Source organism: Mycobacterium sp. E2699, from assembly GCF_001666745.1.
Lineage (GTDB): Bacteria > Actinomycetota > Actinomycetes > Mycobacteriales > Mycobacteriaceae > Mycobacterium.
In genome coordinates, this window is the sequence record NZ_LZJH01000065.1 from 1 (window position 1) to 57,671 (window position 57,671).

Genomic DNA, 57,671 nt, shown 5'->3' on the forward strand with positions numbered 1-57,671 from the left:
CGCCCACGGCCAGAAGGTGCAGAGCGCCGGCAGCAACATGGCCAGCACCGACAGCGCCGTCGGGTCCAGCTGGGCCTGACACCGCACGCTCGAAACCGGGGCCGCACACCGCCGGGTGTGCGGCCCCGGCGTTTGTCCACCCGTCCTACCCGGCCACCGGTGAACGCGGAATCAGCGAGGGGCGGAACCCGATTCGCTGGACCGCGCCGTCGGACTCGCGCCCGACCATCCCGCCCAGTGGCAGCTTGGAAATGCCTGCGGTGGGTGTCGATCCGGGCGCCGCGCCCCACCCGCCAGGCGCGGCGTTGGCGTCGAGCGCCGGCAGCGGCGTGACCGCGGAAACCGTGTCGGCCCACGCCGGCGGCACCGACAGGGTCCCGAGCGAGGCCGCTTGCCCCACGCTCGCCGAGGCGCCGCCGCCCAGACCACCAACGGGCCCAAGGCCTCCCACGCCCCCAAGGGCTCCCGGGTCGGATCCCTCGAGCGAACCCAGGCCCGCGAAATCCAGGCTCAGGCCATACCCGTCGAAACCCAGCCCGGCACCGTCGGAGCCCAGACCGGCACCGTCGCCGCCTAGGCCGAACACGTCGGAACCCACACCGATGACGTCGAACGCCACGGTCGCCGCATTGCCGTTCAGCAGATTCGTGAGGCTCGAGGTCAATCCGGATAGCGCCCCCGCGCCGGTGCTGGCGCTCTTGGCGGCGGTCTTGCCCGTCGCGTCGGTCAGACTCGACAGCGCGCTGAGCGGGGAGGTCGCCGCCGTGGATCCGAGCGACGCCGCGGTGCCCGCCGCCGCCGGCGACAACCCGGTACCGGGGGTCGCCAGGGACTGCAGCGTTTGGGGCACCGAGGACATCAACTGGGCCGTCGTCGTCTGTGCGTTGCTGCCGGCCTGGGTGCCCGCCGCCTGGGCGACCGCGCCGGCCTGATTGCCGAGCCCGCCGGGATTGGTCGTCTGCGGCGGTGGGGCGAATGTCGAGAATACCGAGGCCGCAGCGGAATTCGCTGCGTAGTTGTACATCGCGGTGGCGTCCTGCGCCCACATCTCGCTGTACTCGGCCTCGGTGGCCATGATCGCCGGCGTGTTCTGCCCGAAGATGTTGGTCGCGATCAGGGCCATGAGCTGAGCGCGGTTGGCCGCGATCAGCGGCGGCGGCACCGTCATCGCATACGCCGTTTCGAAAGCCGCCGCCGCGGCCGTGGCCTGGGTAGCCGACTGCTCGCATTGCGCGGCGGTGGCCGTCATCCAGGAGACGTAGGGCGTCACCGCGGCCGCCATCGACAGCGAGGTGGGCCCGAGCCAGGATTCGTCGGTGAGGCTGGCGATCACCGACTGGTAGCCGCCGGCGGCGTCGGTCAGCTCGGCGGCCAGCGATTCCCATCCCGCGGACGCGGTCAGTAAAGTCCCGGGCCCCGGCCCCAGATACATCCGACCGGAGTTGATCTCCGGAGGCAGTGCGCCAAAGTCCATCGCCCGTCCCTATCCTTCGCTCGAGTTTGCTGATCCGGTTGCACGTGGGTCGCATGCCGGGCCGCGATGCCCGGGAGCGGCGTTTGTGGCCGCGAAGCGCGGCGAATCAGCGCGGCGCCAGACCGGTCGCGCCGATCCGTCGGGCCGGGGGCATCGGGGGGCGCGCGGACATCGCCGCCGACGGCGGACGGCGTCCGCCATTCGGGCACGAGCCGTAACGGCGACGCCTGCGGCGGGAATTGCGGAGAGCGCCGGGTCGACGAGCCGGAGCTCAGCGACAGCCGCCGGAGCCATTCTCGATGGCCCGCTCAAATCTTGTGCCGCGAAAAACATGTAGTGCAACCACTATTCGTAACATCACGTAACTTTGCGGTAATGTGATTGAGGACACCGTCGTCCTCGGCCATCGTGCGTACGTGTCGAGCTCCGACGGCGTCCGCTGGTTTCCAGCGTTGTGTTGTCGATGAAATCCATTCGTATGGAAGTGATTTAGGGGACTACCCCTCGGATTGGCTCAGCTCCCTTAAACCAACGACCATTCATACCAGTATTTTTGAAAAATCTACCGGTCTCAACTTCGCTGATGCAACACATATAAAACACATATTTGAGCCCGCCGCGATGTGAGCCACGGAACAGAGTTTTATTTGAGAACTCTATGAGTTCCGTGACAACCGCATATGCGCTTGGGAGAATGGGCGAACATGACCGTGATGTCGGGATACGCAGGCAGCCAACGGCCACGCCAGGCCATTCTGGGGCAGCTGCCCCGCATCTACCGTGCCGACGGCTCGCCCATCCGGGTTTTGCTGGTCGACGACGAGCCCGCGCTGACCAACCTGGTGAAGATGGCGCTGCACTACGAGGGCTGGGTCGTCGACATCGCCCACAACGGGCGCGAGGCCGTCGCGAAGTTCGAGAGTGTCAGCCCCGACGTGCTCGTCCTCGACATCATGCTTCCCGACGTGGACGGGCTACGCATCTTGCAGCGAATCCGCGAATCCGACGCCTACACCCCCACGCTGTTCCTCACCGCGCGCGACTCCGTCATGGACCGCGTCACCGGGCTCACCGCGGGCGCCGACGATTACATGACCAAGCCGTTCAGCCTCGAGGAACTCGTCGCGCGGCTCCGCGGGTTGTTGCGCCGCTCCAGCCAGCAGACCCCGCCGGCGGCCGAATCACTGAAAGTCGGTGACCTGCGTGTCGACACCGCCAGCCGCGAGGTCACCCGCGCCGGCACGCCGATATCGCTGTCGTCGACCGAGTTCGAACTGCTTCGCTTCCTCATGCGCAATCCGCGCCGCGCGCTGAGCCGCACCGAAATCCTGGACCGGGTGTGGAATTACGACTTCGCCGGCCGCACCAGCATCGTCGACCTCTACATCTCGTACCTGAGAAAGAAGATCGACTCCGGCCGCGAGCCGATGATCCACACCGTCCGCGGTGTGGGATACATGCTGCGCCCGCCGGAATGACCCGCGAGCCGAACGGGGCATCCAGGGAGCGTCCGCGATGGCTTCCCCGCTCGTTGCGCCGCCAGTTGCTGCTGGGCGTGTTGGCCGTCGTCAGCGTGGTGCTGGTGACGGTCGGGGTCGTCTCGGTGCTGAGCCTGCGCGGCTACGTCGCCGCGATGAGCGACGCCGACGTCGCACAATCTCTTGACGCACTGAGTAATTCGTACACCAGATACCGCGAACCGCCCTCGGCGCAACGGGCCCCCCAGCCGATCGCGCAGGCCATGCTGGAGTTCACCGATCAGACGCCGGGCAACCTCATCGCCGTGCTGCGCGACGGTAGGGTGATCGGCTCGGCGGTCTTTTCCGAAGCCGAGGCGCGACCCGCGCCGGCCGACGTCGTCCGTGCCCTGGAAGCGCAGTCCTGGCCCGACGCGCCGCCACGAACCGAAAAGCTGGGCAGCCTCGGTTCGTATCGGGTCGACAGCCGCGTCGACGGGCCTGACCTGTTGGTCGTCGGGGTATCGCTGGCCCGGGCCGACCAGATCATCGTGCGCAAGCAGCTCACCACCACCGCGCTCGTCGCGGCGGCCCTGGCGGTCACCGCCGGGCTGACCGTCTGGGTGGTCGGGTACACGCTTCGCCCGCTGCGCCGGCTCGCCGCGACCGCCGCCGAAGTCGCCGCCATGCCGTTGACCGACGGCGATCATCGAATCAGCGCCCGGGTGCGACCGGGAGACACCGACCCCGACAACGAAGTCGGGATCGTCGGACACACGCTGAACCGGTTGCTGGACAACGTCGATAGCGCGCTGGCGCATCGCGCCGAGTCCGATTTGCGGATGCGGCAATTCATCACCGACGCCAGCCACGAATTGCGGACTCCGCTGGCCGCGATCCAGGGATACGCCGAATTGACGCGCCAGGACAGCTCGGCGCTGCCCCCGACCACCGAATACGCGCTGGCGCGCATCGAATCGGAAGCGCGGCGCATGGCGGTGCTCGTCGACGAGCTGCTGCTGCTCTCGCGCCTTGGCGAGGGCGAAGATCTGCAGACCCAGGACGTCGACCTGGCCGACCTCGTCGTCACCGCCGTGAACGATGCCGCGGTCGCGGCACCGACCCACCATTGGGTCAAGGACCTGCCCGACGAACCGGTGTGGGTCCGCGGCGACCATGCCCGGCTACACCAACTGATCAGCAACCTGCTCAGCAACGCCCGGCTGCACACGCCGCCGGGCGTCACGGTGACGACCGGAATCACCTGCCACCGCGGCCCCGGAGCCCCCTACGCGGAACTCACCGTGGCCGACGACGGACCCGGCATCGACGCGGACCTCCTGCCCCGGTTGTTCGAGCGGTTCGCCCGCGCGGACACGTCGAGGTCCGACGGCTCGGGGATCGGCCTGGGCCTGGCCATCGTGAGTTCGATCGTCAAGGCCCATCACGGGTCGGTGAGCGCCGAATCCGCCGATGGCCGAACGGTTTTCCGGGTGCGGCTTCCCGTAATTGAGGGTGCCGACGCAAGTAGGGATACCGGGTAGCCGCCAGGCCTTCAGCGGCGGGTTATCGCGAGCTTGGTTGCGCGCAAACGCTTTCCGGAGTTGGGCCGCTTTCCGTGGTTAGCGTTGTTGTTCCGACGGGCGCGCTTCTTGTCGGCTCGTTTGGACATCGCTTTTGCGTCACTTTCTCTTGTCAGCTCAGCGCCGATGCGACGAGGTGGGCGCTTAGTTTTTCCAGCCGGCTTCGGGCGCGCGGATTCTCCACGAGCGCGGCGGCCTTCGTGAGGTTCAGGCCGTCGTAGTAGCCACCGTCGACCACGGGACACGTGCGTGACCCCAGCGTGGTCATGATCGGTGCGGCCTGCTCGGCCGGCCGGCCGACGCGGCCGTACATGCGCAGCAGCCGGGTCTGGAACAAGCCGGGACGAACGCTGAGCGCGACGAACGAATCACCGCCGGCCTCGGCCAGAGACCTCGTGTACATCGTCAGGGCGAGCTTGGATTGGGCGTAAGCCGCCAGCGGCCAGTATTGGTCGCCGGCCGGGTTCTTCCAGTTGATGTTTCCCCCGGTGTGCCTGAGCGAGGACACGTTGACGACTCGTCCACCGGCGTTGGCAAGCCGCGGAACCAGTTTCGTGGTGAGCAGGTAGGGCGCGAGGTAGTTGACCTGGAACGTCAACTCGTGCCCGTCCCGCGTGTACGTCCGCCCCTCGGGGGCGGCGACCGCGGCGTTGTTGACCAGGACATCCAGCGTCGGCAAGGTGGCGGCGAGAGCGTCGGCCAGGGCGGCGACCTCATCCAGGCGGGTGAAGTCGGCCACAACGAGGTTCAGGCGCAGCGGCTCCGCTCCGTCCTTCACCAGACGGGTCATCGCCTCCTCGCCGCTGTCCTGGTCGGGAGCGTGGAGATATACGGTCGCTCCTTCATCGACGAACCGCCGGGCCGTTGCATAACCGATGCCATCGGTAGCGCCGGTGACGAGAATGGTGGGAGAGGTGGAGACAAGTTCGGACATGGCAACTTTCGCGATCGAGACGTATGACTGCAGACGTCGCGCGATACCACGCGACAACGAACGCAGCCGAAATGAATAGAGATGGGAACGATTGAGAACGGCCTGAACCTCGAGCGTTAAGAGCCCGGTTCAGATGATGATTCGCCCGGGCGACGGTGGCTCGTCGTCCCAGCCCACACCGTATCGCTCGAGCGCCGAGGGCACGGCGAGGGCAACAACGGCGGTATGGATCATGAGACGGATTGCAGCAGAACGTGACCCGCGTCGGCAATGCCACTTACGATTTCCTGAGCTGGTACGGACTTTCCTTAATGGTATTTTTACGCCGGCATGTGCGGCCGGCCAACGTTTGGTGTGACGACTCGCGAGGAACTTGGCATCGGAAAGTGGCGCGGCGGTTGCGCAGACGGCGCCGAGACTGTCGATCAAAATTGCATCAATGCAGGCAGATAGGACGTAGGGATTGCGTAACCGCGGAGATTATTTCGTTCAGATGCGCGTAGTTTGTCCTCGGACAGGCCGGGACTGAATCAAGGAGGACTCCCATCGGCAATTCATCTCAGTGGGGAATGGCGGCCTGGCTTCAAATCGCCACCGTCGCGGTCTTGGTGGGCACTCTCCACGTGCCTCTCGGCAACTACATGGCCCGTGTGTACTCCGATACGCAACACTGGCGCGTCGAGAAAGTCTTCTACCGCCTGATGGGGGCTCAACCCGAAGACCAGCAGCGGTGGATGAAATACGGCACATCGGTGCTGGCGTTCTCCGCCGTCAGTGTGCTCTTCCTGTACGGGCTCCTACTGGTGCAGACGCGACTGCCCGAGCCGTGGGGGCACAAGGGCATGACGCCTGCGCTGGCTTTCAACACCTCAATCTCGTTCGTTACCAACACCAGTTGGCAGAACTACCCGGGCGAAACCACACTCGGACACGTCGGATTGCTGGTCGGATTGGGCGTTCAGGCATTCGCCAGCTGCGCGGTCGGAATGTGTGTCGCTGTGGCACTGATCCGCGGACTCTCGCAGTACCGGGACGAGCTTATCGGCAATTTCTGGGTCGACCTGGTGCGAACGGTGGTGCGCATCCTTATCCCGCTGTCGGTCGTCGTTACGCTGACCTTGCTCGCTCTTGGGGTGGTTAACAACGTGCATGCGGCGCAAGACATCACGACGGTAGCGGGCGGACGTCAAACTATTCTCGGTGGTCCCGTAGCCACGTGGGAATCGATCAAGCTGATGTCCGGTGACGGCGGTGGCGCATTCAACGTGAACAGCGCCCATCCCTTCGAGAACCCAACGCCGCTCACCAACATCGTCGAGATTGTTGCGATGCTCCTGATTCCGGTGGCGTTCATCAGAACGTTCGGGGTGATGGTCGGCGAAAAGAAGCAGGGTTGGGCGCTATTTGCCGCAGCCGCAATCCTGTTCGTGGCCGGCACCGCGGCGATCATCGCGTCGGAGTTCGTGGCGAACGGCACCGTGATCCACGCCGTCGGTGCCGCGACCGAAGGCACCGAGACCCGGTTTGGTGTGCCCGGTAGCGCCATCTTCGGTCAGGCCGCGACGGCAAGCGCCGACGGTGCTGCAAACTCCTCGTATGACAGCTATGCGAGCGCCGGCGGAGCAATGCTGATGCTGAACATGATGCTTGGCGAAGTCGCACCCGGCGGTGCGGGCAGCGGACTCTACGGCCTGGTGATGATGACCCTGCTCGCGGTCTTCCTCGGCGGCCTGATGATCGGACGGACACCCGAATACCTCAAACAGCGGCTGCATGCCCGCCACATGAAGCTCATCAGCCTCTACCTGTTGACCCTCCCCGCGGCGGTTCTCATTGGAACAGCGGCGGCCGTGGCACTTCCCGGTGAACGCGCCTCAACGCTCAACACGGGTCCCCACGGGCTTTCCGAGGTGCTGTACGCCTTCACGAGTGCCGCGGCCAACAATGGCAGCGCCTTCGCCGGATTTTCCGGCAACACCACGTGGTACAACATCGCTCTTGCCCTCGCGATGGTGGTAGGACGGTTCCTGCCGATCATTGCCGTGCTCGCGCTCGCCGGGACCTTCGCGACGCAGCGGGCCGGCGTCATCACCGCAGGAACCCTCCGGACGCATAGTCCGACGTTCGTTTTCCTCATCGTCGGTGCGACGTTGATCGTCGTCGGGCTGGAGTATCTGCCCGCGCTGGCGCTCGGCCCCGCGGCAGACGCACTGCCGAGATAAGCGGCATGATCTTGCCATTGCCGTATCGGCCTTTGACACCGGCGCGGCCGGCGGCGACGTGGATTGTGCTGTCCTACAGTCGTTTCGGCCTCGCGCGGTGCGGCGGTCGCGGAGCGGGCCGGGCTCCGGACGGGGATCGGCCGTGTTGGCGCCTAGCGAAGTAGTAGACGGTGAGCAACACCGAAGCCGCGGCAACGGCCTCGGGAATCTGCGACACCACGTCAGACATACCTGAGGGCCTCGAGACGGTCGTAAGCCTCCCACCAGACGGCCTCATGCTCGACGGGTGAGATCACACCGGTCGCCAACATCTGGTCGGCCCGGATCAGCATGTCGGCCAAAACTTGGCACTCGGTGTGGCTGTGTCGCGCTTGCACGTCGGCGCTGTTGGGCAAAACGATCACCGACATCGACCTGACCTGCACGCGGATGGGTCCGGCTCGCAGGAACAGCAGCGCGCCGATACCCACGTAGGCGGCGATGGAGATCGCGAGCACTTTGTCGGGTGAGGCCGCGGCGTCGCCCAGCAGCATCATCGCGAGCAGCCCGAGCGCCTCGCCCGTTATCGGCCACCCGCGCCACAGCCGCGCCATCCGGCGATCGGCGGTGGTGCTTCCGGGCGGATAGACGATCAATCGGTCGCGCTGAACGCCGTATCTGCCAACCGTGGCATCGAACGATCCCCACTGATGGGGGCCGTCGAGCAGGCGCGACCACCACTGCGGTCGTTCCGGTGTGCTTTCACTCGGCTGGAGGACGCCCGGCTCGGCGTGTCGCTGCGCGGCTTTTCGCATGGACTCGGGTCTACGCCCGATTCACGTCGCCCTCTAGTGATCCAAACGACATCTATACGCTCGACGGCACAACTTTTACGCCGGCTCATCGACCGCGGCGAGCGGAGTCGCCACACGATCAGCAGAAAGAGCTTGTGCTCATCGGTGCCGGTCAGTTAGATATCCGCCGTGGCAGTGAACGCCGGGAACCTGAGATTGCACTGATGTGAAGGCACGACTCCGTGCGCTGTGGCCAGAGTGGCAGCGGGAAGAGCTGAGCACCAATCTGTGGTTGGTTCCCACCATCCTGGTAATCGGCGCGCTCGGACTTTTCGCGCTGACCGCGCGGCTCGACGGAGCGGCTTACCAGGGTCGGCTGCGGCCCCCATCCTGGGTGGTCAGCGGCTCCGCCGACGCGGCGCGTCAAGTCCTGACATCGATCGCGGCGTCGGTGATCACCGTCGTCGGCATCGTCTTCTCCATCACGATCGTGACCCTGACGCTGGCGTCGACGCAGTTCGGTCCGCGGATGCTACGCAACTTCATCCGCGACCGCGGCACCCAGCTCACACTGGGAACGTTCGTGGCGACCTTCGTGTATTGCGTCGTCGCGCTGGTGTCGATCGGGCCCGGCGATCGCGGCGAATTCGTCCCGCACATCTCGATCACGACGGCTTTCGGTCTGGTGCTCATCGACCTCGCGGTGCTGATCTACTTCATCCACCACATCGCCACCCAGATCCAGCTGCCACAAGTGATCGCCGGCATCGCCAAAGACCTGGCCCACGCGGTCGCTGTGCAGAGCGCCGACCGGCCCATGTCGACACGAAAGGCCGCGCACGGTCCGTCGCTCGACGAACTGCTCGCCACCATCGAAACCTCCGGCAGCGTCATTCGAACCCCCAAAAGCGGCTACCTGCAATTCATTCGACATCAGACGCTGGTCCGCGTCGCCGCGCAGGCCGACGCGGTGATCCGGCTGCCCTACCGCCCGGGCCACTTCCTCGTCGAAGGCCGTGAACTGGCGAGCGTGTGGCCCGCCACCGCCGCCGAACAGGTGGCCGACTACCTGGCCCGAGCCCAGGCGACCGGGCCGCACCGCACCCTGACGCAGGACGTCGCCTTCGGCGTGGATCAACTCGTCGAGATCGCCATCCGGGCGCTGTCGCCGGCCGTCAACGACACCTTCACCGCGCTCACGTGCATCGACTGGCTCGGCGACTCCCTGTGCAAGATCGCGCCGGTCTGGACGCCCACCCAAATCCATCGCGACAATCGCGGCGTCATCCGCGTCATCTCGGACCAGGTCAGCTATGAACGGCTCGTGCAGCGAGCCTTCGAAAAGATTCGCCAAGCCAGCCGGGCGATGCCCGCGGTAATGATCCGCCAGCTCGACACCCTGGCGACGATCATGGAACAAACGACGGATCCGCAACGCGCGCAGGTCCTGATGGATCAAGCGGCCATGATCCACCGGGCGAATGCTGAATCGGTTCCCGAGCACTCGGATCGCGCCGACGTGGATCGTCGATACGTCGCGTTGCTCGCCCTGCACGAACGACTCGGCGGCCCGGCCCACGGGATGAGCGACCAGGCGTAAAGAAACCGTAAAGGCGCACCGCAACGCCGTTAGGAAACTGTCAACCAAAGGCCCTACCCGGCAACCGCTGTCTAGTTTCAAGCTGACCTTGCCTCCGAGTACGGCACTGCGGCCTGCTCGAAGAGGCCCTTTCGTATGCGCCAGTCGCACGGAACGGAGACAAGTATGGGCGTGTTGATCTACGTCTTACTGACGATCGCGGTGTTCGCCGTGCTCGGGCTGACCCAGAAGTTGGTCGAGCGGCTGTGAGCTACGAAAACGTCGTCGGTTTGGCGCTTTCCGTCATCCTTGCGGTATATCTCGCAGCCGCCCTGCTGTTCCCGGAGAGGTTCTAGTGAGCACAACTACAGCGGGGATCATCTTCCTCGCCGTCCTCGTCGCGGCGCTGGTGGTGGTGCATGTGCCGTTCGGCGACTACATGTACCGGGTGTACACGTCGGACAAGGACTCCTACGTCGAGCGGGTCATCTACCGGGCGATCGGTGTCGACTCGCGCTCGGAGCAGACCTGGGGGGCGTACGCCCGCAGCGTCCTGGCCTTCTCGTCGATCAGCATCCTCTTCCTGTTCGCATTCCAGCTCGTGCAGGGCAAATTGCCATTACACCTGCACGATCCGGCGACCCAGATGACCCCGGGGCTGGCGTGGAACACCGCCGTCAGCTTCGTCACCAACACCAACTGGCAGGCCTACTCCGGTGAATCGACGCAGGGCCATCTCGTCCAGATGGCCGGACTGGCGGTGCAGAACTTCGTCTCCGCGGCCGTCGGCATGGCGGTGGCGATCGCACTGGTACGCGGCTTCGCCCGTAAGCGCACCGGTGACCTGGGCAACTTCTGGGTGGACCTGGTGCGCACGGTGCTGCGCATCCTGCTGCCCATTTCGATCGTCGCCGCGATCCTGCTGATCGCCGGAGGGGCGATACAAAACTTCCACCTGCACGACCAGGCGGTCACCACGCTCGGCGGCGCCCAGCAGACGATCACCGGCGGCCCGGTGGCGAGCCAGGAGGCGATCAAGGAGCTGGGCACCAACGGCGGCGGCTTCTACAACGCGAACTCGGCGCACCCGTTCGAGAACCCCACGACCTGGGCCAACTGGCTGGAGATCTTCCTGCTGCTGGTGATCAGCTTCTCGCTGCCCCGCACCTTCGGGCGCATGGTGGGCAGCACCAAGCAGGGGTACGCGATCGCATCGGTCATGGCGACCCTCTACGCGATCAGCGTGTCCTTCATGATGTGGTTCCAGCTGCAGCACCACGGCACCGTCCCGACCGCCGTCGGGGCCGCCATGGAAGGCGTCGAGCAGCGGTTCGGCGTCGCCGACTCGGCGGTGTTCGCCGACTCGACGACGCTCACCTCCACCGGTGCCGTCGACTCGTTCCACGACTCGTACACCAGCCTCGGCGGGATGATCACCATGTTCAACATGCAGCTTGGCGAGGTCGCGCCCGGCGGCACCGGCTCGGGCCTCTACGGCATGCTGATTTTGGCGGTGATCACGGTTTTCGTCGCCGGTCTGATGGTCGGGCGCACGCCCGAATACCTCGGCAAGAAGATCAATCCCCGCGAAATCAAGCTTGCCGCAAGCTATTTCCTCGTGACACCGCTGATCGTGCTGACCGGGACCGCGATCGCGATGGCGCTGCCCGGTGAACGCGCCGGCATGCTCAACACCGGCCCGCACGGGCTGTCGGAGGTGTTGTACGCGTTCACCTCCGCGGCCAACAACAACGGGTCCGCGTTCGCCGGCATCAGCGTCAACACCAACTGGTACAACACCGCTTTGGGGCTGGCCATGGTCTTCGGCCGATTCCTGCCCATGGTGCTCGTCCTGGCGCTGGCCGGTTCGCTCGCCAGGCAGGGTCACACACCCGAATCGGTGGGCACCCTGCCCACCCATCGGCCGCAGTTCGTGGGAATGGTCGCCGGCGTCACGGTGATCCTCGTCGCCCTCACATTCCTGCCCATGCTCGCGCTCGGGCCTCTCGCCGAAGGAATCCACTGATGACCGCAACCGCCATCGATCCGGCCGAACAGACCCAGTCCGCGGCCCACGCCGGCCCGAAACGGGTGCACGGCGGGTTGCTCGACCCGAAGATGCTGTGGCGCTCGACGCCGGACGCGCTGCGCAAGCTCGACCCGCGCACCCTGTGGCGCAACCCGGTGATGTTCATCGTCGAGATCGGCGCCGCCTGGAGCACCTGGTTGGCGATCGTCAACGAAACCTGGTTCGCGTGGCTGATCGTGGTCTGGCTCTGGCTGACCGTGCTGTTCGCCAACCTGGCGGAGGCGGTGGCCGAAGGCCGCGGCAAGGCGCAGGCGGAAACGCTGCGCCGAGCCAAGACCCAGACCATGGCCCGACGGCTCAGGAACTGGCAACCCGGCGGCGCCGGCGTGGAGGAAGAAGTCGCGGCGCCGCTGCTGCAACAAGGTGACATCGTCGTGGTCGAGGCCGGGCAGGTGATACCGGGCGACGGCGACGTGGTGGAAGGCATTGCGTCGGTGGACGAATCGGCGATCACCGGCGAGTCGGCGCCGGTGATCCGTGAATCCGGCGGCGACCGTTCGGCGGTCACCGGCGGCACCACCGTGCTGAGCGACCGGATCGTCGTGAAGATCACCCAGAAGCCGGGTGAGAGCTTCATCGACCGGATGATCGCGCTCGTCGAGGGCGCCAACCGGCAGAAGACCCCCAACGAGATCGCGCTGAACATCCTGCTGGCCGCGTTGACGATCATTTTCGTCTTCGCCGTCGCGACCCTGCAGCCGTTGGCGATCTACTCCAAAGCGAACAACCCGGGCGTTCCGGACACCCAGGCGCTCAACGCAAGTGGCGTCACCGGGATCGTGATGGTGTCGCTGCTGGTGTGCCTGATCCCGACAACGATCGGCGCGCTGCTGTCGGCCATCGGCATCGCGGGAATGGACCGCTTGGTGCAGCGCAACGTGCTGGCCATGTCCGGGCGCGCCGTGGAAGCCGCCGGTGACGTGAACACGCTGCTGCTCGACAAGACGGGCACCATCACCCTGGGCAACCGGCAGGCCGGCGACTTCGTCCCCCTTGCCGGTGTCACCAGTGAGCAACTGGCCGACGCCGCGCAATTGTCCAGCCTGGCCGACGAAACGCCGGAGGGACGCTCGATTGTCGTGTTCGCCAAGCAGCACTTCGGGCTGCGCGAGCGCGCTCCGGGCGAACTCGCGCACGCCCAATGGGTTGAGTTCTCCGCCTCGACGCGGATGTCCGGGGTCGACCTGGACGGGCATCAGCTGCGCAAGGGCGCGGCGAGTTCGGTCGCGGAATGGGTTCGCGGGCAAGGCGGTAAGGTGCCGACGCAGCTCGGTGAGATCGTCGACGGCATCTCCGCCGGCGGCGGCACCCCGCTGGTCGTCGGTGAGTGCCTGAACGGCGAGGCGGCGGTCCTGGGTGTCATCCACCTCAAGGACGTCGTCAAGCAGGGCATGCGCGAGCGCTTCGACGAGATGCGGAAGATGGGCATCCGCACGGTGATGATCACCGGCGATAACCCGTTGACCGCCAAGGCGATTGCCGACGAGGCCGGTGTCGACGACTTCCTTGCCGAGGCCACGCCGGAGGACAAGCTCGCCCTGATCAAGCGTGAGCAAGAAGGCGGCAAGCTGGTCGCGATGACCGGCGACGGCACCAACGACGCGCCGGCGCTGGCTCAGGCCGACGTGGGCGTGGCGATGAACACCGGGACCTCGGCGGCCAAAGAGGCCGGCAACATGGTCGACCTCGACTCCGACCCCACCAAGCTCATCGAGATCGTCGAGATCGGCAAGCAGCTGCTGATCACCCGCGGCGCGCTCACCACGTTTTCCATCGCCAACGACATCGCCAAATACTTCGCGATCATCCCGGCGATGTTCGTCGCGCTGTTCCCCGGCCTGGACATGATCAACATCATGCGGCTGCACAGCCCGCAGTCGGCGATCCTGTCGGCGGTGATCTTCAACGCCATCATCATCGTCATGCTGATCCCGTTGTCGCTACGCGGCGTGCGCTACACACCGAGCAGCGCATCAAAGCTGTTGAGCCGCAACCTGTATGTGTACGGGCTCGGCGGCATCGTCGCCCCGTTCATCGGGATCAAGCTGATCGACCTCATCGTCCAATTCGTCCCGGGGATGTCCTGACATGAAGTTCTCCGCTTTCATCCGCATGCACTGGGCGGCGTTTCGCGCGCTGCTGGTCCTGACCGTGCTCACCGGTCTCGCCTATCCGCTGTTCATCTGGCTCGTCGCGCAGATTCCTGGATTGCACGACAAGGCCGACGGGTCGATGCTCAGCGCCCACGGCAAGCTCGTCGGCAGCCGGCTGATCGGCCAGCAGTTCACCGACAAGGACGGCAACGCGCTGCCGCAGTACTTTCAGAGCCGCCCCTCGGCGGCCGGCACCGGCTACGACCCGCTGAACTCGAGCGCGAGCAACCTCGGGCCGGAGAGCATCGTCGACACCCCCGCGGACCCCGCGCAACTGGCGGCCGGGAAGTCGGCATCGGATGCCGGGTTCAAGCCGAGCCTGCTGACGCAGGTGTGCACCCGTAGTTCCGCGGTGGGGCAGCTGGAAGGCGTGGACGGGTCGCGCCCGTTCTGCACGGGCGGCGGCGTGGGCGCGGTGCTCTCGGTGATCGGCCCCCGGGATACCCGCGGCAACGTCGTCCACCCCACCCGGGTGGTGAGCGTCAACGAGCCGTGTCAGTCGACGTCGGCGCCGTTCCTGGTGATCTACGAGGGGGTGCGCGTCGAGTGCGCCAAATACGGCGAGGATTACACGATCGGCCAGATAGTGCCCGTCCGCGGGGCCGCCCCCGACCAACCGGCCGTGCCCGCCGACGCTGTCACCGCCAGCGGCAGCGGCCTGGACCCACATATCTCCCCCGCCTACGCCGACATCCAGGTCGCCCGGGTGGCCAAGGCCCGCCACGTCAGCCCCGATCAGATCCGCGCGGTCGTCGCGCAGTACCGCAGCGCGCGCACCCTTGGCTTTGTCGGTGAGCCGACGGTGAATGTGCTGGAGCTCAACCTGCAACTCGATCACCAATATCCGGTTACCAGCTAGCGCCGAGGGGGATGATGGTTGACGTGAGCGCGACCGACCACCGTCCCAAGCGCGGGGAATTACGCATCTACCTCGGCGCCGCACCCGGTGTCGGCAAGACGTACGCGATGCTCGGCGAGGCGCACCGGCGGCTGGAGCGCGGCACCGACGTGGTGGCGGCCGTCGTCGAGACCCACGGCCGGGCGAAAACCGCTGAGCTGATTGAGGGCATCGAGGTCATTCCGCCCCGCTACATCGACTATCGCGGCGGTCGCTTCCCCGAGCTCGACGTGCCGGCCGTGCTGGCGCGGCACCCGCAGGTGGTCCTGGTCGACGAACTCGCCCACACCAACACACCGGGCAGCAAGAACGAGAAACGGTGGCAGGACGTCGAAGAGCTGCTGGACGCCGGGATCACGGTGATCTCGACCGTCAACATCCAGCACCTGGAAAGCCTCAACGATGTCGTCGCCCAGATCACCGGCATCGAGCAGCAGGAGACCATCCCGGATTCGATAGTGCGCCAGGCTTCGCAGGTCGAACTCATCGACATCACCCCGGAGGCCCTGCGCCGCAGGCTGTCCCACGGCAACGTCTACACGCCGGAACGGATCGACGCGGCACTGTCGAACTACTTCCGCCGCGGAAACCTCACGGCACTCAGGGAATTGGCGCTGCTTTGGCTGGCGGACCAGGTGGATACCGCGCTGGCCAAATATCGAGCCGAGAACAAGATCACCGACATGTGGGAGGCGCGGGAACGCGTCGTTGTGGCGGTCACCGGTGGACCGGAGTCGGAGACATTGGTACGGCGGGCGTCCCGGATCGCGTCGAAGTCCAGCGCCGAGCTGATGGTGGTGCACGTCATCCGCGGTGACGGGCTGGCCGGCGTCTCGGAACGCAGGATGACGAAGGTTCGCGAGTTGGCCAACAGCCTCGACGCGTCCCTGCACACCGTGGTCGGTGACGACGTCCCGACGGCGCTGCTCGATTTCGCCCGCGAGAACAACGCCACCCAGCTGGTCATCGGCACATCCCGCCGGCCCCGGTGGGCGCGCATCTTCGAGGAGGGCATCGGCCCGACGATCGTCGAGCGGTCCGGGAAGATCGACGTGCACATCGTCACGCACGAGGAATCCAAGCGCGGCCTTCACCTGGGGCCGCTGGTGCCCCGCGAGCGCCGCGTCGCATCGTGGTTGGCGGCCGTCATCGTGCCGTCGGTCATTTGCGCCGTGACGGTCACGCTGCTGGACCCGTACCTGAACAACGCCGGTGAGAGCGCGTTGTTCTTCGTCGGGGTGCTGTGTGTCGGCCTACTCGGCGGCGTTGCCCCGGCGATCCTTTCGGCGGTGCTGTCCGGGTTGCTGCTGAACTACTACCTGATCCCCCCGCGGCACAGCTTCACCATTGCCGAACCAAACGCCGCCATCACCGAATTGGTGCTGATGATGATCGCGGTCGCGGTCGCGGTCCTCGTCGACGGCGCCAGTAAACGCACCCGCGAAGCCCGGCGCGCGTCCCAGGAAGCCGAGCTGCTCACGCTGTTCGCGGGGTCGGTGCTGCGCGGCGCCGACCTCGAGACGCTGCTGGAACGCGTGCGGGAGACGTACTCGCAGCGCGCCGTCAGCATGCTGCGCGAGCCCAGCGAGGAAGAGCGCGCAGCCGGCAATAAGAGCTACATCGTGGCCTGCGTGGGCAAAGACCCTTGTGTGACCGTTGATTCGGCGGACACCGCGATCGAGGTCGGCGACGAAGAGTTCTGGATGTTGATGGCCGGCAAGAAGCTCTCCACGCGAGATCGCCGCGTGCTCAGCGCCGTGGCCAAGCAGGCGGCGGGCCTGATCAGGCAGCGGGAGCTGGCCGAGGAGGCCAGCCGCACGGAGGCGATCGTGCGGGCCGACGAGCTGCGGCGCTCCCTGCTTTCGGCGGTCAGCCACGACCTCCGGACGCCGCTCGCGGCCGCCAAGGTGGCGGTGTCCAGCTTGCGCGCCGAGGACGTGGCCTTCTCCCCCCAGGACACCGCCGAACTGCTGGCCACCATCGAGGAGTCGATCGACCAGCTGACCGCGCTGGTCGGCAACCTGCTCGATTCCTCGCGCCTGGCCGCCGGGGTGATCCACCCGGAGTTGCGGCGCGTCTATCTGGAGGAAGCGGTGCAGCGCGCGCTGGTCAGTATCGGCAAGGGCGCCACGGGTTTCTACCGATCGGCCATCGATCGCGTGAAAGTCGACGTCGGCGACGCGGTGGTGATGGCCGACGCGGGGCTGCTGGAACGGGTGCTTGCCAACCTGATCGACAACGCGCTGCGCTACGCCCCCAACTGCGTGGTGCGGGTCAACGCCGGGCGGGTGGGCGATCGCGTCCTGATCAACGTCATCGACGAAGGCCCCGGAATACCCAAGGGCACCGAGGACACGATCTTCGAAGCCTTCCAGCGGCTGGGTGATCACGACAACACCACGGGTGTGGGCCTGGGCATGTCGGTGGCGCGGGGCTTCGTCGAGGCGATGGGCGGCACGATTGCGGCCGGCGACACCCCGGGCGGCGGGTTGACCGTCGTGGTGGATCTGGCCGCGCCGCAGGAGTTTGGTGCGCTGTGACCCGCGTGTTGGTGATCGACGACGAGCCGCAGATCCTGCGCGCGCTGCGCATCAACCTGTCGGTGCGTGGCTACGAGGTCATCACCGCGTCGACCGGCGCCGGAGCGCTGCGTGCGGCCGCCGAGCACAAGCCCGACGTGGTGATCCTCGACCTCGGCCTGCCGGACATATCCGGCATCGAGGTGCTGGAAGGCCTGCGCGGCTGGCTCTCGGCGCCGGTGATCGTGCTCTCGGCGCGCACGGACTCGTCGGACAAGGTCGGGGCCCTGGACGCCGGGGCCGACGACTACGTGACGAAACCCTTTGGGATGGACGAGTTCCTGGCCCGCCTGCGCGCCGCGGTGCGCCGCAACGCCGCGGCGTCCGAAGTCGATGAACCGGTGATCGAGACCGAGGCGTTCACGGTGGATCTCGCCGCGAAGAAGGTCACCAAGGACGGCGTGGAGGTGCATCTCACGCCGACCGAGTGGGGCATGCTCGAGGTGCTGGTGCGCAACCGGGGCAAGCTGGTGGGCCGCGAGGAGTTGCTGAAGGAGGTGTGGGGCCCCGCGTACGCCACCGAAACCCATTACCTGCGTGTGTATCTGGCGCAGCTGCGGCGCAAGCTCGAGGACGACCCGTCGCATCCCAAACACCTGCTGACCGAATCGGGTATGGGCTACCGGTTCGAGGCGTGAGTCGCCGAGCGTCGACTTGTTGCGCCCATTTTGGCCTAATCAGCGCAACAAGTCGACGTTCGCGCTCAGTCGGCGATCGACAACACGATGCCGTCCAGGATGTCGTGTTCGCTGACGATCAGCTCGTCGATGCCGGCGCGGGCGCGCAGCTCGCGCGCCAACTCCTCCACCACGATCGCCCCACCACCGATCACATCGGCCCGGCCCTCGTGCATCGGTCCCAGCGCGGCGCGCTCCGCCCGCTTCATGCCGATCAGCCGCTCGCACACCGCCAGCAGAGCGCTGCCGGGGACACGCGAAAGGTGAATGGCCGCAGAGTCATACGTCGTCATGTTCTGGGCCAGCGCGGACAGCGTCGTCATCGTTCCGGCCAACCCGACCCAGGTCCGCGCGCCCTCGACGGGCACCACGCCGAAAGCGACGTCGAGCCGCTCGCGAACCACCGCACGGGCCGCCGCCACCTCCGCCGGCGTCGGGGGATCCGAGTGCAGGCAGCGCTCGGTCAGCCGGACACACCCGATGTCGGCGGAGTAGCCGGCCACCGCCGCATCCGCCCCGACCACGATCTCGGTGGAGCCGCCGCCGAGGTCGACGACGACGAACGGGGCTGCGGCGCTGTCTAATTCGCCGACGGCGCCGCGGAAGGACAGCTCGGCCTCCTCGGCGCCGGTGATCACCTCGGCGACCGCGCCGGGCAGCACCGCGCCCAGCACCTCGGCCGTCATCGCGAAGAACACGTCCCGATTCGCGACGTCGCGAGCCGCCGAGGTGGCCACCATCCGCAGCCGTTCGGCGCCATGCGTTTTCAGCAGCAACGCGTAATCGGCCAACGCGGCGCGGGTGCGCGCGATCGCGTCCTGCGCGAATTCCCCCGTCGCGTCGACGCCCTGCCCCAACCGGACGATCCGCGTCTCGCGATGCACGTCGCGCAGCCGGCCATCAGCGACATCGGCGATCAACAACCGGATCGAGTTGGTACCGCAGTCGATCGCGGCGAGCCGGCTCACCACTGCCCCGCCACCAACACGCCGGCCAGCGCGGGTTCGCCGGCCAGCACCGCCAAAGCCTCGTCGCCGAGCGGATTCACGCCGGGCCCCTTGGCCAGCGAGTGCGCGATCAGCACGTGCAGGCACTTGACCCGATCCGGCATTCCCCCGGCGGAAAACGTGGTGCCCAGCGGTTCGATGGCGTCGCGTTCGGCCAGATACGACTCGTGGGCTCGCCGGTATGCCGCCGCCAGTTCGGGATCCCGCCGCAACCGCTCGGTCATCTCGCGCATCAATCCCGTCGTCTCGAGCCTGCTCGCGGCTGCGGTCAGCGCCGGATGCGTCAGGTAGTACAGCGTCGGAAAGGGCGTGCCGTCAGGCAGTTTCGGGGCCGTCTTCACCACGCCCGGTTCGCCGTTGGGACACCGGTAGGCGACCTGAAGGACCCCGCGCGGCTCGCGCCCGAGCTGACGCGCCACCGCATCCAGGTCGGCAGGGTCAACCACCGGGCGTGGGGGGATTGGGCGGGGGCGGCGGAAGCGTCGGCGGCAGGTGCGGAGCGTCGGCGATGGTGTGCCACAGCGAGGTGTACCACGGGTCGTGGCTGGCCGGCTTCGCCGTGTCCGCTCCGGGCTGCGCGGGTACCGCCGCCGTCGGCGGAAGCTGAACCTGGAACGGGATGTCCCCGGGCATCACGAAGCCCAGGCGCTCGCGGGCCTGCGCCGCGATGTAGGCCGGGTCACCGAGTTTCACTTTCTTCTGTTCCAAATCGGCGATCTGGCGGCGCAGCGCGGCCTCGCTCGCGGCCAGCTGATTCATCTCGGTGCGTTGCGCGAAGTAGGTCCGCACCGGGCCGGCAATGGTCAGGGTCAGCACGCAGATCACCGCGGCCAGCACCGCGGCCCGGCGTGCGGTGAATCCCAGCCGCTGATCGGACCGCTGTTCGACGGACTCGGCGACCTGCCGCTTGATGGGCTCGACGACACGTTCCTGCAGCGACCGCGTGGTGTTGCGGCCGGCGTGGTTGGCGCTTTGCGGTGGCGCCGAGGGTTTGACGGGGCGACGGCGCCGAACCGAGTCACCGGCCTTCCCCGGGCGCGAGGCCGGGGAGCGCCGCTTCGGATCGGGCTTGGGCGTCAACCTATTTCAACCTATTTCTGCTCCAGCGCGAACCGCGGGAAAGCCAGATCGCCGGCGTAGCGCGCGGCGTCGCCGAGGGCCTCCTCGATCCGCAACAGCTGATTGTATTTGGCCACGCGCTCGCTGCGGGCGGGCGCGCCGGTCTTGATCTGACCGGAACCGACGGCCACCGCCAGGTCGGCGATCGTGGTGTCCTCCGTCTCGCCGCTGCGGTGGCTCATCATCGTGCGGTACCCGCTGTGGTGGGCCAGCGCGACGGCGTCGAGCGTCTCGGTCAGCGTGCCGATCTGATTCACCTTGACCAGCAACGCGTTTGCGACGCCCTTCTCGACACCTTCTTCCAGCCGCTCGGGATTGGTGACGAAGATGTCGTCGCCGACGATCTGCACGCGGTCGCCGATCGACGCCGTCAGCGCGGCCCAGCCGTCCCAATCATCCTCGGCCAGCGGGTCTTCCAGCGATACCAGCGGATAGGAGCCGAGCAGCCCGGCGTAGAACTCCGCCATCTGCTCGGCGGTGCGGGTCGAGCCCTCGAAGGTGTATCCGGTGCCGTCGGCGTAGAACTCGGTGGCCGCCGCGTCGAGGGCCAGCGCGACGTCGGTGCCGAGTTTGAAACCCGCAGATTCGACGGCCCGGCCGATCAGGTCGAGCGCCGCGGTGGTGCCGGCCACGTCGGGGGCGAACCCGCCCTCGTCGCCCAGGCCGGTGGACAGGCCCTCCTTTTTCAGCACCGACTTGAGCGAGTGGTACACCTCGGCGCCCCACCGCAACGCCTCGGCGAAGCTGGGCGCGCCGATCGGCGCCACCATGAACTCCTGGATGTCGACGGCGGTGTCGGCGTGGGCACCGCCGTTGAGGATGTTCATCATCGGCACGGGCAGGATGTGCGCGTTGGGTCCGCCGATGTAGCGGAACAGCGGCAACTCGGCGGAATCGGCGGCCGCCTTGGCCACCGCGAGTGAGACACCCAGGATCGCGTTGCCGCCCAGCCGGGACTTGTCCGGGGTGCCGTCGAGGTCCACCAGCGCCTGGTCCACGAGCCGCTGGTCGTCGGCGTTGAGCCCGATGACCGCCGGACCGATCTCGTCGAGCACGGCCTGCACCGCCTTCTGCACGCCCTTGCCGCCGTAACGCTCACCGCCGTCACGCAACTCGACCGCCTCATGCTCGCCCGTCGACGCACCGGACGGCACCGCGGCGCGGGCGAACGTCCCGTCCATCAGGGCTATCTCGACCTCGACCGTCGGGTTACCGCGGGAATCAAGGATCTCGCGGGCCCCGACCTGCTCGATAATCGGCACTGGGTTCTCCTTGCGTCGTAAGCGTGGGTCAGCGATACATCCTGCTACAGCGGGTGACCCGCCGCGTAGGCGGTCGCCCAGTCCCGCACCGCCCGCGCGTAGACGCCGGAGTTGTTGTAGGCCCGCAGCGCGGTGATCCACCCGCGTGGGGTCCCGAGGTCCTTGCCGCGCCAACACAGGTAGCCCGCCGCCGCCAGCGCCGCATCGTCGATGTTGTCCGGGCTGACGCGGCCGTCGTTGTGAGCGTCGACCCCGTAGAGCCGCCAGGTCTCCGGAATGAACTGCATCGGCCCCATCGCGCGCACCACGCCGGCCTCGCCGTCGGCTTCCTCGGTGTCGACGATGCGCAGGGTGCCCCCGCTGCCGTCCAGCCGCACACCGCGGATGGGCGGGCTCACATCCCCGTTAGGAGACAGGGTGGCGCCCCGGTACGTGCCGTGGTGGCTTTCGACCTGCCCGATGCCCGCCAGCGTGGTCCACGCGATGTGGCACTTCGGGTTTTCCACCTCGGCGACCCGGGCGGCGTACGCGTAGGCCTCCAGCGCGATCACCGGAATCTCCAATGCCGCCGACCGCTGCTCGGCCCATTGGCGCAATTGATCCGCGGGCCGACCGCTGACGTGCGTGTCCACCGGCGGCACCGGATCCCCGACCGGCGGTGGCACGCCTTCGGGGATGAACAGGCTGAGCTGCCAGGTGCAGCTGGACGCGAGAAGCATGGCGGTCGCGCCGATCACGGCGGCCGCCCGCAACCATCGCCTCGGCGACACCATGCCCTGCTACGCTCCCCTGCTACTCCCCGACACGAACTCCGGCCAGAACCATCGTCCCACGGGATTCGGGGCTACCCGGTCGATTCCGGCTCCGAGCGCGCCGTCACCGCGCCCGATTGCACCTTCTCGGCGGTTAGCTGCCGGCAACTGTGGCTAGCAAACTCCGAACAATGGCCGCGGACCGGATTCGCACCTCATGCGCGACATTACCCGTAAGCGACGAGAAGAGCGGCAAATTACGCGCGCATCGCTGTCCGGTGCCTCGGCCCGACCCCGTAGCGCAACTGTCATTTGCGGCCCCGGCGCTTCTTGGAGCCCCCGCCGGGCGCTTTGGCGCCGGCATCGCCCGGCTGTTCCGCGGGCATCGGCTCCCCGGCCGCGTCTTCGGCGGTCGATTCGCCGGAAGGCCAGTGCGCGCGCCACTCCTCCTCGGCGATTTCGCCCAGCTGGGCCACATCGAGCTCCACGGGAACGTCGTCGCCGCGGCGCGTCGCCGCGATCGCCGTCTCCACGGCGCGGACGGTGTCCACGAACTCCAAAACCGCCGCGCGAAGCGCGCTTTCCGCGTCGACGTCGGCGGATACGGATATAGCGGTCATCTCGACGGGGATGAGGTCGGCGGGCAGCCCCGCCTTCTCGGCGCGCTGAATCACCTTCTGCGCCAAAGCCAGTGCCGGTTGGCCGGTGTGCACGTCGTCCATCACCGAGTTTCGCGCCTTTGCCGCCCTTTCTGAGGCCTTGGCCTCCTCCCACTGCGCCAGCTGCTCTTCAAGCGAAATCGATTGGCCGGCAAGGACTCCGGGTACGCGATTGCCCAGCTTGCGCATCAACGTGGCCGCGACGTCGTCGATGGTGAACGCGGACTGCGGCGCGTCCTCGGCGATGCGGGCGTGGAAGAGGACCTGCAGCAGCACGTCGCCCAGTTCCTCGCGCAGCTGGTCGGCGTCGCCGCTGCGCACGGCGTCCAGCAGCTCGTAGGTCTCCTCGAGCAGGAACCTGCGCAACGAGTCGTGGGTCTGTTCGCTTTCCCACGGCCCCGCGGTGCGCAGCTTGTCCATCAGCGCCACGGCGTCGACCAGTCGCTCGCCGCGCGGCCGGTCGGGCGCCGAGATCAACCGGGCCCCGGCCGCCAGCCGGGCGGCGACTGCGGGGTGGTCCGGATCGGAGGACAACAGCACCGGCGCCGGGGCGTCGGGGTCGCCGGAGTGCACCGGCCGCGCGGCGGGCAGCGACCAGGGCACCGCGACCGGCATCTCCTCGGTGTACTGCACCTCGCCGGCGAGGTGCTCGATGGCCTCGACGGGCACCAGCGACGGGCGGCGGGGGTCGAACAAGACGACGATCATGCGCGCCGCTCCTCCCCGGACATCGGTGCCGGCTGTGACCCCGTTATACCAACCTCTATCTGTGGTTTTCCCTGCAGTGCCGTGACAAGGTCGGCCACCATCTGCAGCAGCTCGACGTCGCGCAGGCGCGGCGCGCCGACCCCGCCGGCCCGCGGAATGGGCACCTGGACCGTGGACGTCGTGGCGCGATAGTGCGCCGCGGGGTACATCCGCTTGAGCCGCACCTGGGCCGAATCCGGCAGCGTGACCGGCGACAGCCGCACGGTCGTCGCCGACGGGGCCGACACCTCGGTGATGCCGGCGGCCCGGCACAGCAGCCGCAACCTGGCCACGGCGACCAGCCGCTCGGCGGGCTCGGGCAGTGCGCCGTAGCGGTCGACGAGCTCTTCAACGACGGCGCCGACGGCAGCGTCGTCACCGGCGGCGGCCAGGCGCCGGTAGGCCTCCAGCCGCAGCCGGTCGCTGGCGATGTAGTCCGGCGGCAGATGCGCGTCGACCGGCAGGTCGATCCGCACGTCCTTGGGCTCCTCGGGCGTGGTGACCGTCTGGCCGTCGGCGGCGGCGCGATAGGCCTCGACGGCCTCGCCCACCAGCCGCACGTACAGGTCGAAGCCGACCCCGGCGACGTGCCCGGACTGCTCGACGCCCAAGACGTTGCCCGCGCCGCGGATCTCGAGGTCCTTGAGCGCGACCGCCATGCCCGCGCCCAGCTCGTTGTTCTGGGCGATGGTCGCCAGCCGGTCGTAGGCCGTCTCGGTCAGCGGCGCGTGCGGCGGGTAGAGGAAGTAGGCGTAGCCGCGCTCGCGGCTGCGGCCGACCCGGCCGCGCAGCTGGTGCAGCTGGGACAGGCCGAAGGTGTCGGCGCGCTCGACGATCAGGGTGTTGGCGTTGGAGATGTCCAGCCCGGTCTCCACGATCGTGGTGCAGACCAGGATGTCGTATTCGCGGTTCCAGAACCCCTGTACGGTGCGCTCCAGGCGCTCCTCGGGCATCTGCCCGTGCGCGACGACGACGCGCGCCTCGGGCACCAGCTCGCGGACCCGGGCCGCGGCCCGGTCGATGGAACTGACCCGGTTGTGCACGTAGAACGCCTGGCCGTCGCGCAGCAGCTCGCGCCGAAGAGCGGCCGCGACCTGCTTGTCGTCTTGCGGGCCGACGTAGGTCAGCACCGGGTACCGTTCCTCGGGCGGCGTCAGGATGGTCGACATCTCGCGGATCCCCGCCAGGCTCATCTCCAAGGTGCGCGGGATCGGGGTGGCGCTCATGGTCAGCACGTCGACGTGGGTGCGCAGCGACTTGATGTGCTCCTTGTGCTCGACGCCGAACCGCTGCTCCTCGTCGACGACGACCAGGCCCAGATCCTTCCAGCGCACCCCGGTCTGCAGCAGCCGGTGGGTGCCGATCACGATGTCGACCGACCCGTCGGCCATGCCGTCGATCACGGCTCGCGACTCCGCGGAGTCGGTGAACCGGGACAGTCCCTTGACGGTGATCGGGAAGTCGGCCATCCGCTCGCTGAACGTCTGCAGGTGCTGGTCGGCCAGCAGCGTGGTGGGCACCAGCACGGCGACCTGCTTGCCGTCCTGGACCGCCTTGAACGCCGCCCGCACCGCGATCTCGGTCTTGCCGTAGCCGACGTCGCCGCAGATCACCCGGTCCATCGGGATCGGCTTTTCCATGTCGGCCTTGACCTCTTGGATCGCCGTGAGCTGGTCGACGGTCTCGGTAAAGCCGAACGCGTCCTCCATCTCGGCCTGCCACGGGGTGTCCGGCCCGAACGCGTGCCCGGGGCTGGCCTGCCGTTTGGCGTACAGCGACACCAGCTCGCCGGCGATCTCGCGCACCGCGCGGCGCGCCTTGGTCTTGGTGTTGGCCCAGTCGCTGCCACCGAGCCGGCTCAGCGCCGGCGCCTGACCGCCGACGTAGCGGGACAGCTGGTCCAGCGAGTCCATCGGGACGTAGAGCTTGTCTGTGTTTTTAGCGCCGCCACCCCTGCCTTTTGACGAGGCGTACTCCAGCACCAGGTATTCGCGCCGCGCCCCGCCGACGGTGCGCTCGACCATCTCGACGAATCGGCCGATGCCGTGCTGGTCGTGGACGACGAGGTCGCCCGCCGTCAACGCCAACGGGTCGACGGTGTTGCGCCGCTTGGCCGCCAGCCGCTTGCCCTCGACGGCGGTGACCCGGCTGCCGGTGAGGTCGGCCTCGGTGATGACGACGAGGTTGGCGCCCTCGACGATGACCCCGTCGTGCAGCGGGCCCTTGAGGACACCGACGACGCCGGCCTTCGGTGCCGCGCCGCAGTCCAGCATGCCGGCGGGGGTGTCGGACTCGGCGAGCCGCTCGACCACGCGGTGGGCGGTCCCGGTGCCCGGCGCGACGACGGCGGCGTACCCGCCGGTGCTGACGTGCGCGCGCAGCATCGCGAAGATCCCGTCGATGTCGTGCTGATGCCCGCGGGCCGACGGCGACGGCCGCACATCGAGCTCGGTCGCCGACTCGTCGGAGAGCTGGCTCAGGGTCCACCACGGGTGACCGGACTTGGCGGCGGCGGCGCGCAGGTCGTCGAGTTCGGCGAACCCCGATCCGCCGAACTGCGCGACGTCGACGGGCGCATCCGTGCCGAGCGCCGCGACGGACCACGAAGCCTCGAGGAACTCGCTGCCCGTCTTGATCAGGTCGGCGGCCCGGGTGCGCACCTTCTCCGGGTCACACAGCAACACGGGCGTGCCGGCGGCCAGCTGATCGGTGAGCAGGACGTGTTCGCCGGGCCGCAGCACGGGCAGCAGCGCCTCCATGCCGTCGACCGCGATGCCCTCGCCCAGCTTGGCCAGCATGTCGGACACGCTGCCGGTGATGGCGGGCTCGGGTCCGGAGTGCCGGGCGGCCAGCGCGGCGGCCCGCTCGCGCACGTCGTCGGTGAGCAGCAGTTCGCGGCAGGCCACCGCGATCACCGTGTCGACCTCGAGCTCCGGAATGGAGCGCTGGTCGGCGACGGCGAACATCCGCATCTCGTTGACCTCGTCGCCCCAGAACTCGACGCGCACCGGGTGTTCGGCGGTCGGCGGGAAGACGTCGAGGATCCCGCCGCGCACGGCGAACTCACCGCGCCGGCCGACCATGTCCACCCGGGTGTAGGCCAGCTCGACCAGCCGGGCGATGACGTCCTCGAAGGCGATCTCCCGGCCGACGCTCAGGGTGACCGGCTCCACGTCGCCCAGCCGCGGCGTCATCGGTTGCAACAGCGAACGCACCGCCGTGACCACCACTTGCAGCGGCGGGCCCAGCAGCGCGTCGTCGGGATGGGCCAGCCGGCGCAGCACCAGCATGCGGTTGCCGACGGTGTCGACGCCGGGTGAAAGCCGTTCGTGCGGCAGGGTTTCCCAGGACGGGAAGGCCGCCACCGCGCCCCCGAACGCTCCGCGCAGCTCGGCGGTCAGGTCGTCGGCCTCGCGCCCGGTCGCGGTGACCACCAGCAACGGTCCGACCCGCGCCAGCGCGCCGGCGACGAGCACCCGGGCGCTGGCCGGTCCGACCAGGCTCAATTCGGCGGGTCGGGTGCCCGCGGTGTCGATCAATTGCCGGAAGGTCGGCGCGGTCAGCGCCAGATCCACGAGCCCCGCGATCGGGGTTTCTGGGCGGGCAGCCCCCGGTGCGGTCATGATGAATCCATTCTAGGGGCGCCAAACTCCGTCAAGATCGGCCCCGGCGCCGTCAAGGGACCGTAAGAAAAGCGGCTCTCAGCACCGGCGGGACGCACTGTGAAGTCATGACGCTGCTTGACATCGTGCCGTCCCTCGGTCGGGTGGCATCCCGCCGGCTGGATTCCACGATCTGGCCGGTCACCACCCGCGCCGACGAGGCGGGGCGGCTCTGCGTGGGTGGCGTGCCGCTGGTCGATGTCGCCGACGAGTTCGGCACCCCGGCCTACGTCGTCGACGAGGCCGACTTCCGCGGTCGCGCCCGTCGCTACCGCAAGGCGCTGCGCGGTGTCGGGGTGGTGTACGCCGGGAAGTCGCTGCTGACCACCGCGGTGGCGCGGTGGGCGCGTGAGGAGGGCCTCGGCATCGACGTCTGCTCGAGCGGCGAACTGGCCATCGCCCTGGCCGGCGGGGTGGCCCCGACGCGGATTGTCATGCACGGCAACGCGAAATCGCCCGATGAGCTGCGCGACGCGGCGGTCGCGGGCATCGGGCGCATCGTGCTCGATTCGTTCATCGAGATCGCCTACCTCGCGGGCGTGGCGGCCCGCCGCCAGCCGGTGCTGATCCGGGTTACCCCCGATATCGACATTCACGGGCACCGCGCGGTCACCACCGGCATCAGCGACCAGAAATTCGGCTTCAGCCTCGCCGGTGGCCACGCGGCCGACGCGGTGCGCCGGGTGCTGGCGCACCCGATTCTCGACCTGGTGGGATTGCACTGCCATATCGGCTCGCAGGTCGCCGACCCGGCCCTCTACGGCGTGGCGATCCGCCGGATGATCGCCGCCATGGCCGACATCCGGGCCCGCCACGGCGTCATCCTGACCGAACTCAACATCGGCGGCGGCCACGCGATCCCCTATCTCCTCGGCGATCGGGAGCTCGACGTCGACGAGCTGGCCCGCGTCATCGAGGACGCCCTGGACGAGGCGTGCGCCGCAGAGCATTTCCCGCGGCCGACCATCGTCGTGGAACCCGGACGCGCCATCAGCGGCCGGGCGGGTGTGACGCTGTATCGGGTGTGCTCGGTGAAGACGCGGCCCGGCGGCCGCACCTTCGTCGCCGTCGACGGCGGAATGAGCGACAACCCGCGCGTGTCCTTATACGGCGCGCAATACACCGTCACGCTGGCGAACAGGCACCCGACGGGAATCAAGCAGCGCGTCTCGGTGGTCGGCCGGCACTGCGAGGCGGGCGACGAGATCGCCCGCGATATCGAGCTGCCCGCCGACCTTCGCCCCGGTGACGTGTTGGCCGTCGCCTGCACCGGCGCCTATCACCACAGCATGGCGTCGAACTACAACATGGTCGGGCGGCCGGCCGTGGTGGCGGTGAAGGACGGCCGGGCCCGCGCCCTGATCCGCCGCGAAACGATCGCCGATATGTTGTCGCGCGACTGCGGTTAGCTACTCGTCCTGCAGCCGCGGGTCGGCCTCCAGATGGGTCAGGCCGTTCCACATCAGGTTGACCAGGTGCGCGGCGACCACTTCCTTCTTGGGCTCACGCGTGTCGAGCCACCACTGCGCCGTCATCGACACCGAGCCCACCAGCGCCTGCGCGTAGAGCGGCGCCAGGTCCGGATCCAGGCCCCGGCGGGCGAAGTCGCCGGCCAGGATGGAGCTGACCTGGCTCACCGCGTCGTTGAGCAGGCTGGAGTAGGTGCCCGAGCTGATCGCCGCCGGCGAGTCGCGAATCATGATCCGGAACCCGTCGGTGCGCTCCTCGACATAGGTGAGCAGGGCCAGCGCGACGCGCTCGACCCGCACCCGGGACCGGTTGTTGGTCAGCGACGACGTGATGCCGTCCAGCAACGCCGACATCTCCCGGTCGACGACGACGGCGTACAGGCCCTCCTTGCCGCCGAAGTGTTCGTACACGACGGGTTTGGACACGTTGGCCCGCAGCGCGATCTCTTCGATCGAGGTGCCCTCGTAGCCACGCTCGGCGAACAGCGAGCGGGCGATGCCGATGAGCTGCTGGCGCCGCTCGCTTCCGGTCATCCGGGCGCGCGGGGCCCGGGCTTCTTTGTCGGGCTCCTTCTGCGTGGAGGCGTCGAGAACGGCCACGTCAATCAGCGTATCGGTTCGGCGCACCGGAACCGCCCCGTCTAGAGTCTCATGGTGGCGCCTGCGCCCTGTGAGTGAGCAATCCGTCGTGGTGTAATCGGCAGCACATCAGATTTTGGTTCTGAGAGTTCAGGTTCGAGTCCTGGCGACGGAGCCCCACGAAGGCCAGGTTCTTTGCCTCGAGCGTGCCTGAAATGCCACGCTTGACGGCGTGTCGGCGTACGAACACGCGCACTCGCGCCGACGGTTGAGGAGAGTTGCATGTCGCTTCGTGGTGATACCGCGGTCCTGGTTCTCGCGGCCGGACCCGGCACCCGAATGCGGTCGGACACCCCGAAGGTGCTGCACACGATCGCCGGCCGCAGCATGCTGTCGCATTCGCTGCACGCCGTCGCCAAGGTGGCCCCCCGGCATCTGGTGGTGGTCCTCGGACACGAGCACCAACGCATCGAGCCGCTCGTCACCGGGCTGGCCGACCACCTGGGACGCACGATCGACGTGGCGCTGCAGGACCGGCCGCTGGGCACTGGCCACGCGGTGCTGTGCGGCCTGTCCGCCCTGCCCGACGATTACGCCGGAGTCGTAGTCGTCACCTCGGGCGACACGCCGCTGCTCGACGCCGACACGCTGGCCGGCCTGATCGCCACCCACGGCGCGGGCGCGGCCGCCGCGACGGTGCTCACCACGACGCTGAGCGATCCGTCCGGCTACGGCCGCATCCTGCGCACCCAGGACGACGAGGTCACGGCGATCGTCGAGCACGCCGACGCGACGCCCTCGCAACGCGAGATCCACGAGGTCAACGCGGGCGTCTACGCCTTCGACATCGAGCCGCTGCGCTCGGCGCTGAGCCGGCTGAGCGCCAACAACGCCCAGCAGGAGCTCTACCTGACCGACGTCGTAGCCATCCTCCGCGGCGACGGCCGGATCGTGCACGCCCTGCACGTCGCCGACAGCGCGCTGGTGGCCGGCGTCAACAACCGGGTGCAGCTGGCCGAGTTGGGCGCCGAGCTGAACCGTCGCATCGTCGCCGCCCACCAGCTGTCCGGCGTGACCATCGTCGATCCGGCCACCACCTGGATCGATGTCGACGTCACGATCGGCCGCGACACCGTGATCCATCCCGGCACCCAGCTGCTCGGGCGCACGCGTGTCGGGGGCCGCTGCGTCGTCGGCCCCGACACCACGCTGACCGACGTCACCGTCGGCGACGGCGCGTCGGTGGTGCGCACGCACGGCGCGTCCTCGTCGATCGGGGACGGCGCCGCCGTCGGCCCGTATACCTACCTGCGGCCAGGGACGGCGCTGGGCTCCGACGGCAAGCTCGGCGCGTTCGTCGAGGCCAAGAACTCCAACATCGGGACGGGCACCAAGGTGCCGCACCTGACCTACGTCGGCGACGCCGACATCGGCGAGCACAGCAACATCGGCGCGTCCAGCGTGTTCGTCAACTACGACGGCGAAACCAAGCGGCGCACCACGATCGGCTCACACGTGCGCACCGGGTCGGACACCATGTTCGTCGCGCCGGTGACCGTCGGCGACGGGGCCTACACGGGCGCCGGCACCGTCGTGCGCGAGGACGTCCCGCCCGGGGCGCTGGCGGTGTCGGCGGGGCCGCAACGCAACATCGAGGGCTGGGTGCAGCGCAAGCGGCCGGGCAGCGCGGCGGCCCAAGCGGCGGAGAAAGCGGCCGCCGAGGCCGCCGAGGCCGCCGAGGAAGATTCCGAGAATTCAGAGCCCGAATAGACACCGTGAGTTTGGTCCCTGGCAACCCGGCCACAGTTCCGTACGATTCGCTACGTACGATGGGGCTTCCATTTCGATCCCGAGGCAGGGCAGTGCGTTGAGCCACGACTGGACCGATAATCGAAAAAATCTGATGCTTTTTTCCGGCCGCGCGCATCCCGAGCTGGCCGAACAGGTCGCCAAGGAACTCGACGTCCACGTCACCGCCCAGACGGCCCGGGAATTCGCCAACGGCGAGATCTTCGTTCGGTTCCACGAATCGGTGCGCGGCTGCGACGCCTTTGTCCTGCAATCCAATCCCGCGCCGGTCAACAACTGGCTGATGGAACAGCTGATCATGATCGACGCGCTCAAGCGGGGCAGCGCGAAGAGGATCACGGCGGTCATGCCGTTCTACCCCTACGCGCGCCAGGACAAGAAGCACCGCGGCCGCGAGCCCATCTCGGCGCGGCTGGTCGCCGACCTGCTGAAGACGGCGGGCGCCGACCGGATCGTGACGGTCGACCTGCACACCGACCAGATCCAGGGTTTCTTCGACGGGCCCGTCGACCACATGCGCGGTCAGAACCTGCTGACCGGCTACATCAAGGACAACTACCCCGACGGCAACATGGTGGTGGTCTCCCCCGACTCCGGCCGGGTGCGCATCGCCGAGAAATGGGCCGACGCGCTGGGCGGGGTTCCGCTGGCCTTCATCCACAAGACCCGCGACCCGCGGGTGCCCAACCAGGTCGTCTCCAACCGCGTCGTCGGCGAAGTCGAAGGCCGCACCTGCGTCCTGATCGACGACATGATCGACACCGGCGGCACCATCGCCGGCGCGGTCAACCTGTTGCGCGAAGACGGCGCCAGCGACGTGGTGATCGCGGCCACCCACGGCGTGCTCTCCGACCCGGCCGCCGAGCGGCTGGCGGCGTGCGGCGCGCGTGAGGTCATCGTCACCAACACGCTCCCGATCGGCGAGGAGAAGCGTTTCCCGCAGCTCACTGTCTTGTCCATTGCGCCGCTGCTGGCCAGCACCATCCGCGCCGTGTTCGAAAACGGCTCCGTGACAGGGCTTTTCGACGGGGACGCGTAGATGGGTTCGCGCGACACCGTCATCTACCACAACCCTAAATGCAGCACCTCACGCAAGACGCTGGATTTGTTGCGGGACAACGGCGTTGAGCCGACCGTCGTCCAGTACCTGAAGACACCGCCGTCGCGGGCCGACCTCCTTCGCATGATCCGCGACGCCGGCATCGACGTACGCGCCGCCGTGCGCAAGCGCGAACCGCTCTACGCCGAGCTCGGTCTCGCCGATGCGACCGACGATCAACTGCTCGACGCGATGGCCGAGCATCCGATCCTGATCGAGCGGCCGTTTGTCGTCACACCGAAGGGCACCCGGCTGGCGCGGCCGATCGACGCGGTGCGCGAGATTCTGTGAAGGCGCTGCCCGGCGCCCTGGCGGTGGCGGCAGTGCTGCTGTGCGCCTGTTCACCACCGAAAGCGCCTGACTACCAGTCGGTTTGGACCACGAGTTCGACCGCCGGCACTACCACCACGACGACGGGCAAGCCCGTTCCGCTGTCGCAGTACCTGCAGAACATCGGCGTCAACGGCCAACAGGTCGCGCCGGGCTCGCTGCCGGATCTGACCGTGTCGATACCGACACCACCGGGCTGGTCGCCGTTTACCAGCCCGAACATCGCCAAGGAGACGGTGATCATCTCCAAGGGCGGCAAGTATCCGACAGCCCGGCTGGTGGTCTTCAAATTGACGGGAGGGGATTTCGACCCGGCCCAGGTGATCAAGCACGGCAACGACGACGCCCAACTGTTCGAGGACTTCAAGCAGCTGGACGCCTCGACGGCGAATTACAACGGCTTTCCCTCGTCGATGATCCAGGGCAGCTACGACCTCGACGGCACGCGGCTGCACAGCTGGAACCGGATCGTCCTGCCCACCGGATCGCCGCCCGCGAACCAGCGCTACCTGGTCCAGCTGACCATCACCGGCCGCGCCGACCAGGCGGCCGCGCAGGCGCCCGACATCGAGTCGATCATCCACGGATTCGTCGTCGCGGCAAAGTGATTCGCGCGCGCTGCGGCCAGCCCAGTCACTTTCGTCACAGAAGTCACTGGGCGGAGGGCACTATGTCTTGTGTCCGCCTTCGAGCGACAACTGGACGAGCTGAACACGCGAGGTCAAGCCGAGCTTGGCGTAGACGTGGGTGAGGTGGCTCTGCACCGTGCGCGGGGAGACAAACAGCCGTGCGCCGATCTCCTTGTTGCCCAGCCCTTCCCGCACCAGAGCCACCACATCGTTTTCCATGGGGGTCAGCGATCCCCAGCCGCTGGGGGGACGCTTGCGTTCGCCGCGGCCGCGCTGTGCGTAGGCGATCGCCTCCTCGGTGGACAGTGCGGCACCTTCGGCCCAGGCGGCGTCGAAGTCTTTCTGCCCCAACGAGTCCCGAACGGCATTGACCGCGGAATCGTAGCCGGCTTGATACATCGGCCGGCGGGCCTGCCCCAGGCGCTCCCGGATCGCCGCCGCGGCACCGAACAGGCGCGCCGCATACGGGTGGTTGCCGCTGCCGGCAGCCAGGCGGGCGAGGCATTCCAGGGTATCGGCCACCCGAAGGTAGGCGCCGGTGCGGACGACCAAGGCGAGGGCGTCGTGGGCGTCGCGCTCGGCCTGTTCGGGATTGCCCTGCGCGATGGCGATATAAGCGCGCAGCGTCAGTGCCTTCAGCCGATACCAGCCCGATGCAGCGGCGACGCCGTCGTCGGCCCAACGGCGCGCCGGCGCCAGATCACCACACGCGAGTGCGACCTCGGCCATCGGGGTGACGAGTGCGGTGAAGGACTCGCGCTGGGGATTGGTGTGCTTCCACGCGTTCTGGACCGCCCGCGCTGCGGCAACAGCGTCGCCGTCGGTCAGAGCGGCTTCCGCGAAAACGGCGTAAACCGTGTCTTCCAGCAATCCGCCGATCGCCTCCGCGGCGTCCAGGGCCGATTGGGCCGCCTCATAGGCCGCGGCCGCATCACCCCGAAACGCATTGATTATGCCGACACAGACATGACCGTAAACCTTCATCGTGAGGTCGCCGGCCGCCTCGGCCTCGTCGGCCAGCGCAGTGCTGACTTCCATGCCGCCCGCCATATCTCCGCGCATCCCCAACCCCATCGACAACCAAGCTCGGCAGTGCCGCGAGAAGAATCGATCACCTAAAGCGTCAGCAAGGTCGCGTCCCCGTTCGGCGGCGGCACACGCCGCGACGGGCTCACCGGCGACGGACGCCGCGGCCGCCTCGTAGCCGAAGATCTGGCACTGGCTCCATCTATCGGAGTTGGCCCGGGCCAGGTCATTTGCCTCGCCGAAGTAGGCTCGCGCGGCCTCGGCGTCTTGGTATGCGTGTCGGCCGCATGCGATGAGCGCCCGAGTGACGAGCGCGGGGTCGTCGAGTCGACGGGCCATCGCCAGCGCCTGCCGTGCCTGATCCAAGTCCGTCGGTACGCCCGCCCACGCCGCGAGAATCGCTCGCTGGGTCACCATGCCAACCCAGACTTCGGGCGACACCTGTGTCTGGCTCTCGTCAGCCAAAAGGGCGTCCAGACCAATCAGCGCCTCTTTGACACGGCCGGCTCGCAACCATAACGGGCGCAGCGATTCGACGAGCTGCAGGGCCGTCGCGAACTCCGAATGTTCGCGGCTCCACGCGAATGCGGCCCTCAGATTGTCGATTTCGGTTTGCGCCCACTCCAGCAGCTCGTCGTCGTGGCTGTGGCCGCGCGCTTCCAGGTCGGCGGCCGTGGCCGAGTAGTGGTCGCGGTGGCGGGTGCGCACCTCGTCAGCCTCGCCGGACTCGCCGAGCTTTTCCTGAGCGTACTGGCGCACGGTCTCCAGCAGCCCGTATCTCATCCCGGTGCCGGTGCCAGGCTCAAAGGCCACCACCAGCGACTTGTCGACCAGCAGGCCCAGTTGGTCGAGCAACTGATAGCTTTCGGCCGCAGTGCCGGCGGCGACGGACTGGGCGGCCTCCAGGTCAAATCCGCCGGCGAAAACCGCCAACCGGCGGAACAGGATTCGCTCCGGCTCGGTGAGCAGCGCGTGCGACCAATCCACCGACGCCCGCAGCGTCTGCTGCCGCCGCACGGCCGTGCGCGCGCCGCCGGTGAGCAGCCGGAACCGGTCGTGCAGGCTGTCCACGATCTGGCGCAACGACAGCGCCCGGACCCGTGCCGCGGCGAGCTCGAGTGCCAACGGCATGCCATCGAGCCGTCGGCAGATCTCTTCGACCAGCGCTCTGTTCGACTCGGTCACAACGAATTCCGGGCGGACACGTCGGGCGCGGTCGGTGAATAACTCGATCGCCTCGTCCTCGAGTGACAGCGACGGCACCCGCCAGCTCAACTCACCCGGCACGCCGAGTGGTTCGCGGCTGGTGGTCAGGATCGTGAGGTGCGGTGAGGCCGCAAGCAATTCGACAACCAGGCTCCCGCACGCGTCGAGCAGATGCTCGCAATTGTCCAGGAGCAGCAATACCGCCTTGTCGCCGAAGAACCGCGTGAGCAGGTCCATCGTCGAGCGGCCCGGCTGATCCGGCAGACCCAGCGTGCGCGCCACGGTCACCGGCGCCATCCCCGGGATGGTGACCGGTGCCAGATCGACGTACCACACTCCGTCGGCGAACTCGTCCGCGAGCCGCGAGGCGACTTCGACGGCGAGTCGAGTTTTGCCGGCACCTCCCGCGCCGGTCAGCGTGAGGAGCCGGTTTGCAGTGACGGCATCTCGCAGTTCGGCCATTTGAGCCCGGCGCCCGACGAAGCTGGTCAACTGGGCCGGCAAGTTGTGCGACACGACTGCCCGGCGCACGCGAAGTGGCGGGAAGTCGTTGCGCAGATCGGGGTGGCACAGCTGCACGACGCGCTCCGGCCGAGGCAGATCCCGCAACGCGTGGCTGCCCAGATCGGCCAGCCACACCCCGTCGGGCAAGCGATCCAGGATCATCGGTTCGGTCGCCCCCGACAGTACCGTCTGACCGCCATGCGCCAGATCACGCAGCCGCGCCGTGCGGTTGATCGTCGGGCCCGCGTAGTTAGCGTCGTCGCGCAGTTGGATCTCGCCGGTGTGGATTCCGATGCGCAGCCGGATCGGGGCCAGCGGCGCCCGTTGCAACGCCAGCGCGCAGGCCACCGCATCGGAGGCGCGCGCGAACGCGGCGACGAAGCTGTCGCCCTCGCCCTGCTCGACGGGGCGGACCCCGTCGTGAGCGGCGACGGCCTCGTCGACCGTCCGGTTCAGCTGGGTCAGCGCGGCCGCCATCTGCTCCGGCTCGGTCTCCCACAACCGCGTCGAGCCCTCGACGTCGCCCAGCAGCAACGTCACCGTGCCCGTCGGCAGCAACTCGCCCACGCCCAAATCGCTCCAGGTCAGCTGCGGCATCTCCGCATGTTGGCTCATGGTAGCCAGCATCGGCGCCGACATGCGGCAAAACATCGGCCATAACGCGCAGATCCCCTCCGGCGGGGCGCGCGTGGTCTGCGCGGTCCACCGCGCGCGGATTTATGCGCTGCGGCGGATGGTCTTGCCCGCAGGGCGCCGGATGGTCGGTTGATGACCACTATCGATGCAAGCGAAGCCCGAACCCGGGGATCACCCGCCGAATGCCCAACGCGCGCCTGGCCGGCCCCGGTCCGTGGCCGGGGATGGACGTCATCACCTGGCCCACCACCGTGCCGCTGCGATTTGACGTCACTACTGTTGGCAGGCATGACTGACTGGACCGCCGCGGATTTGCCGTCGTTCGCCGGGCGCACCGTGATCATCACCGGCGCCAACAGCGGGCTGGGCGCGGTGACGGCCCGCGAGCTGGCGGCCAGGGGCGCCAAGGTCGTCATGGCCGTCCGCGACACGGGCAAGGGCGACGCCGCCGCGCGGCAGATGAGCGGGGACATCGAGGTGCGCCGGCTCGACCTGCAGGACCTGTCGTCGGTGCGCGAGTTCGCCGACGGGGTGGACTCCGACGTCGACGTGCTGATCAACAACGCCGGCATCATGGCCGCGCCGTACGCGCTGACCGCCGACGGCTTCGAGAGCCAGATCGGCACCAACCATCTCGGTCACTTCGCCCTGACCAACCTGCTGCTGCCCAGGCTCACCGATCGCGTCGTCACGGTGTCGTCCATGGCGCACTGGCCGGGCCGCATCGACTTCGACGACCTGAGCTGGAAGAACCGGCGCTACTCCCCCTGGCTGGCCTACAGCCAGTCGAAGCTGGCCAACCTGCTGTTCACCAGCGAGTTGCAGCGGCGACTCGATGCGGCGGGGTCGCCGTTGCGGGCGCTGGCCGCCCACCCCGGCTACTCGCACACCAACCTGCAGGGCGCCTCGGGCCGCAGGTTGGGCGACGCGCTGATGTCGGCCGCCACCCGGGTGGTGGCCACCGACGCCGACTACGGCGCCCGGCAGACCCTGTACGCGGCCTCGCAGGACCTGCCGGGCGACACGTTCGTCGGACCCCGCTTCGGCTACCTCGGCCGGACCCAACCGGTCGCGCGCAGCCGTCGGGCGCGAGACGCCGCCACCGCGACCAAGCTGTGGGAGCTGTCCGAGCAGCTCACGGGCACCAAATTTCCGTTGTAGCCGAGTTCAATTTCCGCTCTGCCGTACCGATGCGCTACCCTGGCCGGGCGTCACGGCGAGGGTGCTAGCACACCGTTATCGACGGAGACCGACTCTTGAGTCGCGACCTGGCCGTGCCCCGAACGAGAAGCACACAGGAGCGACACGATGGCCAAGTCAGCAGTCAACCAACTCGCGGTGACGGTGCGTACCGAGACCGGCAAGGGCGCGTCCCGCCGGGCCCGGCGCGACGGCAAGATTCCCGCAGTCCTGTACGGTCACGGCGCCGAGCCCCAGCACCTGGAACTGCCCGGCCACGACTACGCGGCGGTGCTGCGGCACTCGGGCACCAACGCGGTGCTGACACTCGACATCGCCGGCAAGGAACAGCTGGCGCTGACCAAGGCGCTCGACATCCACCCGATCCGCCGCACCATTCAGCACGCCGACCTGGTGGTCGTGCGCCGCGGTGAGAAGGTCCACGTGGAGGTCAACGTCGTCGTCGAGGGCGAGGCCGGTCCCGACACCCTGGTCACCCAGGAGACCAACACCATCGAGATCGAGGCCGAGGCCATGTCGATTCCCGAGCAGCTGACCGTGTCCGTCGAAGACGCGCCTCCGGGCACCCAGTTCACCGCCGGGCAGATCACGCTGCCGAAGGGCGTCAGCCTGGTGTCCGACCCCGACCTGCTGGTGGTCAACGTGGTGAACGCGCCGACGGCCGCGGACCTCGCGGAAGAGGGTGCCGGCGAGGCCGCCGAGGGCGAAGCAGCGGCCCCCGCGGCCGAAGAGGGCGGCGAGGCCGAGGCCTCCGGCGACGAGTCCGAGTAGGCGGTTCGCGACGTGGCCGAACCGCTTCTGGTGGTCGGCCTGGGCAATCCCGGAGACAACTACGCCCGCACCCGGCACAACCTCGGGTTCATGGTCGCCGACCTGCTCGCGGCGCGGCTGGGCGCGAAGTTCAAGCCGCACAAGAAATCCGGCGCGGAGGTTGTCAGCGGCCGGCTGGCCGGGCGCGCGGTGTTGCTGGCGAAGCCGCGGTGTTTCATGAACGAGTCCGGCCGCCAGGTGGGGCCGCTGGCGAAGTTCTACTCGGTTGCCCCGGCTGACATCATCGTCATCCACGACGACCTTGACCTGGAGTTCGGCAACATCCGGCTCAAGATCGGCGGCGGTGAAGGCGGCCACAACGGGCTGCGCTCGGTGGCGGCGGCGTTGGGCAGCAAGGACTTTCAGCGTGTGCGCATCGGGATAGGCCGGCCGCCCGGTCGCAAGGACCCGGCGGCCTTCGTGCTGGAGAACTTCACCGCCGCCGAGCGCGCCGAGGTCCCGACGATCTGCGAACAGGCCGCCGACGCCACCGAGTTGCTCATCGAACTGGGCCTGGAGCCGGCGCAGAACCGCGTCCACGCCTGGTAGGCGAGCGCCGGTTTCTGCGCGGTCACCGCGAGATGTCCTCCAGCGCCTGGTGGGCCGCGTTGTAGCCGGGGGTGAACGTGATCCCCGGGCCCCCATGGCATCCCGCGCCACCCAGGTACAGCCCGTCGATGCCGATGGGCATGTCGAGGAAGCCCTTGGGCCCGGGCCGGTTGGGCCCCATCAGGTCCGGATGCAGGAGGCCGTGGCAGAAGTCGCCGGAGGGCGCGGCGAACATCGTCTGCATGTGATAGGGCGCGAACGTGATGTGCCGGATCTGGATGTCGCGGAAGTTGGGTGCGTAGCGGGTGATCTTGTCGATGACCTTCTCCGCCATCACGTTCTTCAGTTGACCGTGCAGGTCGCGGCTCGTTTCCACCGGGAACGCGTAGGCGAACGCGCTCGCCGCGTGCTTGCCCGGGGGCGCCATGCCGGGATCGTGGACGGACGGTATCTGCATGCCCATCGACGGGTTGTCGGGGATGATCCCCCTCCTGCACTCCTCCCATTGGCGCTGCTGTTCTTCCGGCGAGCCGAAGATGCCGATGGACGACTGCATCCCGGGTTCGTTGAGAAAGTCGTAGGGCGGGGCGAATTCCGGCAAGCCGTCGAGCGCGAAGTGGATTTGAACGAACGACGCCCGGTGGTCGCGCCCGCTGAGCCGGGTGACCAGGTCGGCGGGCAGATGCTCGGCGCCGACCAGGTCGATCAGGGTCAAGTCGGGCGACAGGTTCGACACGACGATGGGCGCGCTGATCTGGGAGCCGTCCTTCAGTCGCACGCCGGTCACGGAAAAGTCGTCGACGAGTATCTTCTCGACCTTGGCGCGATACCTGATCTCGCCCCCGTGTGCGACGAACAGGTCGTGCAGGTGCTGGCCCAGTGCGCCGATCCCGCCCTCGAGCTTCGTCATCATGGCCGCGCCCTCGTTCGGGACGGCGAGCGCGAACGCCAAACATGTTGCGCTGCCGGGGGTGTAGGGCCCGCGGTACGTGGAGTTGATGGCGAGGAAGGCGAGCATCCCGCGCAGCACCGCATGCTTGTCCTTGTCGGGCAGGAAGCGGTCGATGGCGTCCATCGCCGTCCCGAACAGCACCTCGTGGATGGCCCTGCGCTCGAATTCGTTTGCGGCGCAGGCGTACATCTCGTCGATCGTCTTGGGCGGCGTGCGCACCTCGAAGCGGCCCAGCGCTTTCGCCGGCCCCTGGCTCCAGCCGATCATCTCGGCCATGCCCGTGACGGCGTCGGTCCCGAGTTTCTCGGCGAGGTGGGTCATCAGCTTCATCGGATCGCGGTAAAAGATCATGGGTTCTTCGCCGTTGTCGCCGAGATTGACCGACTGGACTTCGGCGTCGACGGTGGGCAGCGTGTCCAGCCCGAGCTCTTTGGTGATCGCGGGGGCGGTGGGGAATTGCACCGAGCCGGCTATCTCGTAACGGAATCCGTCGATCAACTCGACCGTGGCCGCCATTCCGCCGCTGTAGGTGTTGGCCTCCAGGCACAGCGTGCGCATGCCGGCGCGCTGCAGAACCGCCGCCGCGGTCAACCCGTTGTGGCCGGCCCCGACCACGATCGCGTCATAATCCGTCATCGCTGATGCTCCTTCTACGAGGCACCCGTCACCGGCGGTCCTCAATATATGTCAGTACTGACTCAATTGAAAAGGCGTCGGGACTGACAGTTCGTCCCGTGTGATGGGATGCGAGGTATGAGCGAGCGGACGAATCTGCACAAGCTGCGCCACAGCAGGACCCACGAGGCGCTGCGGCAGGTGGCCTTGAAGAGGTTCGCCAGCGAGGGGTTCGGCAACGTCACGGTGCAGGAGCTCGCGCGGGAAGCCGGAGTCACCGAGCGCACCTTCTTCCGGCACTTTCCCTCCAAGGAAGCCGTGCTGTTCCAGGACTACGACACCCAGGTGGAATGGCTGGCCGACGCGCTCGCGCGGCGTCCGCGCTCCGAGTCGCTGTTCGAGGCGGTGTTTGCCAGCGTCGAAAGCTTCCCCCACGACGTCGAAGTGGTCCGGCAGGCCGCGCTGGCCCGTGCCGAACTGATCACCGGCGAGCAGATCGCCGGGCATCTGCGCGTGGTTCAGTCGTCGTTCGCCGCGGTGTTCACCGACTTCGTCACCCAGCGCCACCCCGACATGGCGAACATCGATCTGATCGCCAAGGTCGCGGGCGCCACGCTGGCCGCGGCGCTGGTCGTCGCGGTGGAGAGTTGGGGGCGAGACGGCTGCACCGGAAGTTTGGCGGCGATCACCGCCGAGTGCCTGGACCTCGTGCGGTCGGGGCTGGCCCCGCTGGCGTGACGCGGAGTCCTCCGCTATGGCGAGCGTGCGTGTCGGTACGACGACACGCCGCAAACCATGGCAATGTGCGCACGCTCGCCGCGGGGCGGCGCGGCCGACGAAAGCTAGCTGACCAGGCTGACCGACGTGGAGCGGCGCAGCTTGCCCGACGGCGTCTTCGGGATGGTGCCGGGCCCGAGCACCACGACGTTGCGCGGCCGCACGTCGACCTCGGCCACCACCTCGTGGGCGACCTGGTGCTCGATGCGGCGCACCTCGGCCGGGTCCTGCCAGGCGTTGGACTCGACCGCGACGGCGAACGTCTCGCGAGAGTGGCCGGCATCCAGGCGCACCGCGACCGCGCAGCCCGGCCGGACCCCCTCGACGCGGCCGGCGGCCCGCTCGATGTCGGTCGGGTAGATGTTGCGGCCGGCCATGATGATGACGTCCTTGACGCGGCCGCAGACCACGACGTGGCCCTGTTCGGTGAGGTAGCCGAGGTCGCCGGTGTCGTACCAGCCGTGCTCGTCCTGGGCCGGGATGAAGCCGCCCATGGTGAGGTAGCCGGGCGTCAGCGACTCGCCGCGCAGCTCGATGACGCCGACGCCGCGCGCGGGCATCACGTTGCCGTTCTCGTCGATGATGCGCGCCTCGAGGTCCTTCAGCAGCGGACCCAGCGTGGCCAGCCGCCGCGTGTTGCCCTTGGTGGCGGGCACGGCCCGGCGCAGGGCCGCCAACAGGTCGGCGTCGACCTCGTCGACGACCAGGCCGGCGTTGCACTCCGAGAACGACACGGCCAGCGTCGTCTCGGCCATGCCGTAGGCCGGCAGGATCGCCGAGGGCCGCAGGCCGAACGGCTTGCCCGCGTCGAGCAGGTCCTCGACGTCGGCGGGTTCGACGGGCTCCGCGCCGGACAGCGCGAACCGCAGGGTCGACAGGTCGAAGTCGCCCGGCTTGGCGTTGCGGCGCAGCCGCTTGGCCAGCAGCGCGTAGGCGAAGTTGGGCGCCGCGGTCATGGTGCCCTTGTACTTGTCGATGAGCTTGGCCCACAGCAGCGTGTCTCGCAGGAAGTCCATCGGGGTGACCTTGACCAGCTCCGCGCCGAAGTACATCGGGATGGTCAGGAAGCCGACCATGCCCATGTCGTGGAAGCAGGGCAGCCAGCTCACCATGACGTCCTTGTCGACGTCGTACTGCGCGCCGATGAACATCGCCTCGGCGTTGGAGTAGATGTTGCGGTGGGTGATCTGGACGGCCTTGGGCGAACCGGTCGAACCGGACGTCAGCTGCATCAGCGCAAGGTCGTCCTCGCCCACCTCGACCGGGTCGATCGGCTCCGACGCCAGCAGCTCGGCGACCGTCAGGACCTTGATGCCCTTCTCCTCGAGCACCGGGATGGCGACCAGGAAGGGCTCGGAGACGATGACGGCCTTGGCCTCGATCATGCCGATGACGGTCATGGTGTCCTCGGCCCACACCGCGAGATCGGTGCGCAGCGTCGGCTGGTGCAGCATGGTCAGGCTGGCGCCGCGCATCCACAGCCCCTGCGCCGTCGGGGCGATCTCCACCGGGAAGCCGGCGAGCACGCCGACGGCGTCGCCGAGGCCGATGCCCGCGGCGGCCAGGCCGCCGGCGATGCGGCGGGCGCGCTCGTGCACCTCGCCCCAGGTGTGCCGGACGGGTGCGTGCGGTTCACCGGTGACCATGCCCGTCGTCGCGGTGCGCGCATTGCGGAACATCTTGTCGGTAAACCTGCTCACAAAAACCTCCTCGGTTCCGGCAATCTCCGCAAGGTCCGGATTCTCATGTTCCGCCCGCTGGGCGCCGCTGTGTAGCAGGCGCGCGAGCACAGTTGCGCAGCGGTTAGGTCTCGAACCGGTGATGAGCCGAGGAGTCCGCCGGGATGCCCGGCGGACAACGGAATGGATTGGTCGTGCTCACCGCTGCTCGTCACCGCGAGTTATCTTAAACTCCTCTTAAGTAACTGCCAAACCGTGGCGCGCTGTGAGTGGGATCTCACACCCCGGTCGACGCCGGAACCACGCGGGCGCCCGGCACCGGCCCGCTGGCGACGCGGACGGTGCGGCAGACGCCTTCGCCCGACAGCCGGGTCCCGACGTCGACCGCCTCGGCCGCCGACGTGCACAGGAACGCGCACGTCGGCCCCGAGCCGGACACGATGCCGGCCAGGGCGCCGGCCTCGACGCCGGCGCGCAGGGCGTTGCGCAGGGCGGGGTTCAGGCTCACCGCGGCCGCCTGCATCTCGTTGCCCAGCAGGGGGGCCAGCTGCTCCGGGTCCCCGGCCGCCAGGGCCGCCAGCACCGGGCCGGGCTCGTCGAGCCGCGGCGGAACCTTGCCCTTTCGGGGGGCCTCCCGCAGCCGGTCCAGCTCGGCGAAGACGTCCGGGGTGAGCAGCTCGCCATGCGCGAACGCCAGCACCCAGTGGAAGCTGTTGCGCGACAGCACGGTGGCCAGCTCCTCGCCGCGCCCGGTTCCCAGCGCGGTGCCGCCGTGCAGCGCGAACGGCACGTCACTGCCCAGCCGTGCCGCGAGCATGTGCAGGTCGCGGCGCGGCACGTTGAGCTCCCACAGCGAGTTCATCGCGACCAGCACCGCCGCCGCGTCGGCGCTGCCGCCCGCCATGCCGCCGGCCACCGGAATGGACTTGTGGATCATGATCGAGACGTCGGGCGCCCGGCCGACGTGGTCGGCCATGAGCTCGGCCGCCCGCCAGGCGAGGTTGCGCTCGTCGGTGGGCAGCGTCCCGGCGCCCTCCCCGACGAGCTCGAGCGTCAGCACGTCGGCGTTGCGAACGGTCACCTCGTCGAGCAGCGAAACGGCCTGGAACACCGTCGTCAGCTCGTGGTAGCCGTCCTCGCGGCGATCGTCCACCGCCAGGTACAGGTTGACCTTCCCGGGCACGCGCACCGTGACGGACCCTGTAGGCACCCACTGCGCGGCGGTGTTGCCGTCAGACACGATAAGCCCCGTCAGCCACGGCAGCAGACTATCGCTGCGGCAGGCGAACCACACGCAACTGCGCCCGGTCAGCTCGCCGAAGCATGGCCCGGGACGTGCGGCAGCGTGTCATCGGGGCCGTGTGCGTCGCCGGACCGCCGCAACAACCGCACGAAGTCGTCGATCGACAGGGTCTCGCCGCGACGGGCCGGGTCGATGCTGGCGGCCAGCAACCGATTCGCCGATTCGTTGCCCGAGCCCGCCCACTCGGCGAACGCGTTGCGCGACGTCTTGCGCCGCTGGGCGAACGCGATGTCCACCAGCTCGAACACCCGCCGCCGGAACGCCTCGTCGGTCGGCCACGGCGAGGTCGGATACCGGTCGATGCGAACCAAACCGGAATAGACGCGCGGAATCGGCCAGAAGACGGTCGGCGACACCATGCCGCACCGACGCACCCGCCCGAAGAACCGGATCTTCACGCTGGGCACGCCGTAGTCCTTGCCGCCCGGCTCGGCGGCGAGCCGCTCTGCCACCTCGGCCTGCACCATCACCGTGAGGACACGAATGGACGGGAATTCGGCGAGCAGATGCAGCAACGCCGGAACCGCCACGTTGTAGGGCAGGTTGGCGACCAGGGCGGTGGGTTCGCCGGACACCTCGGCGCGGCGCAGGGTCAACACGTCGCGGTTGAGGACCGTCAGCCGCTGGGCCTCACTGTGCGAATGCTCGGCGACCGTCTGCGGCAGCCGGCCGGCCAGCACCGGGTCGATCTCCACGGCGGTGACGGTGGCGCCCCGGTCCAGCAGCGCCAGCGTCAGCGAACCGAGGCCGGGACCGACCTCGAGGACGTGGTCGGACCGGCCGATGCCGGACGCCGCAACCACCCGGCGCACCGTGTTGGCGTCGTGGACGAAGTTCTGCCCCAGTGACTTCCGTGGCCGAAATTCCAGTTCTTTGGCCAGCCGCCTGATCTCGGTACGCCCGAGGAGCCGGATGGTCAGCTTGCACCAGCTCTTCCGCTGCACACCGGCCAGGCGCCCCAGCCCTGGCGTTGCCGGGTCACCTCGGCGATGGCGATCTGCTCTTCGCGGGTGGCGAGGTCGGCGCGCGGGGCGAACCGAAGCCCGCCGTTGCGCTCCCACGTGCCCTGGTCGAACTGCACACCCCCGTAATACCCGTTGCCGGTGTTGATCGCCCAGTTGCCGCCGGCCTCGCAGCCCGCGATGGCGTCCCAGACCGACCCGTTGCTCACCGGGGGCACATCGGTGCCGGGCTTGGTGCCCACGCGCACCACCGCCTCACGGGCCGGGGTGATCACCGTGTTGGCGACCGGCAGCCGCCCCGTCTCGACGCCGTTGACCGTGGCCACCGCGAACGTCACGTCCTGCATACCCGGGCTGCCCGGGTCCTCGACGACCTGGCGGCTGACGTTCATCCCAGGGTCCTCGATCCGGCGCGCCGGCGGCTGCAGCGGAATCCGCTCGGTGATCCGCTGAATCCGGTTGCGGGTCACCTGGATCTGCATCCCGTCGACGATCGGCGAGGCGGCGCCGGGTGTCACCTGGTCGCTCTCCAGCAGCGGCGCGCCGGCGGCGTTCAACAGCCCCGCCACGTTGGGCGCCGGCAGGTGCACGGTGCGGACCGCGCCCCCGTCGTTGATCTGCACCGTCTTGGCGCTGACGACCGGCAGCGTCATCCCCGCCAGCGGCACCCGGCTGCCGCGCGAGGCGGCCGCCGGGGCGGTGTCGGTCATGGCGAGCTGCGCCAGCGCCTCGTCGACGGTCGACGCCGTCGTCCACACCTGCCTGGCGTCGCGGCCGTCCAGCGAAATCTGCAGGGGCCGACTGCGCCGCAGGACGATGTCGGCGGCGTCGTGGACCTGCACATCGGCGGCCGGGTACAGGTCGTCGCGCTCGTCGACGTTGTAGCCGTTCTCCCGGACGATGTCGATCACCCGCGACTTCATTGTCGTCACCCGCATCGCGACGCCGTCGACCGTCAGCGTCACCGTCTTGGACGCGGACACCGCGAGCCCACCGGCGCATCCCAAGGTCAACAGCAGCGCCCCGACCAGGAGGCGCAATGTGGGTGATGAATTTTGATGAAGTTTTGTCAATACAGTCAACGCGTGCTACCCCGACCTCAGCAACAAGTCACGAACCACTCAGCAGGAAAATCACAAAAACGACAGCGGGGCCATCAGGCCCCCACCGTACGATCACAAGACGGTAACGAACCGGCCAATGTTGGGCAACTCCGGCGCAGCATTGTCAGCCAAATCACCCGTCGGGCACGCAGGTCACGAGGCCAGCCCATACACCCGGCGAGCATTGCTGGTCGTCATTCGCGCCACGTCTTCGGGGCGACGATCCAGCAGTTCAGCGATCGCCCGCACAGTATAAGGAAGGCAGTACGGCTCGTTCGCTGACCCGCGATAGGGATGCGGGGTCAGAAATGGCGCGTCGGTTTCCACCAAAAGCTGTTCCAGCGGTATCAGCGGCACGGCGTCGCGCAGCGCGCGGGCGTTGCGGAAGCTCACTGTCCCCGACAGGCTGAGCAACCATCCGGCGTCCACGCAGCGGCGGGCCATCGCCGCGTCCGACGAAAAGCAGTGGAAGATCACGGCGTCCGGGGCGCCCTCGGCGGCCAGCACGTCGAGGACCGCGGCGTCGGCGTCCCGGTTGTGGATCATCAGCGGTTTCCCGCACCGCTTGGCCAGCTCGATGTGCCAGGCGAACGCCTCCCGCTGCGCGGCGGGCTCCGCGCAGCCGTCCAGGCGGCCGGGCCAGTACAGGTCCATTCCGGTTTCGCCGACGGCCACCACCCGCGGATGGGCGACCAGTCGCTCGATCTCGGCGCGGGCGCCGTCGTCGAGCGCGTTCGCGCGGGTCGGGTGCAGCGCCACGGCGGCGTACACCCGCGGATCCCAGTCGGCGGCCCGCGCCACCCAGCGCGCCGAGTCCAGGTCGTCGGCGATGGTGACCACCGCGCCCACCCCGACGGCCGCCGCGCGGTCGACGATGGCCCGCACGCCGTCGGCGTCCCGCGCCCCGCACGCGTCGAGATGGGTGTGCGCGTCGACCAAGGGCGCCAGCGGCTCGGGCGCCGGCGGCGCTTCTCGTGCACCAGAGCGGTTGGAGCTCACCGCCACACAATAGGGGCCACCCAATAGGGTGAGTCTCGATGAGGCCCTACTACGTCACCACCGCGATCACGTACCCCAACGCCGCGCCGCACCTGGGGCACGCGTACGAGTACATCGCCACCGACGCGATCGCGCGGTTCAAGCGGCTCGACGGTTTCGACGTGCGGTTCCTGACCGGCACCGACGAGCACGGCCTCAAGGTCGCCCAGGCCGCGGCGGCCGAGGGGCTGCCCACCGCCGACCTGGCCCGCCGCAACTCCGACGTCTTCGAGCGCCTGCAGGAGCGGCTCAACATCTCCTTCGACCGGTTCATCCGCACCACCGACCCCGACCACCACGAGGCGTCCAAGGAGATCTGGCGACGGATGGTCGCCGCGGGCGACATCTACCTCGACGCCTACAAAGGGTGGTACTCGGTGCGCGACGAGCGCTTCTTCGTCGAATCGGAAACCGAAGTGGTGGGCGGGACCCGGATCGCCGTCGAGACCGGCACGCCGGTGACCTGGACCGAGGAGCAGACCTATTTCTTCCGGCTCTCGGCGTACGCGGACAAGCTGCTGGCCCATTACGAGGCGAACCCCGACTTCATCGCCCCCGAGGTGCGGCGCAACGAGGTGGTCAGCTTCGTCTCCGGCGGCCTGCGCGACCTGTCGATCTCGCGGACGTCCTTCGACTGGGGGGTGCAGGTGCCCGAGCACCCCGACCACGTCATGTACGTCTGGGTCGACGCGCTGACCAACTACCTGACCGGCGTGGGCTACCCCGACACCGACTCCGAGCTGTTCCGCCGCTACTGGCCCGCGGACCTGCACATGATCGGCAAGGACATCATCCGGTTCCACACCGTCTACTGGCCCGCGTTTTTGATGTCGGCGGGAATCGAGCTGCCGCGCCGGGTTTTTGCGCACGGGTTTTTGCTCAACCGCGGCGAGAAGATGAGCAAGTCGGTGGGCAACAGCGTCGCCCCGGACGCCCTGGTCGAGACCTTCGGGCTGGATCAGGTGCGCTACTTCCTGTTGCGCGAGGTGCCGTTCGGCCAGGACGGCAGCTACAGCGAAGAGGCGATCATCACCCGCATCAACACCGACCTGGCCAACGAGCTGGGCAACCTGGCGCAGCGGTCGCTGTCGATGGTGGCCAAGAATCTGGGCGGCGTGGTGCCCGACCCGGGCGAATTGAGCGCCGCCGACCGTGAGCTGCTGGCGGCCGCCGACGGCCTGCTCGAGCGCGTGCGCGCCAACTTCGACGCCCAAGCGATGCACCTGGCGCTCGAGGCGATCTGGCTGATGCTCGGGGAGGCGAACAGGTACTTCTCCGCCCAGCAGCCGTGGGTCCTGCGCAAGAGCGAATCCGAGGCCGATCAGGCCAGGTTTCGCGCCGTGCTCTACACCACCTGCGAGGCCGTGCGCATCGCGGCGCTGCTGGTGCAGCCCGTCATGCCGGACTCGGCCGGAAGGCTGCTGGATCTGCTCGGGCAGGACCACGACCGACGCGCTTTCGCGGCGATCGGCGCGCGACTGGTTCCGAGCACCGCGTTACCGGCGCCGGCCGGCGTGTTCCCGCGGTACCAGCCGCCGCCCTCTTCCGACAGCGAGTGACCGGTAGCGGAGTCGTCCAGCAAACCCGTTGAGCGGGAATCGTGAGGGTGTGGGAAAGGGGCACCTGAATGGCCCCATTTCGTAGTCCATAATCGGCGTGTGGAGCGACGACGAAACCCGCAACACGGTCAATCGCCGATGACTGCGTTGCAGGAGTTGCCCGCGTTGGTCGTCCTGGAGAGAGTGCCTATTCCGGTGCTCGCCGTCGCGCATGACGGCAGCATCCTGTTCACCAACAGCGCGTTCGCCGAGATGGTGGGCCGCACGCCGGAAGAGGTTCTGTCCCTGCGGTTTCAGGAGATTTTCTATGAAGCCTCGGGGTCGGAATCGCTGCTTCCGGTCGTTCATGCCCTCGCGAACATGGTCGTCAAATTGGCGCACAAAGACGGTTCGGTCGTGCGAGCTTTGATGAGCAGGTCGGCACTCATGCGGGCGGACGATCAGTTCGCCCTTGCGGCCTTCCAGGATCTGACCGAGCAATTGTGGGTGCACGAGCATTAGAGTTGGCCGCCGGTCAGGCGGCGCTGCGGCGCAATTGGATACCTGGCGTGAGGGCGTCTCGGGCGAACCTTCCCGATCGCGATATCGGCCCGTCTCGCCTAGCCGACCTCCGGCACCGAAGCGGCGCCGGCGGATGGCGGTTCGGACGGGCGGCCGTGGCGGAGGGCCTCGCGCGCAAGAAATTCACGGAAGTAAGGAAGCGACGCCTCCGTGACGATGCCGGCGAGGATGAGTTCCCAGAATCGGGTCGGGGGGCCGGCCAGGCGATCGGCGACGGCCCGGTCTTCACCGCGCGCCGCGACACCCTTGGCCGCGATCGCGTGGAACAGCAGGCGCGTTCCGAACATGGCGCCGATGATCGACTCGCTGACCGCTTCGGCATCGAGATCCGGTCGCAGGTCGCCTTCGGCGCTCGCCCTGCGAGCCTGGGCGGCCATCAGCTCAATCAGGTTCGTGCAGAAGTGCGTGGCCGCTTCGTTGAAACCGCTCAAGGCAGCCGTCAATTGCTCAGCCGAGCCGGCCGTTTTGTCAGAGGTGAGCGCGTTCGCGATCGTGAACGTGCCGTGAATCATGTTTTCGAGCGCCGGCGATGACGAGCCGCAGACGTTGCGGAACGCGGCGAGTATTGTCTCCGAGCCCTCCTCGATGATGGCGGATGCCAGCGATTCCTTCGAGTCGAAGTGGTGGTAGAGGGCCCCCTTGGTCATCCCCGTCCGCTCGATGATCGTGTTCCAGCCGGCCGCCGCGTAGCCGACCTCGCCGAATACGTCGATCGCGGCGTCGAGGATTCTTCGGCGGGTGGCTTCCGACCGAACCTGGCGCGCCATTGCGTCTACACCTCCGGAGTTCCATCGATTGTGCTTGGGGTCCCGGATCTCGATGTGTTCACAAATCTTCCGGCCAGGCAGGTAAGCGTAACAGCCGCCGCCACGCGGTCCCGCCGCGCGATTCGCGCACTAGTCGGAATCCGGTCCCGTCGAGCTGGCCGTGATCGCCAGCGCCGCGCGTCGCCTCAGGAACTGGCGGAAGTAGTCGATCCGACCCGCCTGCAAGATGCCGGTCAGCAACAGAAGCCAGCACTTCTCCAAGTCCTGCAGGAAACGTTCCGGCTCTTCGAGACTGCTCGTCTGCCGCAGCCCCATGTGCAGGGAGACCATCAGGCGCCCCAGATCCTGGGGATCACAGTGCTGGTCGATGTCGCCCTCCGCGATGGCCTGCTCGACGACTCCGGACAGGGCCTTGGCCCATTCCTCCAGAAGTCGCTTCTGCAGCCCTTCCGACCGACCGACCGACTCGAGCAGGTTGAGCCCGGCCCGCACGCCGTCGGTTTGGATATCCGCGACGGCGATCAGATAGGAGAAGTCGATGAGGGTCTCCAAGCCCGACAGTCCGCGACTGAGCAGATCGTCCACCGCGACCGTGCCGACGGCGGTCTGCCGTTCGATAATGGCCACGGCCAACGCGTGCTTGGACCGGAAATGGAAGTACATTGCGCCTTTGGTCAGTTCCGCATCGGCGAGGATGTCGTCGAGGCCGACATCGTGGTAGGCCCGTCGAGCAAACTGGTGCGAGGCGGCGCGCAAAATCTGTCGCCGCGTCGCGTCGGCGCGTCCGTCGGTCGAGTGGGTGGTCATCGGAACCGCGAACTCAGCCCTGAAGCGCGGCTTGATCGCGCTTCCCGAAAAGAAACGCGAAGTATCGTTCAGGGACCTGTGTCACGGGCCGGATCGATCGTGTTCATGTTGGCGATGCCTTCCTGAGCAGGGCACAAACTCGGTTCTCGAGCGAGCACTCAACCGCCTCTGAGGCTAGCAGCCGGTCGTCCCCCTGCGGGGTTCAACGCTCCGGATTGAGATGATGGACTTGCAAATACTTTCGGTGCATAATTAGCGAATGTCCGAGACCAATAGTATGGATTGGGAGGGGTCCTGTGGCTAATAGTTTGTCCTGGTCCGAGGTCTGTTCGCCACCCCTGCGGCCCGGCGGCACCTGGTGACCCCTCCCCCGACGAGCGCCGCGGGTGCGGGCGGCTCGGCGATTTGCTTCACGACAGTGCGCGACGGCCGCAGCAGCCGACCCGCATCGCAGACGCGGACCGCGCGGAGGGACCACACCGCCGCGCAGAGAATGGGGAGTCAGATGCTCTGTCGGTTATGTGACTCGGACAGCCTGGTCAGCGTCCTGGACCTCGGCGCCACTCCACGTTGTGAGACGTTCCTGGCCGCCCGCGACCTCGATCGCCCGGAGCTGACGTTTCCGCTACACCTGCGGTTGTGTGAGGACTGCCTGCTGCTGCAGATACCGGCAGCGATCACGCCCGAGGACACGTTCACCGAATACGCCTACTTCGCTTCCTATTCGGACAGTCGGGTGCAGCACGCCAAGCACTTCGTCGACGAGGCCATCGGACGACTCGGGCTCGGACCGCACTCGCGCGTCATCGAGGTCGGCAGCAATGACGGCTACCTGCTTCGACACGTCGTCGCGGCGGGCGTGCCATGCCTGGGCATCGAACCGTCGGACAACGTCGGGGCCGCCGCTCGCGAGCGGAATGTCCCGACGTTATCGGCTTTCCTGAATGAGGAGCTCGCGGCCGAGATTCGCAACGAATACGGACCGGCCGATTTGGTTGTCGCGAACAATGTTTACGCGCACACACCCGATGTACGTGGCTTCACCCGTTCCCTGCGGAGATTGATGGATGACGACGGCTGGCTGAGCATCGAGGTGCACCACGCGCTGAACCTGGTGCGGCTGGGGCAGTTCGACACGATTTACCACGAGCACTTCCAGTACTACACGTTGTTTTCGGCGATCTGCGTATTGGCCACCGTCGGGTTGGCCGTGGTCGACGTAGAGCTCCTGCCCACCCACGGTGGGTCCATACGCATCTGGGCACGCTCGGCGGACATTGCCGGACGGCCGACCGACCGGGTGGATCAGGTGATGCGCGCCGAGGAGGCGGCCGGACTACACCAGGTCGACGGCTATCTGCGACTGCGTCCCCGGACCGAAGCCATCCGGCACGAGCTGCTGCGCTTCTTGTTGCAGTGCCGCGCCGAGGGCAAGCGCGTTGTCGGCTATGGTGCGCCGAGCAAGGGCAACACCCTCCTCAACTACTGCGGGATCCGCACCGACCTCCTCGAATACACCGTCGACCGCAACCCCTACAAGCACGGTCGCTTCACGCCGGGAACCCGAATCCCGATATACCCGGTGGAGCGCATCGCCCAGGACCGCCCAGACGTGGTGCTGGCGTTGCCGTGGAACCTCGAGACCGAACTGACCGATCAGCTCGGTTACCTCGCCGAATGGGGCGGCCGACTCGTCTTTCCGCTTCCGGCGCTGCACGACGCGCTAAGCGGCGGCGTGCAGCCCTGAGGGCCGCGCGTGTAGCGCGGTCCGGCCCCCGGCTGACAGGTCACCGAAGTCACTGACCGTTCGCTGACACCGCCGAGTCCCTCGGGATGTCCAGCGTGGCAATCGGATACAGCCCGGCGCCGTCGCGGCCGTCGCGGGCCAACGCCATGGGGGCGTAGTTCACCACGTGCGACGCGCCCGGCTTGTGCTGCTGCCAGTCCACGGACGCGCGCAGGGTGTAGTGGCCCGGCGCCAGGCCCGTCAGATCGACGCGCACCGTCTCGGTCGACGAAGCCGGAACGGCCTCCTCGCGTGCGGAGCTGGTGTCGTCGCTCACCAGCGTCTTGAGGTTGACTGTCGCCCGCAGGCTGCGAACCACCGCCCCGGAGAAGTCCACCAGCCGGTAGCCGGGCGCCCACTGCTCGGTGGCGACCGCCGAGCCGTAGTTGGTCCAGGCGACCGAGATGGTCGCCACCTTGCCCTGTATCGATTGGGAGCCCGGCCGCCCCTCGACCGAATACCGGTAGCCCGCCGAGGTATTGGCCTGGGCCCACAGCAACAACAGGTTGGGGTCCATCGCCGCCCTGGACTCACGGTCCGGGAAGTTGACGCTCGACGTCATCGACACGTGGTACCTGACGACGTCGCGCAGGCCCTTCTCGTAGTAAGACCGCGGGTCGGTTCCGTTGGGCAACCGGCACCACTCGCTGATCACCGGCGCCGACGCCATCCGCTGCTTGACGGCGTTGACGACGGCGTCGTTGTCCCGTACGTATTGCGAGTCGCTCGATTCGGCCCACCCGGGCAACGGCGCTTGCACGCCAAGGCAATCCGAGCGGATGCCCACCGGCGCCGACAGTTTCTTGGTCACGTCGTCGGCCAGCAGCTCGCGCACGATCTCGGGATTCTGCGGGGTGACCACCAATTGCGTGTGCGGGAACGCGTTGACGTTCGCCGCGACCAGTTGGCGAATCGAGTCGGTCGTGATGCTCTGATCGCGGAACTGACTGTAATAGCCCAGCATCGCCTTGCTCTCATCGGGCGCGGGACCGGGCGCACCCAAAACGTCACGCAGATAGGCGATGTGGTTCTCGCCGAAGTCCCCGTAACCGGAGAACTCGAACACGGACAGGCGTTCGTCGCCGTCGTAGCGGCGACCCAGCGCGGCGAGCAGCTGGGCAAACGCGCTCAGGTAATTGGGGTCGTTCCAGCGCGGCACCACCTGCGTCACCCCGGGCGCCGGGCCGTTCGGCGGCGCGGGATAGGGGGTGGCCGCCGCCCTCATCCAGTCGGGAATCGCGATGTTGGTGTTGTCGGGGTAGGAATCGTTGCAACACGAGTTGTAGGCATACACGCCCAGGGTCAGCCGCATGTTGCGGTCCTGCAGCTTCGTCAGCGCGTCGTCGATCGCGCTGAAGTCGAACTTGCGATCGTCGGGGGCGTCGGGCGGCAGGGTTCGCGGATCGATGGGCTGCAGCTGCCGCCACGAGATGCGCAGGCTGGCGTCATAGGAGGCCGGCCACGCCGGGTACCGCTGCTGCGCCGGATTGCCTTGGGGGAACAGCGGACTCAGCAGATCCTCGTACTGGCCGCGCAACGGGTTGGCGATCTCCTGAACGGTGGGCGGGATGGCCGGAAAGACCATCGCGGACAGCGGCCCCGGGTTGGGGTGGCCGCCGCATCCGCTCAGCACCTGCGCCGCGCACGCGATGACTGCGACGAGGGCCCTTCGACCCCTCTTGTTCGACGAACGAAACATCGGCGCTAAATCGCGCCTAACGACAGCGCCTCGCGGTCGGCAAGAAACGGCATCGGCATCCAGCGCGCGGACAGCAGTGCCTCCATCGCGTTGCCCGGGACGGGCCGCGAGAGCAGGAAGCCCTGCGCGCGGTGGCATCCGTGCTGCATCAAAGTCAGTGCGGCGGCGGGTGTCTCGACCCCCTCGGCGACCAGTTGCAGGCCGAACGCCTCGGCCAATCCGATGATCGCCCGAACGATCGCCAGGTCGCCGGCGTTGGTGCCCAAGTCGCGGACGAACCCGGTGTCGATCTTGAGCATGTCGACCGGGAGTGACTTCAGGTGCGACAGAACCGCATAGCCGGTGCCGAAGTCGTCGATGGCGATCTGGACCCCCACATCCTTGAGCTCGTGCAGGGTCTTGCGGGTGGTTTCGATGTCGTGGACCACGGCCCGCTCGGTGATCTCCAGACAGACCGATCCCGCGTCGATACCGAACTCCTCGATGGTGTCGGCGACGCTGCGCACGAAGCCGCGCGTGATGAGCTGGACGGGCGACACGTTGATGCGCAGGACCGCGCTCTGGCCAACGCCATTGGCCCGCCACCGGGCGAATTCGGCGCAGGCGCTGCGCATCACCCACCGGCCCAATTCCCCTGCCAGATTGGTCGATTCGGCCACCCCGATGAACGAATCCGGCAACAGCAGGCCCCAGATCGGGTGTCGCCAGCGGACCAGCGCCTCGGCGGCCACTATCGCGCCGGTCCACAGGTCGACCTCGGGCAGATAGTGGAGCAGCAGCGCTTCGCTGTCGATGTCGCCCTGCAGGTGCAGCTCGATGTCATTGCGGAAGGCGCTTTTCAGCGACATGTCGTCGGTGGACAGCGCGACCTGGTTGCCGCCCGCGCGCTTGGCGGTCAACACGGCCTCGTCGGCCCGCCGCAACAGATCGCTGCAGTTGTCCCGCCCCGGCATGCCGACGGCCAGGCCGATGCTCACCGTGCGGGTGATCATGTGCCCGCCGAAAGCCAGGCGCTCGCACAGCATGGAAGCGAGCCGGCGGGCGAACGCCTCCGCGGTCCCCGTCGACGTCGGCTGGTCGGGGATGACGACGAACTCGTCACCGCCCAGCCGGGCGATCATGGCCTCGCTTCCCGCGCACACCCGAATGCGTTGCGCGAAAACACGGATGAACCAGTCGCCCGCGGTGTGACCGAGGTAGTCGTTGATCGGCTTGAGCCGGTCCAGGTCGAGGTACAAAACCGCGACGGGGCCCGGGCTTCCCGGCGCGAGCCGTTCGGTCAGGTGCGCGACCAGCGCGCGCCGGTTGTACAGGCCGGTCAGATCGTCGTGCTCGGCCAGGTAGCGCAGCTTCTCTTCGGCGGCGATGCGGGCCTGCAGCTGCGCGAACAGCGCGGCGACCGCCTCCAGCGTGTTGATCTCTTCTTGCTTCCACTTCCGGGCGCCGTTCTTGACGAACCCGAGCACCCCGGTGGTGGTCTCACCCGACACCAGCGGGGCGGCGGCCACCGACGGCGAGGCCGCCTGCTTGGCCCCGCCCGCCCGGCGGCCCAACGCGCGGTTGTTCTGCTCCGGGCGGATCACGACCGGCTTCCGCCCGTGCTCGCACTGGGCGAGCACCGGGTCGGCGCTGGTGAAGTGGACGACGGCCATCGGGTCGGGGTCCGGAATGTCGGTGCGCGGCGGCCACTCCGCCACCAACACCGAGGCACGGATGTCGTGGTCGTGGTGGCGCAGGAAGCTGGCGTCCAGATCGAACTGCTCGACGAGCTGCGCAAGCACCCTTTCACTCACCCGGGTCGCGGTCGATCCCGTGGCCTCCATCAGCTGCGTCGCCACCGAAGTCACGACGAGATCCAGGCTGCGCGGCAAGGACTCCTCCGATGGGCACGGGCCCCGGCTGGGCTTGGCCAATCCGGGGCCTAATCACGGGAAATTTCGCGGTGTCAGTGTTCGGTCCGGGGTCACGAAGTGGTGCGAAGCGTACCATGTGCGACCCGGCCCGGACCCGGTAACGCCTGGTCCCGACGGGAACGGTGGACACCGCGGATGCCTGTCGCGCCCGGCAGCGGTGGCTCGCTCACGCCCGCGCCGACAACGTCCTCTTCGGGGTCGTCTTCGGGGTCGTCTTCGGGCCCGACAAGTGAGACAGCTCACAGTCGCACCGCGGCTGTCACGCCCGGCCGGGCTCCGGTGTCTCAAGGGCAACAATCCCGTGAGAGGTAGGAGACAGACATGACCGAACAGGCCACCCAGAAGACCCACGTCGTCGTCGTCGGCGGCGGATACTCCGGAACCCTGGCCGCCAATCGTCTGCGGCAGCGCACCGACGTCGACGTGACCCTGATCAACCCGCGTCCGGTCTTCGTGGAGCGGATCCGCCTGCACCAGCTGATCGCCGACACCGGCGTCGCGATCGCCGACTACGACAGCCTGCTGGGCGAGGGCATCGGGCTGATCGTCGACGCCGTCGATCGCATCGAGCCCGCCGACCGGCGCGTGGTGCTGGGCTCGGGCGCCGAACTGGACTATGACTACCTCGTCTACGCCGTCGGGAGCACCGGCGCGATGCCGCCGACCGTGCCCGGCGCG

General features: G+C 68.1%; 48 protein-coding genes, 1 tRNA gene and 1 pseudogene (1 of these 50 running past the window's edge). 27 read left to right on the forward strand and 23 right to left on the reverse strand.

What is annotated here, in order from left to right; genetic code table 11:
* Positions 1 to 79, forward strand: a pseudogene (locus A5696_RS10360) (type VII secretion protein EsxI); the annotation flags it as partial.
* 66 nt (positions 80 to 145) lie between these two features.
* Here A5696_RS10360 and A5696_RS10365 read toward each other — a convergent pair.
* On the reverse strand, positions 146 to 1,474 hold the full coding sequence (locus A5696_RS10365) for a PPE family protein (RefSeq protein ID WP_067877426.1): 1,329 nt from the start codon (positions 1,472 to 1,474) through the stop codon (positions 146 to 148).
* A gap of 704 nt (positions 1,475 to 2,178) precedes the next feature.
* Here A5696_RS10365 and A5696_RS10375 point away from each other — a divergent pair.
* Positions 2,179 to 2,952 (forward strand): response regulator transcription factor, encoded by a 774-nt coding sequence (locus tag A5696_RS10375; protein ID WP_067877851.1) that lies wholly within the window; start codon positions 2,179 to 2,181, stop codon positions 2,950 to 2,952.
* Positions 2,949 to 4,475, forward strand: coding sequence for a cell wall metabolism sensor histidine kinase WalK (locus A5696_RS10380; protein WP_067877432.1), 1,527 nt, complete (start codon positions 2,949 to 2,951; stop codon positions 4,473 to 4,475). Before A5696_RS10375 ends, A5696_RS10380 begins: the two co-directional genes overlap by 4 nt.
* Before the next feature lie 11 nt (positions 4,476 to 4,486).
* On the opposite strand, the gene A5696_RS29145 is transcribed toward A5696_RS10380, so the two are convergent.
* Positions 4,487 to 4,603 (reverse strand): 50S ribosomal protein bL37, encoded by a 117-nt coding sequence (locus A5696_RS29145; protein WP_369803321.1) that lies wholly within the window; start codon positions 4,601 to 4,603, stop codon positions 4,487 to 4,489.
* 23 nt (positions 4,604 to 4,626) lie between these two features.
* Complete coding sequence (locus A5696_RS10385; protein ID WP_067877436.1) at positions 4,627 to 5,448, reverse strand: SDR family NAD(P)-dependent oxidoreductase; 822 nt, start codon at positions 5,446 to 5,448, stop codon at positions 4,627 to 4,629.
* Positions 5,449 to 6,017: 569 nt separating this feature from the next.
* On the opposite strand from A5696_RS10385, the gene kdpA (A5696_RS10390) reads away from it, so the two are divergent.
* Positions 6,018 to 7,670 carry a potassium-transporting ATPase subunit KdpA gene (gene kdpA, locus A5696_RS10390; protein WP_067877439.1) on the forward strand — a complete coding sequence of 551 codons (1,653 nt, stop codon included), beginning with the start codon at positions 6,018 to 6,020 and terminating at the stop codon, positions 7,668 to 7,670.
* Between the two features lie 221 nt (positions 7,671 to 7,891).
* Here the strand turns inward: kdpA (A5696_RS10390) and A5696_RS10395 are convergent, their stop codons facing one another.
* The gene (locus tag A5696_RS10395; RefSeq protein WP_082968980.1) at positions 7,892 to 8,464 is read right to left on the reverse strand and encodes a DUF6611 family protein; all 573 of its coding nucleotides are present in this window, start codon (positions 8,462 to 8,464) and stop codon (positions 7,892 to 7,894) included.
* A gap of 205 nt (positions 8,465 to 8,669) precedes the next feature.
* Between A5696_RS10395 and A5696_RS10400 the strand changes: the two genes are divergently transcribed.
* From A5696_RS10400 to A5696_RS10435, 8 genes are all read left to right on the forward strand, one after another.
* Entirely contained in the window at positions 8,670 to 10,043 is a 1,374-nt protein-coding gene (locus A5696_RS10400) for a DUF2254 domain-containing protein (RefSeq protein ID WP_082956675.1), read from the forward strand.
* A 135-nt stretch (positions 10,044 to 10,178) separates the two neighbouring features.
* Positions 10,179 to 10,292: a potassium ABC transporter ATPase gene (locus A5696_RS28305; RefSeq protein ID WP_231964283.1), complete on the forward strand. Its 114-nt coding sequence runs from the start codon at positions 10,179 to 10,181 to the stop codon at positions 10,290 to 10,292.
* Positions 10,289 to 10,378 carry a K(+)-transporting ATPase subunit F gene (kdpF, locus tag A5696_RS28310; RefSeq protein ID WP_067877446.1) on the forward strand — a complete coding sequence of 30 codons (90 nt, stop codon included), beginning with the start codon at positions 10,289 to 10,291 and terminating at the stop codon, positions 10,376 to 10,378. The genes A5696_RS28305 and kdpF overlap by 4 nt, the downstream gene beginning before the upstream one ends.
* Entirely contained in the window at positions 10,378 to 12,048 is a 1,671-nt protein-coding gene (kdpA, locus tag A5696_RS10415) for a potassium-transporting ATPase subunit KdpA (protein WP_067877449.1), read from the forward strand. Before kdpF ends, kdpA (A5696_RS10415) begins: the two co-directional genes overlap by 1 nt.
* A complete protein-coding gene (gene kdpB / locus A5696_RS10420) occupies positions 12,048 to 14,198 on the forward strand; it encodes a potassium-transporting ATPase subunit KdpB (protein WP_067877452.1) in 2,151 nt (716 codons plus the stop codon). The genes kdpA (A5696_RS10415) and kdpB overlap by 1 nt, the downstream gene beginning before the upstream one ends.
* Position 14,199: 1 nt before the next feature.
* Positions 14,200 to 15,123, forward strand: a complete 924-nt coding sequence (locus A5696_RS10425) for a potassium-transporting ATPase subunit C (RefSeq protein ID WP_067877455.1) — start codon at positions 14,200 to 14,202, stop codon at positions 15,121 to 15,123.
* An 11-nt stretch (positions 15,124 to 15,134) separates the two neighbouring features.
* Positions 15,135 to 17,702, forward strand: a complete 2,568-nt coding sequence (locus A5696_RS10430; protein ID WP_067877458.1) for a sensor histidine kinase KdpD — start codon at positions 15,135 to 15,137, stop codon at positions 17,700 to 17,702.
* On the forward strand, positions 17,699 to 18,379 hold the full coding sequence (locus A5696_RS10435; protein ID WP_067877461.1) for a response regulator: 681 nt from the start codon (positions 17,699 to 17,701) through the stop codon (positions 18,377 to 18,379). Before A5696_RS10430 ends, A5696_RS10435 begins: the two co-directional genes overlap by 4 nt.
* A gap of 65 nt (positions 18,380 to 18,444) precedes the next feature.
* Here A5696_RS10435 and A5696_RS10440 read toward each other — a convergent pair whose 3' ends face one another.
* The 7 genes from A5696_RS10440 to mfd all read right to left on the reverse strand — a co-directional run bounded on the left by A5696_RS10440 (position 18,445) and on the right by mfd (position 27,587).
* The gene (locus A5696_RS10440) at positions 18,445 to 19,389 is read right to left on the reverse strand and encodes a Ppx/GppA phosphatase family protein (RefSeq protein WP_156738328.1); all 945 of its coding nucleotides are present in this window, start codon (positions 19,387 to 19,389) and stop codon (positions 18,445 to 18,447) included.
* Positions 19,383 to 19,871 carry a DUF501 domain-containing protein gene (locus tag A5696_RS10445; RefSeq protein WP_067877464.1) on the reverse strand — a complete coding sequence of 163 codons (489 nt, stop codon included), beginning with the start codon at positions 19,869 to 19,871 and terminating at the stop codon, positions 19,383 to 19,385. The genes A5696_RS10440 and A5696_RS10445 overlap by 7 nt, the downstream gene beginning before the upstream one ends.
* A complete protein-coding gene (locus tag A5696_RS10450) occupies positions 19,864 to 20,505 on the reverse strand; it encodes a septum formation initiator family protein (protein ID WP_067877467.1) in 642 nt (213 codons plus the stop codon). The genes A5696_RS10445 and A5696_RS10450 overlap by 8 nt, the downstream gene beginning before the upstream one ends.
* Positions 20,506 to 20,516: 11 nt before the next feature.
* Entirely contained in the window at positions 20,517 to 21,806 is a 1,290-nt protein-coding gene (gene eno / locus A5696_RS10455; protein ID WP_067877469.1) for a phosphopyruvate hydratase, read from the reverse strand.
* Positions 21,807 to 21,850: 44 nt separating this feature from the next.
* Entirely contained in the window at positions 21,851 to 22,576 is a 726-nt protein-coding gene (locus tag A5696_RS10460; RefSeq protein WP_156738336.1) for a lytic transglycosylase domain-containing protein, read from the reverse strand.
* Between the two features lie 290 nt (positions 22,577 to 22,866).
* Entirely contained in the window at positions 22,867 to 23,925 is a 1,059-nt protein-coding gene (locus tag A5696_RS10465) for a nucleoside triphosphate pyrophosphohydrolase (protein ID WP_067877475.1), read from the reverse strand.
* Positions 23,922 to 27,587 carry a transcription-repair coupling factor gene (mfd, locus tag A5696_RS10470; protein WP_067877478.1) on the reverse strand — a complete coding sequence of 1,222 codons (3,666 nt, stop codon included), beginning with the start codon at positions 27,585 to 27,587 and terminating at the stop codon, positions 23,922 to 23,924. Before mfd ends, A5696_RS10465 begins: the two co-directional genes overlap by 4 nt.
* A gap of 107 nt (positions 27,588 to 27,694) precedes the next feature.
* Here mfd and lysA point away from each other — a divergent pair, with 107 nt between their 5' ends.
* Positions 27,695 to 29,035, forward strand: a complete 1,341-nt coding sequence (gene lysA / locus A5696_RS10475; protein WP_067877481.1) for a diaminopimelate decarboxylase — start codon at positions 27,695 to 27,697, stop codon at positions 29,033 to 29,035.
* Here the strand turns inward: lysA and A5696_RS10480 are convergent, their stop codons facing one another.
* A complete protein-coding gene (locus tag A5696_RS10480; RefSeq protein ID WP_003877537.1) occupies positions 29,036 to 29,629 on the reverse strand; it encodes a TetR/AcrR family transcriptional regulator in 594 nt (197 codons plus the stop codon).
* Positions 29,630 to 29,777: 148 nt separating this feature from the next.
* Here A5696_RS10480 and A5696_RS10485 point away from each other — a divergent pair.
* The 5 genes from A5696_RS10485 to A5696_RS10505 all read left to right on the forward strand — a co-directional run bounded on the left by A5696_RS10485 (position 29,778) and on the right by A5696_RS10505 (position 33,520).
* Positions 29,778 to 29,849, forward strand: a tRNA-Gln gene (locus A5696_RS10485).
* 107 nt (positions 29,850 to 29,956) lie between these two features.
* Positions 29,957 to 31,444 carry a bifunctional UDP-N-acetylglucosamine diphosphorylase/glucosamine-1-phosphate N-acetyltransferase GlmU gene (glmU, locus tag A5696_RS10490; RefSeq protein ID WP_067877486.1) on the forward strand — a complete coding sequence of 496 codons (1,488 nt, stop codon included), beginning with the start codon at positions 29,957 to 29,959 and terminating at the stop codon, positions 31,442 to 31,444.
* A gap of 97 nt (positions 31,445 to 31,541) precedes the next feature.
* Positions 31,542 to 32,522: a ribose-phosphate diphosphokinase gene (locus tag A5696_RS10495; RefSeq protein WP_067877489.1), complete on the forward strand. Its 981-nt coding sequence runs from the start codon at positions 31,542 to 31,544 to the stop codon at positions 32,520 to 32,522.
* Positions 32,523 to 32,873 carry an arsenate reductase (glutaredoxin) gene (gene arsC, locus A5696_RS10500; protein WP_067877492.1) on the forward strand — a complete coding sequence of 117 codons (351 nt, stop codon included), beginning with the start codon at positions 32,523 to 32,525 and terminating at the stop codon, positions 32,871 to 32,873.
* Positions 32,870 to 33,520 carry an LpqN/LpqT family lipoprotein gene (locus tag A5696_RS10505; protein WP_067877495.1) on the forward strand — a complete coding sequence of 217 codons (651 nt, stop codon included), beginning with the start codon at positions 32,870 to 32,872 and terminating at the stop codon, positions 33,518 to 33,520. Before arsC ends, A5696_RS10505 begins: the two co-directional genes overlap by 4 nt.
* A gap of 60 nt (positions 33,521 to 33,580) precedes the next feature.
* Here the strand turns inward: A5696_RS10505 and A5696_RS10510 are convergent, their stop codons facing one another.
* A complete protein-coding gene (locus tag A5696_RS10510; protein ID WP_067877863.1) occupies positions 33,581 to 36,904 on the reverse strand; it encodes a LuxR C-terminal-related transcriptional regulator in 3,324 nt (1,107 codons plus the stop codon).
* Between A5696_RS10510 and A5696_RS27645 the strand changes: the two genes are divergently transcribed.
* The 4 genes from A5696_RS27645 to pth all read left to right on the forward strand — a co-directional run bounded on the left by A5696_RS27645 (position 36,891) and on the right by pth (position 39,472).
* Positions 36,891 to 37,046, forward strand: coding sequence for a hypothetical protein (locus A5696_RS27645; RefSeq protein ID WP_156738330.1), 156 nt, complete (start codon positions 36,891 to 36,893; stop codon positions 37,044 to 37,046). The two genes, A5696_RS10510 and A5696_RS27645, sit on opposite strands and share 14 nt — an antisense overlap.
* A gap of 155 nt (positions 37,047 to 37,201) precedes the next feature.
* A complete protein-coding gene (locus A5696_RS10515; protein WP_067877498.1) occupies positions 37,202 to 38,074 on the forward strand; it encodes an oxidoreductase in 873 nt (290 codons plus the stop codon).
* 147 nt (positions 38,075 to 38,221) lie between these two features.
* Positions 38,222 to 38,884, forward strand: coding sequence for a 50S ribosomal protein L25/general stress protein Ctc (locus A5696_RS10520; protein WP_067877501.1), 663 nt, complete (start codon positions 38,222 to 38,224; stop codon positions 38,882 to 38,884).
* 12 nt (positions 38,885 to 38,896) lie between these two features.
* Positions 38,897 to 39,472 carry an aminoacyl-tRNA hydrolase gene (pth, locus tag A5696_RS10525; RefSeq protein WP_067877504.1) on the forward strand — a complete coding sequence of 192 codons (576 nt, stop codon included), beginning with the start codon at positions 38,897 to 38,899 and terminating at the stop codon, positions 39,470 to 39,472.
* Positions 39,473 to 39,494: 22 nt separating this feature from the next.
* Here pth and A5696_RS10530 read toward each other — a convergent pair whose 3' ends face one another.
* Positions 39,495 to 41,060, reverse strand: a complete 1,566-nt coding sequence (locus A5696_RS10530; protein WP_067877506.1) for an NAD(P)/FAD-dependent oxidoreductase — start codon at positions 41,058 to 41,060, stop codon at positions 39,495 to 39,497.
* 117 nt (positions 41,061 to 41,177) lie between these two features.
* On the opposite strand from A5696_RS10530, the gene A5696_RS10535 reads away from it, so the two are divergent.
* Positions 41,178 to 41,777, forward strand: a complete 600-nt coding sequence (locus tag A5696_RS10535; protein ID WP_067877508.1) for a TetR/AcrR family transcriptional regulator — start codon at positions 41,178 to 41,180, stop codon at positions 41,775 to 41,777.
* 104 nt (positions 41,778 to 41,881) lie between these two features.
* Here the strand turns inward: A5696_RS10535 and A5696_RS10540 are convergent, their stop codons facing one another.
* The 5 genes from A5696_RS10540 to A5696_RS10560 all read right to left on the reverse strand — a co-directional run bounded on the left by A5696_RS10540 (position 41,882) and on the right by A5696_RS10560 (position 47,868).
* Positions 41,882 to 43,516 (reverse strand): fatty acyl-AMP ligase, encoded by a 1,635-nt coding sequence (locus A5696_RS10540; protein WP_067877866.1) that lies wholly within the window; start codon positions 43,514 to 43,516, stop codon positions 41,882 to 41,884.
* A 256-nt stretch (positions 43,517 to 43,772) separates the two neighbouring features.
* Positions 43,773 to 44,735, reverse strand: a complete 963-nt coding sequence (locus A5696_RS10545; RefSeq protein ID WP_067877869.1) for a 4-(cytidine 5'-diphospho)-2-C-methyl-D-erythritol kinase — start codon at positions 44,733 to 44,735, stop codon at positions 43,773 to 43,775.
* A 68-nt stretch (positions 44,736 to 44,803) separates the two neighbouring features.
* Complete coding sequence (gene rsmA, locus A5696_RS10550; RefSeq protein WP_067877872.1) at positions 44,804 to 45,751, reverse strand: 16S rRNA (adenine(1518)-N(6)/adenine(1519)-N(6))-dimethyltransferase RsmA; 948 nt, start codon at positions 45,749 to 45,751, stop codon at positions 44,804 to 44,806.
* A complete protein-coding gene (locus A5696_RS10555) occupies positions 45,715 to 46,842 on the reverse strand; it encodes a resuscitation-promoting factor (RefSeq protein WP_067877510.1) in 1,128 nt (375 codons plus the stop codon). Before A5696_RS10555 ends, rsmA begins: the two co-directional genes overlap by 37 nt.
* 174 nt (positions 46,843 to 47,016) lie before the next feature.
* Positions 47,017 to 47,868 (reverse strand): TatD family hydrolase, encoded by an 852-nt coding sequence (locus tag A5696_RS10560; protein ID WP_067877513.1) that lies wholly within the window; start codon positions 47,866 to 47,868, stop codon positions 47,017 to 47,019.
* A gap of 32 nt (positions 47,869 to 47,900) precedes the next feature.
* Between A5696_RS10560 and metG the strand changes: the two genes are divergently transcribed.
* Both metG and A5696_RS10570 read left to right on the forward strand, forming a co-directional pair.
* Positions 47,901 to 49,460, forward strand: a complete 1,560-nt coding sequence (gene metG, locus A5696_RS10565; protein ID WP_067877516.1) for a methionine--tRNA ligase — start codon at positions 47,901 to 47,903, stop codon at positions 49,458 to 49,460.
* A 138-nt stretch (positions 49,461 to 49,598) separates the two neighbouring features.
* Entirely contained in the window at positions 49,599 to 49,961 is a 363-nt protein-coding gene (locus tag A5696_RS10570; RefSeq protein ID WP_067877519.1) for a PAS domain-containing protein, read from the forward strand.
* Between the two features lie 98 nt (positions 49,962 to 50,059).
* Here the strand turns inward: A5696_RS10570 and A5696_RS10575 are convergent, their stop codons facing one another.
* Positions 50,060 to 50,788 (reverse strand): TetR/AcrR family transcriptional regulator, encoded by a 729-nt coding sequence (locus A5696_RS10575; protein WP_067877522.1) that lies wholly within the window; start codon positions 50,786 to 50,788, stop codon positions 50,060 to 50,062.
* Between the two features lie 129 nt (positions 50,789 to 50,917).
* Entirely contained in the window at positions 50,918 to 51,595 is a 678-nt protein-coding gene (locus tag A5696_RS10580; protein WP_067877525.1) for a TetR/AcrR family transcriptional regulator, read from the reverse strand.
* A 505-nt stretch (positions 51,596 to 52,100) separates the two neighbouring features.
* Between A5696_RS10580 and A5696_RS10585 the strand changes: the two genes are divergently transcribed.
* Positions 52,101 to 53,342: a class I SAM-dependent methyltransferase gene (locus A5696_RS10585; RefSeq protein ID WP_067877528.1), complete on the forward strand. Its 1,242-nt coding sequence runs from the start codon at positions 52,101 to 52,103 to the stop codon at positions 53,340 to 53,342.
* Between the two features lie 49 nt (positions 53,343 to 53,391).
* On the opposite strand, the gene A5696_RS10590 is transcribed toward A5696_RS10585, so the two are convergent.
* Entirely contained in the window at positions 53,392 to 55,080 is a 1,689-nt protein-coding gene (locus tag A5696_RS10590; RefSeq protein WP_067877532.1) for a hypothetical protein, read from the reverse strand.
* A gap of 5 nt (positions 55,081 to 55,085) precedes the next feature.
* Positions 55,086 to 56,951, reverse strand: coding sequence for a bifunctional diguanylate cyclase/phosphodiesterase (locus A5696_RS10595; RefSeq protein WP_067877534.1), 1,866 nt, complete (start codon positions 56,949 to 56,951; stop codon positions 55,086 to 55,088).
* A 363-nt stretch (positions 56,952 to 57,314) separates the two neighbouring features.
* Between A5696_RS10595 and A5696_RS10600 the strand changes: the two genes are divergently transcribed.
* On the forward strand, positions 57,315 to 57,671 hold the beginning of the coding sequence (locus tag A5696_RS10600) for an NAD(P)/FAD-dependent oxidoreductase (protein WP_067877537.1). Its footprint extends 840 nt past the window's final position; 357 of the gene's 1,197 nt are visible here — the first part of the coding sequence; the start codon lies at positions 57,315 to 57,317; its stop codon lies beyond the right edge, outside the window.

What these genes read in the sequence shown, in the direction of transcription:
- A5696_RS10365 (WP_067877426.1), bottom strand. Translation starts at nt 1,474, where the DNA reads ATGGACTTTGGCGCACTGCCTCCGGAGATCAACTCCGGTCGGATGTAT.
- A5696_RS10375 (WP_067877851.1), top strand. Translation starts at nt 2,179, where the DNA reads ATGACCGTGATGTCGGGATACGCAGGCAGCCAACGGCCACGCCAGGCC.
- A5696_RS10380 (WP_067877432.1), top strand. Translation starts at nt 2,949, where the DNA reads ATGACCCGCGAGCCGAACGGGGCATCCAGGGAGCGTCCGCGATGGCTT.
- A5696_RS29145 (WP_369803321.1), bottom strand. Translation starts at nt 4,603, where the DNA reads ATGTCCAAACGAGCCGACAAGAAGCGCGCCCGTCGGAACAACAACGCT.
- A5696_RS10385 (WP_067877436.1), bottom strand. Translation starts at nt 5,448, where the DNA reads ATGTCCGAACTTGTCTCCACCTCTCCCACCATTCTCGTCACCGGCGCT.
- kdpA (WP_067877439.1), top strand. Translation starts at nt 6,018, where the DNA reads ATGGCGGCCTGGCTTCAAATCGCCACCGTCGCGGTCTTGGTGGGCACT.
- A5696_RS10395 (WP_082968980.1), bottom strand. Translation starts at nt 8,464, where the DNA reads ATGCGAAAAGCCGCGCAGCGACACGCCGAGCCGGGCGTCCTCCAGCCG.
- A5696_RS28305 (WP_231964283.1), top strand. Translation starts at nt 10,179, where the DNA reads ATGCGCCAGTCGCACGGAACGGAGACAAGTATGGGCGTGTTGATCTAC.
- kdpB (WP_067877452.1), top strand. Translation starts at nt 12,048, where the DNA reads ATGACCGCAACCGCCATCGATCCGGCCGAACAGACCCAGTCCGCGGCC.
- A5696_RS10425 (WP_067877455.1), top strand. Translation starts at nt 14,200, where the DNA reads ATGAAGTTCTCCGCTTTCATCCGCATGCACTGGGCGGCGTTTCGCGCG.
- A5696_RS10430 (WP_067877458.1), top strand. Translation starts at nt 15,135, where the DNA reads ATGATGGTTGACGTGAGCGCGACCGACCACCGTCCCAAGCGCGGGGAA.
- A5696_RS10465 (WP_067877475.1), bottom strand. Translation starts at nt 23,925, where the DNA reads ATGATCGTCGTCTTGTTCGACCCCCGCCGCCCGTCGCTGGTGCCCGTC.
- mfd (WP_067877478.1), bottom strand. Translation starts at nt 27,587, where the DNA reads ATGACCGCACCGGGGGCTGCCCGCCCAGAAACCCCGATCGCGGGGCTC.
- lysA (WP_067877481.1), top strand. Translation starts at nt 27,695, where the DNA reads ATGACGCTGCTTGACATCGTGCCGTCCCTCGGTCGGGTGGCATCCCGC.
- A5696_RS10480 (WP_003877537.1), bottom strand. Translation starts at nt 29,629, where the DNA reads ATGACCGGAAGCGAGCGGCGCCAGCAGCTCATCGGCATCGCCCGCTCG.
- glmU (WP_067877486.1), top strand. Translation starts at nt 29,957, where the DNA reads ATGTCGCTTCGTGGTGATACCGCGGTCCTGGTTCTCGCGGCCGGACCC.
- arsC (WP_067877492.1), top strand. Translation starts at nt 32,523, where the DNA reads ATGGGTTCGCGCGACACCGTCATCTACCACAACCCTAAATGCAGCACC.
- A5696_RS27645 (WP_156738330.1), top strand. Translation starts at nt 36,891, where the DNA reads ATGGTAGCCAGCATCGGCGCCGACATGCGGCAAAACATCGGCCATAAC.
- A5696_RS10510 (WP_067877863.1), bottom strand. Translation starts at nt 36,904, where the DNA reads ATGCTGGCTACCATGAGCCAACATGCGGAGATGCCGCAGCTGACCTGG.
- A5696_RS10515 (WP_067877498.1), top strand. Translation starts at nt 37,202, where the DNA reads ATGACTGACTGGACCGCCGCGGATTTGCCGTCGTTCGCCGGGCGCACC.
- A5696_RS10520 (WP_067877501.1), top strand. Translation starts at nt 38,222, where the DNA reads ATGGCCAAGTCAGCAGTCAACCAACTCGCGGTGACGGTGCGTACCGAG.
- A5696_RS10530 (WP_067877506.1), bottom strand. Translation starts at nt 41,060, where the DNA reads ATGACGGATTATGACGCGATCGTGGTCGGGGCCGGCCACAACGGGTTG.
- A5696_RS10535 (WP_067877508.1), top strand. Translation starts at nt 41,178, where the DNA reads ATGAGCGAGCGGACGAATCTGCACAAGCTGCGCCACAGCAGGACCCAC.
- metG (WP_067877516.1), top strand. Translation starts at nt 47,901, where the DNA reads ATGAGGCCCTACTACGTCACCACCGCGATCACGTACCCCAACGCCGCG.
- A5696_RS10570 (WP_067877519.1), top strand. Translation starts at nt 49,599, where the DNA reads ATGACTGCGTTGCAGGAGTTGCCCGCGTTGGTCGTCCTGGAGAGAGTG.
- A5696_RS10575 (WP_067877522.1), bottom strand. Translation starts at nt 50,788, where the DNA reads ATGGCGCGCCAGGTTCGGTCGGAAGCCACCCGCCGAAGAATCCTCGAC.
- A5696_RS10580 (WP_067877525.1), bottom strand. Translation starts at nt 51,595, where the DNA reads ATGACCACCCACTCGACCGACGGACGCGCCGACGCGACGCGGCGACAG.
- A5696_RS10585 (WP_067877528.1), top strand. Translation starts at nt 52,101, where the DNA reads ATGCTCTGTCGGTTATGTGACTCGGACAGCCTGGTCAGCGTCCTGGAC.
- A5696_RS10590 (WP_067877532.1), bottom strand. Translation starts at nt 55,080, where the DNA reads ATGTTTCGTTCGTCGAACAAGAGGGGTCGAAGGGCCCTCGTCGCAGTC.